41 protein-coding genes and 3 pseudogenes (1 of these 44 only partly in view) are annotated in these 45224 nt (G+C 30.9%); 16 read left to right on the top strand and 28 right to left on the bottom strand.

Annotated elements, in window-relative coordinates; genetic code table 11:
• Positions 1-704 precede the first annotated feature (704 nt).
• A complete protein-coding gene (locus WY13_RS08050; protein WP_063555178.1) occupies positions 705-1043 on the top strand; it encodes a PadR family transcriptional regulator in 339 nt (112 codons plus the stop codon).
• A complete protein-coding gene (locus WY13_RS08045) occupies positions 1036-1884 on the top strand; it encodes a hypothetical protein (RefSeq protein ID WP_063555177.1) in 849 nt (282 codons plus the stop codon). The genes WY13_RS08050 and WY13_RS08045 overlap by 8 nt, the downstream gene beginning before the upstream one ends.
• Before the next feature lie 143 nt (positions 1885-2027).
• On the opposite strand, the pseudogene WY13_RS21760 reads toward WY13_RS08045, so the two are convergent.
• The 3 genes and pseudogenes from WY13_RS21760 to WY13_RS08035 all read right to left on the bottom strand — a co-directional run.
• A pseudogene (locus tag WY13_RS21760) lies at positions 2028-2126 on the bottom strand (AraC family transcriptional regulator); the annotation flags it as partial.
• Positions 2127-2227: 101 nt separating this feature from the next.
• Entirely contained in the window at positions 2228-2683 is a 456-nt protein-coding gene (locus tag WY13_RS08040; RefSeq protein WP_063555176.1) for a DUF2889 domain-containing protein, read from the bottom strand.
• A 57-nt stretch (positions 2684-2740) separates the two neighbouring features.
• On the bottom strand, positions 2741-3271 hold the full coding sequence (locus WY13_RS08035; RefSeq protein WP_063555175.1) for a PadR family transcriptional regulator: 531 nt from the start codon (positions 3269-3271) through the stop codon (positions 2741-2743).
• A gap of 378 nt (positions 3272-3649) precedes the next feature.
• On the opposite strand from WY13_RS08035, the gene WY13_RS08030 reads away from it, so the two are divergent.
• Both WY13_RS08030 and WY13_RS08025 read left to right on the top strand, forming a co-directional pair.
• A complete protein-coding gene (locus WY13_RS08030; protein WP_063555174.1) occupies positions 3650-4591 on the top strand; it encodes a tRNA dihydrouridine synthase in 942 nt (313 codons plus the stop codon).
• A gap of 418 nt (positions 4592-5009) precedes the next feature.
• A complete protein-coding gene (locus tag WY13_RS08025) occupies positions 5010-5594 on the top strand; it encodes a cyclodeaminase/cyclohydrolase family protein (protein ID WP_063555173.1) in 585 nt (194 codons plus the stop codon).
• A gap of 93 nt (positions 5595-5687) precedes the next feature.
• On the opposite strand, the gene WY13_RS08020 is transcribed toward WY13_RS08025, so the two are convergent.
• Positions 5688-7466, bottom strand: a complete 1779-nt coding sequence (locus WY13_RS08020; protein ID WP_063555172.1) for a penicillin-binding transpeptidase domain-containing protein — start codon at positions 7464-7466, stop codon at positions 5688-5690.
• Positions 7467-7691: 225 nt separating this feature from the next.
• Between WY13_RS08020 and WY13_RS08015 the strand changes: the two genes are divergently transcribed.
• Positions 7692-8402 carry an alpha/beta hydrolase gene (locus tag WY13_RS08015; RefSeq protein WP_063555171.1) on the top strand — a complete coding sequence of 237 codons (711 nt, stop codon included), beginning with the start codon at positions 7692-7694 and terminating at the stop codon, positions 8400-8402.
• A 63-nt stretch (positions 8403-8465) separates the two neighbouring features.
• On the opposite strand, the gene WY13_RS08010 is transcribed toward WY13_RS08015, so the two are convergent.
• The 3 genes from WY13_RS08010 to WY13_RS08000 form a co-directional block, all read right to left on the bottom strand.
• Positions 8466-9755 carry a sensor domain-containing diguanylate cyclase gene (locus WY13_RS08010; RefSeq protein WP_063555170.1) on the bottom strand — a complete coding sequence of 430 codons (1290 nt, stop codon included), beginning with the start codon at positions 9753-9755 and terminating at the stop codon, positions 8466-8468.
• A 254-nt stretch (positions 9756-10009) separates the two neighbouring features.
• Positions 10010-10399, bottom strand: a complete 390-nt coding sequence (locus WY13_RS08005) for a GtrA family protein (RefSeq protein WP_063555169.1) — start codon at positions 10397-10399, stop codon at positions 10010-10012.
• Positions 10400-10425: 26 nt separating this feature from the next.
• Complete coding sequence (locus WY13_RS08000) at positions 10426-11475, bottom strand: glycosyltransferase family 2 protein (protein WP_063555168.1); 1050 nt, start codon at positions 11473-11475, stop codon at positions 10426-10428.
• Between the two features lie 197 nt (positions 11476-11672).
• Between WY13_RS08000 and WY13_RS07995 the strand changes: the two genes are divergently transcribed.
• Positions 11673-13127: an ArnT family glycosyltransferase gene (locus tag WY13_RS07995; RefSeq protein ID WP_063555167.1), complete on the top strand. Its 1455-nt coding sequence runs from the start codon at positions 11673-11675 to the stop codon at positions 13125-13127.
• Here WY13_RS07995 and WY13_RS07990 read toward each other — a convergent pair.
• Complete coding sequence (locus WY13_RS07990) at positions 13081-14589, bottom strand: hypothetical protein (protein WP_063555166.1); 1509 nt, start codon at positions 14587-14589, stop codon at positions 13081-13083. The two genes, WY13_RS07995 and WY13_RS07990, sit on opposite strands and share 47 nt — an antisense overlap.
• 287 nt (positions 14590-14876) lie before the next feature.
• On the opposite strand from WY13_RS07990, the gene WY13_RS07985 reads away from it, so the two are divergent.
• From WY13_RS07985 to WY13_RS07945, 9 genes are all read left to right on the top strand, one after another.
• Entirely contained in the window at positions 14877-16547 is a 1671-nt protein-coding gene (locus WY13_RS07985; RefSeq protein ID WP_063555165.1) for an acetolactate synthase large subunit, read from the top strand.
• Between the two features lie 14 nt (positions 16548-16561).
• Positions 16562-17677 carry a 4-hydroxybutyrate dehydrogenase gene (locus WY13_RS07980; RefSeq protein ID WP_063555164.1) on the top strand — a complete coding sequence of 372 codons (1116 nt, stop codon included), beginning with the start codon at positions 16562-16564 and terminating at the stop codon, positions 17675-17677.
• Between the two features lie 19 nt (positions 17678-17696).
• Complete coding sequence (locus WY13_RS07975) at positions 17697-18647, top strand: LysR family transcriptional regulator (protein ID WP_063555163.1); 951 nt, start codon at positions 17697-17699, stop codon at positions 18645-18647.
• Positions 18648-18855: 208 nt separating this feature from the next.
• Positions 18856-20532, top strand: a complete 1677-nt coding sequence (locus tag WY13_RS07970) for a spore germination protein (protein ID WP_242866382.1) — start codon at positions 18856-18858, stop codon at positions 20530-20532.
• 28 nt (positions 20533-20560) lie between these two features.
• Positions 20561-21721, top strand: coding sequence for a Ger(x)C family spore germination protein (locus tag WY13_RS07965; RefSeq protein ID WP_063555183.1), 1161 nt, complete (start codon positions 20561-20563; stop codon positions 21719-21721).
• Between the two features lie 24 nt (positions 21722-21745).
• Positions 21746-22855, top strand: a complete 1110-nt coding sequence (locus tag WY13_RS07960; RefSeq protein WP_242866381.1) for a GerAB/ArcD/ProY family transporter — start codon at positions 21746-21748, stop codon at positions 22853-22855.
• A gap of 84 nt (positions 22856-22939) precedes the next feature.
• The gene (locus WY13_RS07955) at positions 22940-23389 is read left to right on the top strand and encodes a MarR family winged helix-turn-helix transcriptional regulator (protein ID WP_063555161.1); all 450 of its coding nucleotides are present in this window, start codon (positions 22940-22942) and stop codon (positions 23387-23389) included.
• A gap of 12 nt (positions 23390-23401) precedes the next feature.
• Positions 23402-23902, top strand: coding sequence for a GNAT family N-acetyltransferase (locus WY13_RS07950; RefSeq protein WP_063555160.1), 501 nt, complete (start codon positions 23402-23404; stop codon positions 23900-23902).
• Between the two features lie 89 nt (positions 23903-23991).
• Positions 23992-24894 (top strand): 3'-5' exoribonuclease YhaM family protein, encoded by a 903-nt coding sequence (locus WY13_RS07945; protein ID WP_063555159.1) that lies wholly within the window; start codon positions 23992-23994, stop codon positions 24892-24894.
• Between the two features lie 37 nt (positions 24895-24931).
• Here WY13_RS07945 and smpB read toward each other — a convergent pair whose 3' ends face one another.
• The 13 genes from smpB to WY13_RS07880 all read right to left on the bottom strand — a co-directional run bounded on the left by smpB (position 24932) and on the right by WY13_RS07880 (position 39808).
• The gene (gene smpB, locus WY13_RS07940; RefSeq protein WP_063555158.1) at positions 24932-25405 is read right to left on the bottom strand and encodes an SsrA-binding protein SmpB; all 474 of its coding nucleotides are present in this window, start codon (positions 25403-25405) and stop codon (positions 24932-24934) included.
• A 33-nt stretch (positions 25406-25438) separates the two neighbouring features.
• The gene (gene rnr, locus WY13_RS07935; RefSeq protein ID WP_063555157.1) at positions 25439-27577 is read right to left on the bottom strand and encodes a ribonuclease R; all 2139 of its coding nucleotides are present in this window, start codon (positions 27575-27577) and stop codon (positions 25439-25441) included.
• Positions 27578-27874: 297 nt separating this feature from the next.
• Positions 27875-28108, bottom strand: a complete 234-nt coding sequence (secG, locus tag WY13_RS07930; RefSeq protein ID WP_063555156.1) for a preprotein translocase subunit SecG — start codon at positions 28106-28108, stop codon at positions 27875-27877.
• 121 nt (positions 28109-28229) lie between these two features.
• Entirely contained in the window at positions 28230-29528 is a 1299-nt protein-coding gene (eno, locus tag WY13_RS07925; RefSeq protein ID WP_063555155.1) for a phosphopyruvate hydratase, read from the bottom strand.
• Between the two features lie 94 nt (positions 29529-29622).
• On the bottom strand, positions 29623-31158 hold the full coding sequence (gene gpmI / locus WY13_RS07920) for a 2,3-bisphosphoglycerate-independent phosphoglycerate mutase (protein ID WP_063555154.1): 1536 nt from the start codon (positions 31156-31158) through the stop codon (positions 29623-29625).
• A gap of 25 nt (positions 31159-31183) precedes the next feature.
• Complete coding sequence (tpiA, locus tag WY13_RS07915) at positions 31184-31930, bottom strand: triose-phosphate isomerase (protein ID WP_063555153.1); 747 nt, start codon at positions 31928-31930, stop codon at positions 31184-31186.
• 21 nt (positions 31931-31951) lie between these two features.
• On the bottom strand, positions 31952-33148 hold the full coding sequence (locus tag WY13_RS07910) for a phosphoglycerate kinase (protein WP_063555152.1): 1197 nt from the start codon (positions 33146-33148) through the stop codon (positions 31952-31954).
• A 120-nt stretch (positions 33149-33268) separates the two neighbouring features.
• Positions 33269-34276: a type I glyceraldehyde-3-phosphate dehydrogenase gene (gene gap / locus WY13_RS07905; protein ID WP_063555151.1), complete on the bottom strand. Its 1008-nt coding sequence runs from the start codon at positions 34274-34276 to the stop codon at positions 33269-33271.
• A gap of 52 nt (positions 34277-34328) precedes the next feature.
• Complete coding sequence (locus tag WY13_RS07900) at positions 34329-35354, bottom strand: sugar-binding transcriptional regulator (protein WP_063555150.1); 1026 nt, start codon at positions 35352-35354, stop codon at positions 34329-34331.
• A 134-nt stretch (positions 35355-35488) separates the two neighbouring features.
• A complete protein-coding gene (rpoN, locus tag WY13_RS07895) occupies positions 35489-36850 on the bottom strand; it encodes an RNA polymerase factor sigma-54 (RefSeq protein ID WP_192845006.1) in 1362 nt (453 codons plus the stop codon).
• Between the two features lie 170 nt (positions 36851-37020).
• Positions 37021-37860 carry a DegV family protein gene (locus tag WY13_RS07890; protein ID WP_063555148.1) on the bottom strand — a complete coding sequence of 280 codons (840 nt, stop codon included), beginning with the start codon at positions 37858-37860 and terminating at the stop codon, positions 37021-37023.
• A 10-nt stretch (positions 37861-37870) separates the two neighbouring features.
• Entirely contained in the window at positions 37871-38338 is a 468-nt protein-coding gene (gene trmL / locus WY13_RS07885; RefSeq protein ID WP_063555147.1) for a tRNA (uridine(34)/cytosine(34)/5-carboxymethylaminomethyluridine(34)-2'-O)-methyltransferase TrmL, read from the bottom strand.
• Positions 38339-39148: 810 nt separating this feature from the next.
• Positions 39149-39808, bottom strand: coding sequence for an N-acetylmuramoyl-L-alanine amidase family protein (locus WY13_RS07880; RefSeq protein ID WP_242866379.1), 660 nt, complete (start codon positions 39806-39808; stop codon positions 39149-39151).
• Between the two features lie 223 nt (positions 39809-40031).
• On the opposite strand from WY13_RS07880, the gene WY13_RS07875 reads away from it, so the two are divergent.
• A complete protein-coding gene (locus WY13_RS07875; protein WP_063555145.1) occupies positions 40032-40610 on the top strand; it encodes a 5' nucleotidase, NT5C type in 579 nt (192 codons plus the stop codon).
• Between the two features lie 17 nt (positions 40611-40627).
• On the opposite strand, the gene WY13_RS07870 is transcribed toward WY13_RS07875, so the two are convergent.
• The 7 genes and pseudogenes from WY13_RS07870 to WY13_RS07845 form a co-directional block, all read right to left on the bottom strand.
• Positions 40628-41533 (bottom strand): DMT family transporter, encoded by a 906-nt coding sequence (locus WY13_RS07870; RefSeq protein ID WP_242866378.1) that lies wholly within the window; start codon positions 41531-41533, stop codon positions 40628-40630.
• Positions 41534-41680: 147 nt separating this feature from the next.
• Complete coding sequence (locus tag WY13_RS07865; RefSeq protein ID WP_063555144.1) at positions 41681-42796, bottom strand: RNA-guided endonuclease InsQ/TnpB family protein; 1116 nt, start codon at positions 42794-42796, stop codon at positions 41681-41683.
• Positions 42774-42899 (bottom strand): annotated as a pseudogene (locus WY13_RS22295) (IS607 family transposase); the annotation flags it as partial. The pseudogene WY13_RS22295 and the gene WY13_RS07865, both read right to left, overlap by 23 nt.
• 11 nt (positions 42900-42910) lie before the next feature.
• Positions 42911-43149: pseudogene (locus WY13_RS22290) on the bottom strand (MerR family transcriptional regulator); the annotation flags it as partial.
• 504 nt (positions 43150-43653) lie between these two features.
• A complete protein-coding gene (locus WY13_RS07855; protein WP_082848439.1) occupies positions 43654-44049 on the bottom strand; it encodes a hypothetical protein in 396 nt (131 codons plus the stop codon).
• Between the two features lie 371 nt (positions 44050-44420).
• Complete coding sequence (locus WY13_RS07850; RefSeq protein ID WP_063555142.1) at positions 44421-45065, bottom strand: hypothetical protein; 645 nt, start codon at positions 45063-45065, stop codon at positions 44421-44423.
• 77 nt (positions 45066-45142) lie between these two features.
• A protein-coding gene (locus WY13_RS07845; RefSeq protein ID WP_063555141.1) for a transposase crosses the window boundary here: on the bottom strand, positions 45143-45224 show its end. 698 nt of this gene lie beyond the right edge of the window; only the last 82 of its 780 coding nucleotides appear in the window; its start codon lies off the right edge, out of view; its stop codon occupies positions 45143-45145.

Here is a 45224-nt window from a genome sequence, read left to right as displayed (position 1 = left end):
GAATCAGCTTTTGATTCTGCATATATTTCAACTGCTCCATTATTTACATCTACAAATGTTACCTTAATATCTTGCAATCCTATTAGATTTTCTATAAAATTAAAGTCTAAAGGCATTCGATAATCACCCCTTATTTTGATTTTTTCTGCAAGATAATCATAAAGGAGATATCGGATGCTTTTCAATTTTTTTGCCAGTACATTGGTAATGCAATTAATGGTATTTTTAATTATTCACAAAAGTAGTGGTTGAACCATTATTTTTTATCTGATGGCTACCTACTGTAACACTCCCACTTCTATCAAAGTGGGAGTGTTACAGTAGCTATGCCCCTAGATAATTCATCTAAACTTAGTGGGAGAAACAAAACTCTAAAGAGAAAGCGACTATCACCAAATCAAAGATTTGGGATATCTGCTTTTCCCACTAAATAAGATTCATTTATATAAGAGATATCTATTTGTAAAAATTCCTATCTGATCTTTTTCTGTTGTATGTATGATTGCTTTAATATATTAAAGGCGTTATTAATTATTATGGTTTTCGTAAGAGAAGTTCTTAATTTTAATATACAGGACGACATATTAATTATAACTATAGTAATATATTTTTCAGCTATTATGCTTTACATAATAGTTAAACTATCATATAATAATAACAACACTAATATGTAATACATAATAGTCGAAGCAAGGAGTGATAATTTGAAGCAGACTCAACTTTTGAAAGGTGTACTGGAAGGATGTGTACTTCTAGTTGTTTTAGAAAACGAAGTGTATGGATATGAAATGATTCAAATGTTAAAAAAATATGGGTTTAAAGAAATTGTTGCGGGTACTGTATATCCCCTGCTTCAAAAATTAGAAAAGCAAGGCTGTCTTTCAAGTACAATAAAGCCTTCACCAGAAGGACCTGATAGAAAATACTATTGCATAACTACAGAGGGAAAAGCTCATTGTAAGGATTTTGTTGAACAGTGGAAGAATTTAGAGTCCAAGGTTGACAATTTAATATGCTTGAAAGGAGAAAAATTATATGAATAGAAAAGACAATTCTGTAAAAGAAATTATTGAAAGAAATAATGAATTGCGCAAAAAATTAACAGATGAAAATAGAGAGTATTATGAACAGCTGTTGATATACATTCGTACTGCTGGATTATTTTATGATGATCATGAGGTAGAGAACTTATTGATGCAGATTTTACAGGATATAATTTCCGCCCAGGAAGATAATCAATCTGCCGAAAAATTCTTTGGGAAAGACCAACAGCTGGCAGCGGACGAATTGATTCACAACCTTGGTAAATCCAGCAAAAAAGAGATATTTAAATTAACTGGTCTTGTCTTTGGCATCAGCTCTTTCTTTGAACTGCTGAGTGCATTAACTGCTCCAGACAAAGGAATAAATATCCTTATACTAATCATAAATGGTTTATTAAGCTTCTTAGTTGTAGAAATTGTAGTTTTTATACTGCACAAAAGTATTTATACAAAAATCATTAAAGGAAAGGTTGCCACTTTTTTGTCTATATGGTTCCTTGCTTTTTTGATAATTGCTTTGTTTGTATTGATTGGATTATTTACTCCTCCTCTGATAACTATACATTTGTCAAATTTGTTGGGAATTTTTATTATATCTATACTATTTATTGGTGCCGCTTTCTTTATATTTAACTGCGACAAACAGGAACGTCGTATATGGTGGCCCTTTCTACCACCTATATTTATTCTTTGTTCTATTGGGATTACGTTAAGAATACCATTAACAAAAAATTGGATGTCAAGTGGTAATGGAAAAATTGCAGCAGTTGCATCAGTTATATTTGGTTATATTCTTTTTTTAGTCCTAACTTACTTTGGCTCTAAAGACAAGAAAGAATAGTATTTTTTATATGAATGACGAATCTCTATCTAAAAATATTTAACTCATAAAAAATTATTTATTATACTTCACACTCTCCCATAAAATCAATAAACACGTAACCGTACTGGACAAATCCTGTACGGTTTTTTCATAATATCAACCTACTGAATGGCAATATATAAATAACAATGTGCATTTCCATCTTTCGTATATTCACTTGGAACGGTGCTCTCATAATTTTCAGTAAAAGCTCTCTTTATAAGCCATAGTTTTACTCCTCTCCTATACAAATAATTATCTAATAATTTAATACCATCATTTTTGCTCTTGTTTGTATGAATTAGATTTTCTTGCTTAGTATTTAGGCATTATTACTCATTATTGTGTGAGCTATACATGCCCTAGGAAGTTTTTCTTTGCAAAAATCCCACCATTGCTTTTCTGTCATATTTTCTATTTTAATTTGATGTGGAAAATAGTTATAGATTATCCCAGGTACAGAAGTTCCAAGAAGGATTCTAACATTACCACATCCCATTTCACTAGAAAACAATTCATCACATTTAGAGCGAAATTCTGAAATAACATTAACACCTATTAATTCTTTCATTTTATCTTTAATTAAAATACAATCTTTAATTGGATAACGCAGTAATTCTACCCTGGCATCTAATATAATCATATCTGGTACAGATACATCTACTATTACTTGAATATCATGTTGATGATCCGTTAAATGTGAGATAGCTCTCCAAATATTATCCTTCACTTCATAATAGTTAACTTCAAAATTTCTTGAATAAAGACTCTTTTCCATAAATATACCTCCGTAATTATACTCAGTACTGACTATAATGGCATTTTTTTGGAACTCTTAAGAGAGTTCCTTCAATGTTTCATTTATCCATTTTAATTCAGTTTCAAAATGATATATATGATGATTAAATATACTAATACAGTAAATTCTGCAATCAGGTAGCAATTTACTTACTGTATTATCTTTAGTTCTAGCTAATTCTTTCAGCTTATTTTCTATATATTCTTTTTGTCTATTTAAATTTTTAATAACAGCATCCTTATCAGCAAAATCAGAAAAATATAATACTCCATCAAAATCAAATTCTACACTATAATTTTCAGCTAAAATTTTATTAAGCAGAGAATTAAAATAAGCAACTCCTGAATCAGTAATAGAATATACTATTTTTTCAGGCCTATTGCCATCTTTTTTGATAACAGAATTTATATAACCTTTTTCAGCAAGTTTATCCAAATGATAATAAATTATAGGAAGTTTGATTTTAGCAAAGGCTGCTATGTCATCTGATACTATTTGTTTTATACTATACCCATGTTGAGGACCATATCTCATCAGAAGTCCTAGAATATATAATTGTATTTTCATTTGTAATCTCCTTATACTCAGCACTGACTATAAGTATATCATATTTTTTCATACTGTCAACAATATATACAAATTATGTATGATTGATATGATTGATTTGTGATAATGTCTTAGTATACCATTTACGATTATGTACCAAATAAATAAGTTTATTAATTCACAAGTTATCCACAGATTATCCACATTATCCACATAGTATTCTATCTATGTATCCCAATTTTAGTTGAGCCAGTTCCTTATTGGAGATTTAGCTTAATAGCTGTTTCAGCAGATGTAGGAAACTAGATTTGAAATAATAAGTGACAATAAAGTATAATATTTGTTATGAGCATATGAATGTGGTAATAATACTACTTGAATAAAGGAGCTTTTAAACATATGAATTTTTATTTCGCACCTATGGAAGGTTTGACTGGGTACATTTATAGAAATGCCCATAATGCCTTCTTTAATAAAATAGATAAATACTTTTCACCTTTTATTGTTGCAAATCAAAGTGATAAGTTTAAAACAAAGGAATTAAATGATATTTTACCTGAAAACAACCAAGGTATAGTTTTGATTCCACAATTACTAACAAATAATGCAAAAGACTTTATACATACTTCAAAGAAAATAAAGCAAATGGGATATACTGAGGTCAATTTGAATTTAGGATGCCCTTCTGGAACTGTAGTTTCAAAAAATAGAGGATCTGGATTCCTTTCAAAAACAAAAGAGCTTGATGCATTTTTAGAGGAAATTTTTTCAGAGGCTGCAACAAAAATCTCAGTAAAAACTAGAATAGGAAAAGACCAGCCAGAAGAATTTTATAATTTAATTGAAATATTTAACAAATATCCTATAGAAGAACTTATTATTCATCCTAGGATTCAAAAAGATTTTTATAAAAATAAGCCTAATCTAAAAATTTTTAAGGACGCCCTAGCTTTAAGTAAAAATCCTGTTTGCTATAATGGTGACATTTTTACAGTCAAAGATTACAAGAATTTTTCGACTGATTTCAACAGCGTAGAAATTTTAATGATTGGCCGTGGATTATTAGCCAATCCCGGATTGATTAATGATATTAAAAATAATACTAAACTAGATAAAAAATTACTAAAAGATTTTCATGACAAGATTTATGAAGATTATAAGAAAGTACTTTTTGGAGATAGGAATGTCTTGTTTAGAATGAAAGAATTATGGTCCTATATGATTCAGATGTTTTCTAATAACGCAAAATATGCAAAAAAAATTAAGAAATCAGAAAGATTATACGACTATGATGCAGCAGTTTTAAGCCTATTCAGAGAACAGACTATTTTAGAAAATTAGTAAAATTAAATTTATCCGATGACTACCTGCTCTAATACTCCCACGCACACAGCGAAAGCGACTATCACCAAATCAAAGATTTGGGATATCTGCTTTTCTCCAAGCGGGAGTAAAGAGCAGCTACGTCCCTGGATAACGATTTTTCCTAAAGGATAACGCCTTCTAAGTGCTGAAGCACTAAGAATCCTGTTAATAAGCATCAGGTGGAGTCAGAACTCCATCTGATGCCAAGAACTCTGTTTATCTATTACATTTTTAATTTCGTTTAGACTTTATATCCATGGGCATACTAATTTCATCAAGTGATTCTTAGACTCAGGTAGAGTTTGCTTAAGATGATGGAAGTATTACAGATGGTAGTTCTGGGATAAAATACAATATTTTACTTCTTAATATTAGTTTATAGGTAGGTGATTAAATGCTAAGTGATAAACCAATCAATTCTTTCTTAGAAAATATAGCTTCTAAACCATTAACTCCAGCTGCAGGAAGCATAGCCGCCTTAAGCGCAGCTTCTGCTGCAGCATTAACTGAAATGGCTGCTAACCTTACCTCAAAAAAACCTAAATATCGTGATATTTCAGCTAAAATGAAAGAAATAGCTGAGGAATGTTCTTCCTATAGGGAGATTTTTCTTAATGATATTGATAAAGATACAAAAGCCTTTAAAAAAGTAATAGATTTATATTTAATGCAGTTAAATACAGAAGCTGAAAAAGAAATTCAACAAAAAGAATTGCAAAATAGTTTTAAAACAGCTATAGAGATACCTCTAAGTATGGCCAATAATATTGTAGAGTTAATTTATGCTATAAGATTTGTTAATAAACATGGATGTAAAACATCAGCATCAGATGTAAAGCAAGCTTATATTCTAGCAGAATCTGCAGTCCGTTCATCGATTTTTCTTATAAAATCAAACCTTGTCTTTGTCCATGATCAGGATTTTCAAACCTATATTTCAAAAAAAATTGATGACTTAGAGGCAGACTTAGAAATGTAATAAATAACATATTTATTATGTATTAACTTGCGAAGCTTTGCTTCGCAAGTTTTTATATTAAGTCAAGATTTTATATGTGCGAAAGTTGAGGTATTAATTTAACACACTTTTCTCACCTTTAATACCAATATAATTGAATATCTCCTGAAACAAGGTTTTTGCCACAGGTGCTGAAACATCTGAAGCATAATAATTAGAACCACTAGGTTCATCCACACTTACAAGCAAGGTTATTTTAGGATTCTCCTCAGGAGCCATACCAGCAAAGGAAGACATGTATTTTCCAACTGCATAACCTCCTGTTTTAGGATCAGCTATCTGAGCCGTACCAGTTTTACCTGCAATATCTAATCCCTGTAAAAAGGCATTTTGTCCTACCCCTGAAGTAACTACTTTAGTTAAATCCACTCTTAGCTCAGATGCTAGTTCAGCATTATACACAGTTTTTTTACCATAATTATTATATTTTTTATCTACAACTTCATTATTTGTATCATCAATATGTGTAATATTTTTCATGACATGCGGTCTTATCCATGTTCCTCCATTTGCTATTGCATTAAAAGCAGCCATGTATTGAACTTGATTGACTGCAACGCCTTGTCCAAAAGCAAGCTCAGATAAATCAAATCTATTAATTTGATCAGGACTTCTCAAAGTACCTGCTGATTCTCCAGGCAAGTCTATCCCTGTTTTTTGACCAAACCCCATTTTTTTTGCAGTAGCAACAAGCTTGTCTTTACCTAGTTTATTTCCTAACTCTGCAAACCCTACATTACATGAATTTTTTATTATATCCACAAAGCTTTCGCTGCCATGCCCATTCAAATTCCAGCAGTGAATAGGACTTTTATCAATTGTTATGCTGCCATCACATATATATGTGTCATTTAATCCAATATTGTTTTCTAGAGCACTTGCTGCGGTAATAACTTTAAATATAGACCCTGGCTCAAAATTGTCTTGGATAGAAGGATTTTTCCAAAGCATTTCAGCATCTTTAGAATTTTTGGCTATACTTGATGCATTGTTAAGATCCACACTAGGTTTATTTGCCATTGCTAATATTTCTCCATTTTGAGGGTTCATAACTATAATATTAACTGCTTTTGCATTATTATCTTCTAAAGCTTTTTGAGCCGCTTGTTCAGCATATTGTTGAATAACTGAATCTATTGTTAAAATAACATTTTTACCATCTACTGGCGGGGTATATTTTTCAGATTCATAAGGTAATTGATTATTTTTTGCATCTTTTTCATAAGTCATACTGCCAGGCATACCTGAAAGTTCTTTATCATAGCTTAGTTCTGCCCCAGAAATTCCATTACCCTCAGGATTTACCAATCCTAAAATGCTTGTCATAAAATTTCCATTTACATAATACCTTTTAGTATCTGGTGAAATAATAATTCCTTTAATATTTAACGCTTTAACCTGGGTCATTACAGGTTTCTCAATCTGCCTTTTCAATAAAGCCGAATTAGCAGGTAATCCATTCGGCAGTGTTGTACCTAATACTTTTAAAATGTCTTCAGATTTCATATTAAGTATAGGAGACAATTTATTGGCTAATTGAGAAAAAGACATTTTTCTCTCATTTAAAGTTTGCCTTAATGTTTTTAAATCCAAGTCAACTCTATAAATACTTTCATTTACTGCTAACTCATTAGAATTTCTATCTAAAATTTCTCCTCTTTTAGCACTAATTGGTATTGTAGTTGTTTGTTGCTCTATAGCCATTGATTTATATTCAGAACCCTTTGCTACCATTAAATATCCTAATCTTCCAAGTAGCGCCAAAAATACAATAACCAATAGTATTCCAGCAAATATAAATTTATTTTTTTTAACAAATTTTTTTGTTTTCATCCTTCGCCTCTTTAGTCTTTCAGGCAATCTCCCATTTAACTAATTGCCATTTTATAATATTATTTCTTATATGCTATATAGCTTATTATATTAAAACCTGTAATCATATTCAACTATAAGTAATTATGATAGACAAGTTTATTACATAATTATTTATGAACTAGATAAATTGGAAAAGACAAGGGTATAATTTCATTAATAAAAGAATATAAAGGAGAATTTTCAATGATTAGACAAGATTTAAAAGTAAAAAACATACCTGCAATCTTGTGGGGCCTCAAATCAGATAAACTATTTATAGCAATTCACGGTAATATGTCAAATAAGGCAGATGATAACATTGTGCTATTTGCAGAAGAAGCTCTAGCAAAAGGTTATCAAGTTCTTAGTTTTGACTTACCTGAGCATGGTGACCGCAAGAATGAGCCCTATGCCTGCAAGGTTCAAAACTGTGTTCAAGACCTTAGTGTCATTATGGATTATGCAAAATTACTATCAAATAATATAAGTGTATTTGCCTGCAGCATGGGAGCATATTTTAGCTTACTTGCTTACAGTCGTGAGCCATTGAAACAGTGTTTGTTTCTCTCTCCTGTGGTGGATATGGAACGCATCATAAATAATATGATGACATGGTTTAACATAAGTGAAAACAAATTAAAATTAGAAAAAGAGGTCCCAACGCCTATTGGACAAACACTATATTGGGATTACTACTCCTATGTAAAGGAACATCCTATCCTCACTTGGAATTGTACTACTTCAATTCTCTACGGCTCAGAAGATAACTTGTGTGAGTTTGGTGTGGTATCTGCATTTGCAAAACACTTTAATTGTAACTTACAAGTAATGAAACATGGAGAACATTACTTTCATACAAAAGAACATCTTAAATTCTTTAGAAAATGGGTAAGAAAAAATATATTGTATAATTAAAAAGCTTTATCTCAACTTTATTTAACTCCCACTCTACAGGTGGGAGTTTTAGCCTATAATGATTTATTCTGTTATTTTTCGCTTTTGCACCTTATTCTTATACATATTATTATCTGCTGTCTCTATTAAAGTATCAATATCAACCTTTTTTACATTATTATATTCTGCAAAACCATAGCTAAAATCAACTTTGTAATTAAAAGAGCTGCCCGCATTAAGCTTGTCCATGTCACTTCTTATTCTATTAATAATTAATTCTGCCTCTTTTATAATAATATTAGGAAATATAATAAGGAATTCATCTCCCCCTATTCTACAAACATAATCAGAATTTCTTACATTAGAGACTAACAACTTGACTACATTTAAGATAAGGTTGTCCCCTTCAATATGTCCATAAGTATCATTTGTCTTTTTTAAATTATCCACATCTATAAAACATATTGTTAGATTATTTTTGTTTCTCAATACATTTTTCATTTCTTTATCCAAGAACTCCATACCTGCTCTTCTGTTGTATAACTTCGTCATTTCATCAGTGGCAGCTGTTTTTTCTAATTCATTTTCTTTGTCTGTTAATTCTTTGAATATAGTATTGTAAGGCTGAGTAATACAAGTTATTATAACTGCCTTATATATAAGATAAAAAGATATCATCTTAAAATAATGCCCTAACAAATTTGAAAATGCATAGTTATTTATATATAAAGTAAACTCAAATTCAGATATTATAGTAAAAATAATAGATCCAAACAAGTACCCATAAACTTTACTATCAAATTTATTTTTGTTCTTCCTTAACAATATGATATCAATTGTTAATATTCCACATATAATATATTCGCTAATTATCTTAAATGGAGTTTGTCCTTTTCCTTGAATAAAACATATAGGAAACACCTTGAAATAAAAAATTGAAGCTATAATACTTAAAGTAACTACGGTATAAATTGCAAAAGTTAAATATGGCCTCAATTTTCTCTTAAAATGTATGAATATAAATGGTATCAACAAAGAAATGCTTTCGAGATAACGGGCTCCTATCCATAATTGATTAGCATAAAAATTATATCCTCTAAAAATGTTCATACCGTTGTATGACAGCGTATGTAATAAATCTAAAAATGCTACAAACATATATGCAATACCTATAAATACAAGGTAATCAAAGTATTTTTTTGAAAAATTTTTTGAATTCCATGCTACTATAAATAAAGTAAATCCTATTATTACACTAAATAATTCTGCAAGACTGTGAAACAACAAATAGCTATATAGGTTGGTCATATACAAAGCTGCTATCACAATTAATAAAATAATAACTTCAAAAATACAATTTTTATATTTATACATATGAACAGCCCCCCAATAAAATAATAATTACATATAACAAATACTTCAAATAACTTTATCACCTGGATATAAACTATTAAGTACATTATATTATTAAATAATAAAAAATCCAATAGAATAATACTTAAAATATTATTTGTCGAAGAAATATATGTAAAAAGTTGAAATTTGAATTGAAAATAGCTCATTAGAATATGTATCTGTATTGGACAAATCCAGCACGGTTATATATTCTAATGAGCTATTATAAATATTTAATTTGAACTTTCATTGATACTGTGAAATACAATAATCCTACTTCCAATGTAGTTTGAAATAATAGAAAAGCCCGTAGCAAAAACTTGAGAAAGAAAAGTATCAACATATAGTTTGCTCACTAGTAAATGCATAATAGTTAAGTTTAATGATAAGGATACCCCATTTACCATAGTGAATTTTATAAGTTGAATAACTACCCTTTTATCCTTATCGCAGAAAGTCCACTCTTTGTTTAAAATATAACTATTTAACATACCTATTGAATACGAAACTACCGTACTAAAAAGGTAATTAAGCAGTAAAATCTTGTTAAAAAGATAAAAAGAAAGCAATGTTATGGTAGTATTAGCAGCCCCAACTATACAAAATTTTATTAGCTTAATCATAAAATTTTCCTATTATAAAATATTCTTTATTTAGCATGACAATCCTTACCTTCATCCCTAATGTCATTAACTACATATAAGGTTTTTTGATGACTTTTATATAATTCTATAGAGCTATTAGCGGGGTTTGCCAGTTTGTCATCTAAATTTATTTCTTTATCTATTATGTACAGCGGTCTACATTTACTTTCATCATAAATTCTAGCAATATACTCACCCACAATTCCTATAGATAAAAGCTGTATACCTCCAATAAAACATGCTATAGTCAATGTTGTTATCCATCCTATAGAATTTACAGCAGTTCCTCGTAATATCTTTACTAGAAGATATATAAAAATTATTAGTGATAGTAAAATAGTTTCAAGGCCTAAATGTTCAACTACCTTTAATGGTTTTGAAGAAAAAGAAATTATTCCATCTAGCGCAAACCTTATCATCTTTTTTATAGGATATTTTGTTTCTCCTGCAAAACGTTCTTTTCTCTCATACTCTAAAGGTACTTGTTTGAATCCAATCCAACTCCACATTCCTCTCAAGAACCTATTATGCTCAGGCATTTTCTTTATGGCTTCAACTACCTTTCTATCAATAAGCCTAAAGTCTCCTGTGTCTACAGGGATTGTTACACTGCTCATTTTATTTAAAATCTTATAGAATAATTTTGCTGTACTAAGTTTAAATAAACTTTCACCATCACGCTTTTTTCTTTTTCCATATACTACATCATTTCCTTCTTCCCATAACTTAATCATTTTAGGTATAAGTTCAGGGGGGTCCTGAAGATCTGCATCCATTATAATTACCGCATCCCCATTAGACTTATTGATTCCAGCAGTAACTGCAATCTGATGGCCAAAATTTCTAGAAAAGCTTATAACTTTCACATGAAGATCCTTGCCTGCAATTTCCTTTAAAATATTGAAGGTTTTATCCTTACTTCCATCATTAACAAAAATTAGTTCATAGTTTAAATTATTTTTTAAAGCTACATTACTTAACCGAGTATAGCACTCACTAGCAACCTCTTCTTCAGAATACATGGGAACAACTATTGAAATAAGTTTATGGTTCATAATTTACCTCCCCAAAATATGCTTAATAAATAGTAATTATTTGACTTTATCTATATTGATTATTTTTCGTATAAGCCCAGCTTTCTATTCCTATGTTGATAAACTTTATTAATATTTTTTGTTTATTTATGAATATTTTTACGTCAGGTCTAAAAAAATAAAATAAATATTAGTATGAAAACATAAGGAGAAGGTCTATGAATTTATCTGATACAAAATCAGCAGATAAAATAATTAATTTTATGGAGAAAAAATATTACTTTTTTTTAATAGTAATTTTATCCGTATCATTGTTTAATATATTTTATAACTTAGGTACTACACCTATAAGTAGCTGGGATGAGGCAAGACACGGAGTTAATGCTTATGAAATGATTAAAAGGAATAATTACATAGTAAATACTTATGCATATAGTAATGATTACTGGAACTTGAAGCCACCAGTAAGCTACTTATCAATAGTTTTAGGCTTTAAGATAGCAGGCTTTAATGCCTTAGGTCTAAGATTGTTTTCTGCTGTGGCAGGTGTGTTAACAATACTTATACTAACTATATTTGTTTTATACAGTTATGGAAAAATAGCCTCTCTAATTTCCTCAACAGTATTAACCACTACAATGTCATTCATTCTCGATCATTGTTCTAGAAGTGGAGATGCAGATTCCATATTTATTTTATTCTTCACATTATCTATGATATGTTTAACCTTAGCTAAAAAAAATATCTTATGGCTTTACTGTTCTGGTTTTACTTTTGCACTAGCATTTCTAACTAAAAGCTGGCATGCAGGCAGTATAGCAGTTATTATCGCTATATACCTAGCTATAAATAGATCAAAAATAATGAGAAAGCAAATAGCTCTATTTACTTTAATTACTTCATTACCAATCATTATTTGGGCATTACTAAGATATAGTCAGGATGGTTTTACCTTTTTTAAAAATATGATAGCATATGATTTAATGGCTAGAACCTCTAAAACCCTGGAAGGCCATATTGGCGGTATGTGTTACTATATTGAACATTTTCAGTGGTCATATTTTTATTGGTTTCTTGTTTTCACAAGCACTATGCTTGCAATCCTTATGATAACCCTTCCAGAAACTTTAACTAGTGATGATAAAAACTATGTCTTATGCACAGCCTTGTGGATAACTGTACCCTTTTTACTTTATACAATGGCAAAAACTAAAATTTGGTGGTACATATTTCCCATCTATCCTGCAATGGCCATGAGTATTGGTATAACTTCAAGTATACTTTTAAAATCAAAAAAATCAAATATTATTATGCCAATTTTGCTAAGTGGAATGATATTATTTTCTGCAGGGAAAAACCAATTCTTAATTACGGAAAAAATTTCTCATATCAAAACAGACCCAATTCAGGTTCTTTTCAAGGATCTAGAAAAACATCCTGAATACAAAGGCAGAAAAATCTACATAAATCATTTCGAACAGAGTTACTGGCTGTGTGCTGAATTATATGGTGACTTAGTTCCAACTTCTGGTGGTATAAATGGATTTTTAAAAGATAATGATAATAGCTGCCTGCTTTTTATTACAAGAGATAAAATAAATCTTTTAGGAAATACTATTTCTAATTTCAAGATAATAATTCAAAATAAAAACGCTTGTATTTATAGTAAGTAGCTATTAGTTTATCAAAAATCCAGGTACAACCCACTAAAAAAGTAATATCAAAAGTATAGTTAAATAAAAAAAGCTGCTTTGCAGTATCAGCTTCCCCATTCCCTATATAAGGCATAGGAAATTGTACAATACCAACAAACATGATCATCCATAAAATTTCTATTTGTAAAGTAATTTTCTCATTCTTTTTGTTTTTAATATACTCAATAAATGAAACTAAGAACACTAAAGTATAAAAAACTGCTATGAAAGATAGAGTCTTCGGCAGTTTTAAATTTCTAAAGTTTGACCAAAATGTAAAACGATTAAATTCAGGATTATATTTTGACACCTTAGATCTTTCATATTTACCCAAGGAGGTTTCGGTATGAAAGCTCTTAGATGCAGTATATTCCATACCCTTTAATAGCCTATCAGGGTGGAAAACATAAAATTTTACTATATTTACATTGCTAATTTTTTTATTAAATTCTCTATTAGTTATATCTGACCAAGGAACATATTTTACATATGCACTTTTAGGTAAATAAGCATGCTTCCCTGCTTCCACAGATAAATCTGGAGATAAGCCAAGCATAGTCAAATCTTTTTTTGGACTTTGTGAATTTTTCAAAATACCATAAAAAACTGAATTAAACTTTGTATCTACACCACAAGAGCTATCAATTTTACAATATGTCCCTCTTACATAAAAAATTAATGTTAAAGTAGTAATAACAAGAAATATATTAGTTTTACTAAAAATTTGTTTTCTATCAATTTTCACTATCCTTAACATAATAAAAACTACAAGCGGCAATTCAACAAAGCATTGGGCTTTAGACCCGAGAAACAAAATGGACGAGATAAATATAAATAAAAGTTTTTTATAAGATCTATCTTCTCTATGTTTTGAAAAGTAAAGAATACTTGAAATAAACAGAAGAAAGCCTACAATCATCATTGGTTCTCCATAAAGACTGTTAAACCATACAATATAGTTTCCATCTACTAGTATTATTATAGATAATATGCTAAAAAAAACTGCTGCAGCTATATTTTTAAAATCAATACAGCTAAAGCATATATATAATCCTGTCATATGCAAAATTAAGTAAATAAAGGCTAAAATTCTAGTGTCAAAATAATTATAGCCAATTATATTACATAATAATTTTCCAAATGTAATAGGATAAATCATGCTTGTGGTTGGAATAATTCCTAAAAACCTTAAAGAACTGGTTGGAAGTGTTTTATATTCAGTTACAACATACTTAAACCAGTGAGATGAATCTTGACCTTTGGCATCTGTTAAACCAGTAGCTTTCATTACCCTTTGAAAATCTCCTTGATCTGCTATACCTGGCATAGGAGGATAAAAAAGTATAAATAAAGCTGCTATGAAAGCTCCTAGGATACTAATAATTGGTATATATCTACATAAACTTGAATTTTCTCTGAGAGACCACTTATTTTTTTTCATATTTAGTAATAACTCTCCCCTTTCCTGAGACTTATCCAAAAAGAGAATATATCCATATAACCAAAGTATTTCCACAAATTCAGGAATTAAACCTAACCTACAAATAATAAATTTTTTTAAAGATTAGTCACAACCATTTTATTGTGATAAAATAATAAAAAAGTGTTTGAAAAGTGTTGCTAATTGAAGTATGATGATTGATACAATCACAAATGTGAAATTATTTAATTAAAATTATGAATTTTAATTTGTTTAATAAAATCTATAAAGATCAGAGGAAGTTTTATATGAATAGAGATATAAAAAAAGAAGTCCAACTAAATACAGCTCAAATGCTAGTAAAGTGTTTAGAAGCCGAAGGAGTAAAGTACATTTTTGGTATTCCTGGTGAAGAAAATCTAGAAATAATGAATGCAATTTCAGATTCAACTATTGAATTTATTACAACCCGTCATGAGCAAGGTGCTGCATTTATGGCAGATGTTTATGGACGTTTAACAGGAAAAGCAGGCGTTTGCCTATCAACACTAGGACCAGGTGCCACTAACTTAGTAACTGGTGTAGCAGATGCTGATAGTGATGGTGCTCCGGTTGTTGCCATTACAGGTCAAGTAGGTACTGAAAGAATGCATATAACATCACACCAGTTTTTAGACCTTTGCAAAATGTTCGAACCAATCACAAAGAGAAGTAAACAAATCGTTCGTCCTGATACTGTAAGTGAAATTATAAGACTTGTGTTTAAGTATGCCGAAAGTGAAAAACCTGGAGCATGCCATATTGATTTACCTGTAAATATTTCAAAAATGCCAGTAGGTGCTTTAGAAAGGCCTTTGGAAAAGAAAATTCCGCCAAAGGAACATGCGGATTTATCAACAATTGAAGAAGCTGCAGGTGAAATCTTCAAAGCAAAAAATCCTATTATCTTAGCTGGGAGCGGTGCTATAAGGGGAAATTCTTCAAAAGCTGTTACAGAATTTGCAACTAAATTGAAAATTCCAGTAATTAATACAATGATGGCAAAGGGTATTATACCATTGGATAACAAATATTCAATGTGGACAATAGGTATTCCACAAAAAGATTATGTAAATAAAATTATTGAAGAAGCTGATTTAGTAATTACAATTGGATATGATATTGTAGAATATGCTCCATCCAAATGGAATATAAATGGAGACATTAAAATTGTGCATATCGATGCAAGACCATCACACATCAATAAACTTTATCAGCCGATAGTAGAAGTAGTTGGTGATATTTCAGATGCTCTATACAATATATTGAGAAGAACTTCTAGCAAAGATGAACCAGTAAAGGCTTTGGAGATTAAAGCAAAAATGCTAGCTGAACATGAAAGCTATGCAAATGACAATGCTTTTCCAATGAAACCCCAAAGAATTTTAAATGATGTTAGAAAGGTCATGGGACCACATGACATTGTCATATCAGACGTAGGTGCCCATAAAATGTGGATTGCCAGACATTACAACTGCTATGAGCCTAATACATGTATTATTTCAAATGGTTTTGCTACAATGGGTATTGGTGTTCCAGGCGCAATTGCAGCCAAGTTAATTAACCCAGATAAAAAAGTATTGGCTATTGTTGGTGATGGCGGTTTCATGATGAATAATCAAGAATTAGAAACAGCCCTGCGTATTAAAACTCCAATTGTAGTTTTAATCTTCAATGACAGTAACTACGGTTTAATAAAATGGAAACAAGAAGAACACTATGGTAAAAGCTGTTATGTAGATTTTACTAATCCAGATTTTGTAAAGTTTGCAGAAAGTATGTATGCAAAAGGATATCGAGTAGAAAAAGCAGAAGATTTAATTCCAACTTTGGAAGAAGCTTTTAAACAAAATGTACCCGCAGTTATTGATTGTCAAGTTGACTATGGTGAAAATATAAAGCTTACAAAGCATTTAAAAGAAGTTTATGAAAATATGTAAAGTGGAGGAATAAAATGAAGGCATTATCTATTAAACCAGAAATCTATACCTTTGACACATGTAAAGAATTTATAGACAAATTTAAAATAGGAAAAGAAGACTTAGTTATTACAAGTGAACATACCTATGTTTCATATTTTTCTAAATATAACCTTGATACCAATGTAATCTTTATTAGAAAATACGGAACTGGAGAGCCAAGTGATGTAATGGTAGAAGCAATTTGTAAGGATATAAAAGATATTACTTATAAAAGAGTAATTGCCATTGGCGGCGGAAGTGTTCTTGATGTTTCAAAATTGTTTGCATTAAAAGCAGTTTCACCAGTACTTGATTTATTTGATCACAAATTAGAATTTGTGAAAGATAAGGAATTGATCCTTATTCCAACAACTTGTGGAACAGGCAGTGAAGTAACTAATATTTCTATTCTTGAATTGAAGTCAAGACATACAAAATTAGGCCTTGCTATAGATGAACTATATGCAGATTTTGCTGTTATGATTCCAGAACTTCTAGAAAATTTACCTTTTAAATTTTTCGCAACTAGCTCCATTGATGCCTTGATTCATTCCATTGAATCCAGTGTTTCACCAAAGGCTACAAGCTATACAGAAATGTTTTCCTATAAAGCAATGGAAATGATCTTAAAAGGATATCAGGAAATTTCAAAAAATGGCCCAGACGCCAGATTTTCCTTGTTAAATAAATTTTTACTTGCAAGCAATTATGCTGGAATTGCATTTGGTAATGCAGGGTGTGGTGCAGTACATGCTATGAGTTATCCTTTAGGTGCTAACTACCACGTTCCTCATGGAGAAGCAAATTACCAAATGTTCATTGGAGTATTTAAAACCTATTATCGTTTAAAACCACAAGGTAAAATTACAAAACTAAACAAATTCTTAGCATCCATTTTAAACTGCAAAGAAAATGATGTTTACATTAAAATAGAAGAGTTATTAAACGTATTGATTCCTAAAAAACAATTACGTGATTATGGAGTAAAACAAGAAGAATTAAAGGAATTTACACAAAGTGTTATGACTAAACAAGGTCGTTTAATGGCAAATAACTATACAGAATTAAATGAACAAACTGTATATGAAATATATAAATCATTATATTAAAGTAGAGTGGATTTAAATTATGATAAATTTTCTTAATTTAGAATACTTTTTAGTTGCATCAGAAGAATTAAATTTTACTAAGGCAGCAAAAAGGCTGTTTATCTCTCAACAATCATTAAGTTCTCATATTTCAAAGTTAGAGCTTGACTTAAATGTGACATTATTTAATCGCACCTCACCTTTAACATTGACATCAGAAGGAAAAAGTCTGGCAAAAAACACTATAAAAATATTGAACTTAAAAAAACAGTCTCTAAAAGAGCTGTCTGATATCAAAGATTTTAAACGAGGTGACTTATATATTGGTATATCCCCTACAAGAGGACTGTCATTTTTGCCAGAGATACTGCCTGACTACAGCGAAAAATTTCCTAATATTCATTTGCATTTATTCGAAGGTAATTCAAAAGAGTTAGACCTTGCATTGCTTAACGGTGATGTAGATTTAATAGTTGCAATGTTACCTTTCAATGTAGAAAATGTAGAAACAATACCTCTTTGTAATGAAGAAGTTCTTATGATTGTTCCAGATAGTATATTAGTAAAATACTTTCCTAACAACTATGATAAAGTTAAAGCACAACTTGAAAAAGATGTAGATTTAGCTTTATTGAAAGATTGCCCTTTTTTAATGTTTAACACAAGACATATGGTTAGGCTTATTGCAGATGAAATGTTTAGTGAAAAACAAATAAAACCTAATATTATTTTAGAAACAGATAGTATTGAAACAGCATTAGCACTTTCAGTAAAAGGGATGGGAATTACTTTTTATCCTAAAACTCTAATGAGTAACAAGAATTTAGTATTTGATAAAGACTCCTTTGCAAGTACTAACATATACCATATGAGATATAATAAAACTCATAGGACGCTGGCCATCGGCTATCAGAAAAATCGCTATATATCTCAAGCAGTAAAGGAGTTTATCAAGCTAGCAAGAGAAAAATATGAAAATTTGATTCAATGACAGGCGTGGATTTTAATCATTATCTTTGCCTACACCATAATAATAAAACAAATAACCGCATACCTGTTGAATTCAGGTATGCGGTAGTTTTTTATAATATCTTCTTATTTTTAAAGTCTGATTTTAGATAATATTATTAAACTCCCGCCGTAATACCACCATCTGCAATAACAGATGAACCTGTCATGCAAGAAGAATCATCTCATATGTGAATAATTTTAATCATATTAAACATACTAAATCTGTAATTAATTGTTCTAAAGGAGGTTTTATTACGTCAATTTTAAAATATTTCCATAATTCTAAAAAATCCAAAATTGAAAAACAAGATAAAAAAATTGAAAAAAACTTACCTCCACAAATAAAACTTTCCTTAGATTTAACTTCTAATATTGAAATAATAAAAAAAATGCTCGGTTTTTCCAGTGACATAACAGTAAGAAATTTTACTATTACTCCAGATGCTGAAATAAGAGCAGCAGTCATTTTTATTAAAGGCCTGGCTGAAAGAGAACTCATCAACGAACAGGTTATTGGAGCATTGATGTTAAATGACAGATTTGGCAGTGTAAAAAATACTAATGAGTTTTTTCAAATGATAAAAGAATATGGTTTACCTAGTACCTACGTAAATGAAGAATCTAATATTAATAACATAGTAACTGAATTGATTGATGGCAATACAATTCTTTTGTTAGACAAAATAGACAAAGTTCTTATAGTAGGAAGCACAGGCTGGAAGGACAGGGCAATTTCTGAGTCAACCAGTGAAACCTCGGTAAGAGGGCCAAAGGATTGTTTTACAGAAAACATTGAAAATAATACTGCTCTAATAAGGCGTCATATCAAAAGTCCTGACTTAAGGATAGAATCATTTAAAATAGGTACAAAAACTAAAACAACAGTATTGATAGCCTATCTTGAAGGAATAGCAAGGGAAGGTATAATAGATGAAGTTAGAGAACGACTAGGACGAATTAAAATTGACGGCATACTTGAGAGTGGTTATATTGAAGAATTAATAGAAGATACCCCTTCATCTATGTTTCCTCAGATAGAACACAGTGAAAGGCCTGATAAAATTTCTGCGGCAATCTTAGAAGGTAGGGTGGCTATTCTTGTAGATACAACTCCTTATGTGCTCATGGTTCCTACAATTTTTGTTCAGTTTATTCAGTCGGTAGATGACTATTACCAGCGTTTTCCTATAGGGTCTTTTGCAAGATTCATTCGAATTATTGCTTATTTTGTTTCAATTTTTCTTCCTTCACTATACATTGCTTTAACAAGCTTTCACCAAGAAATGATACCCACTACACTGGCCTTATCAATTGCAGCTTCCCGTGAGGGTGTCCCTTTTCCCAGCATAGGAGAAGCCTTTATAATGGAAATTACTTTTGAAGTTCTAATAGAGGCAGGCCTTCGCCTGCCAAAGCAGGCAGGTCAAGCCGTAAGTATAGTTGGCGGTATTGTTATAGGTCAGGCTGCAGTTCAAGCAGGAATTGTTTCACAAGCTATGGTAATCGTGGTTGCCCTAACAGGTATCAGCTCTTTTGCCATTCCAGCTTTCAATGCATCGTCTTCAAGCCGTTTACTTCGATTTCCCCTAATGATAGTGGCTTCTGTACTCGGTTTACCCGGTATCCTGGCAGTAGCAAGTATAATCCTTACTCACTTAAACAGCCTGCGTTCTTTTGGTATAAATTATATGGAACCTTTTATATCTGCAGACAAAAGTATAGTTGAAGACACTGTATTTAGAAAACATTGGTGGAAAATGAACCGACTCCCAAGTTATATTGCTCGTAAAAGCATTATAAAGCAAGCCCCGAACATGAAACCAGGGCGAAAAGCAGATTCTACGGATGAAGATAATAATAGCTAATTCTGTTTTCAAAAAAGGAGAGGTGCAGATGAGGAAGATAGCTTTGGGATTAATTCTTATACTTTCGTTTCTACAAACTGGCTGTTGGGATGCCAGAGAAATAGACGAACTTGCCTTTGTATTAAGCATTGGTTTGGATAAAACAGACTACGGATTTAAAGTAACAGCACAAATTGCAAGTCCGGAAACTTATAGTAAAACACCATCAGGTTCTGGGATTGCTCAAAAGAATAAACCCTTCTGGATAATCACAAGCACTGGCAAAACAATTTTTGAGGCAATACGTAATATGGCTTCCATATCTTCCCGTCGTATCTTTTGGTCTCATATTAAAATAATAGTTATAAGTGAGCAACTGGCGCGGAGCAATACCCTTGAAATATTTGATTTTTTTACTCGGAATCCTGAGCTTCGTTTAAGAACCCTAGTTGCAGTTACCCCGGGAAATGCAGGAAAAATTCTTGATATTGTTCCTGTAACGGAGAAAGATCCAGCTGTATACCTTGAAAAAATAATTAAAAATAGGAATTTGACAGGCAAATCTTATGACATAATGTTAAAGGATTTTATTGAAGACTATCTTGACCCATATGTAGGTCCAGTAACCTCAAGGATCATTTTTGACAAATCAAAATCAGAACCTATTATAAAAACAAGTGGTGCATACGTTTTTGACCACAATAAAGTGTCCACTGTACTTAGTGAAGAACAGACAAGAGGGCTTTTGTGGATAAAAAATAAAATGAATTCATCAATAATGGTTATAAATTGTCCTTATGATGGTATACCTATTACCCTTGAAATTAAAAAATCTAAGTCCTCTATCAAAAGTTATTTGGATGGTGAAGTACCCCATTTTTCAATTAATCTTAAAGTAGACGCCACCATTACCGAACAATCATGTCTCACCAACTTTAACGATATGGAAAAACTAAGCAAACTGAAAAACTCACTGGAAAAATCTATTTGCAAAGACATCCAATCTACAATACTAACAGCAAAAGATATACAAATAGATTTTCCCGGTTTAAGTTCTACACTACACAGACAGCATAAAAAGGAGTGGAATCAAATATCTCCGAAATGGGATCAAATTTTTAAAGATAGCAAAGTTAACATAGCTGCCAAAGTAACTATTCATCATGTATCATTGGCAAAGCCCCTAGAGCCAATAAAAATACAGAAGTAATATATAGAATAAAGGAGTACTATGATGCAAAAAAAAGAAACCATTAGCAACAACCAGTTTAGAGATATTCTAATTTGCATTATGTGGCCTGCAACAATCAACTACGCAAGTGGCATTTTAGCTAGAGAAGTAGGCCGGGATATGTGGATAAGTGGTATTATAGGTGTACTTACTATAATACCCTTTGCTCTTCTCATTGTTTATATAGGGCAAAGTTTTCCAGACAAAACAATTGTACAATATGCTCAAAACTTGTTAGGTCGTGTATTAGGAAAAGTTCTAGGAATAATACTTACACTGTACTTTTTTATCATGTCTTCTAGTTCAATATCAATGTACGTCCATCATCTCACTGACTTTCTACTGCCACAAACGCCTTTTTTAGTAGTAACTACAATGCATGTTTTGGTAATATTCTATTTAGTATGGAAAGGCCCTGAAGTCATTGGGAGAACAGCTGTTATTGCTTTTGGAGCAGGCATAATTTTTTATTTTCTCGTTCTCATGGCTTCTCTAGGTGAAATAGATATTAACAGAATTGCACCTTTTTTTGATTCAGGAGTTGCTAATGTATTTAAATCCACTTTAAGAACTGATACATTTATAGGCATATCCCAAACACTTATAGCAATGATTCTTCCAATAGTTCATGACCAAAAAAAAGCTTTTGGGTCTGCGGCTTCTGGTTTGCTCATTGGAGGTTCTTTTTTTATCTTTTATTTTATTGTAGAATTGATGGTTATGGGCCCTCATGTAGTAGCCTTAATGCGTGTTGCCAGTATGGATTTTGTAAGATCCATTCAAATAACCCAATATCTCCACCGTTTTGAATCCTTTATGGTTGCCCTGTGGTATTGGAGTATAATGACTCAGGCAGGAATTCTAGCAAGCTGTTCTTTAACTGCCTTTATGCAAACTACTGGAATAAAAAAGAGAAATCCATTTATTGTTATTGTTTTTGCCTTAACAATGATAATTGTTACATTTTATCTAGGTCATGACAGAGTGTTATTTTTAAATTTAAGAGAGCATGTATGGCAGTATTTTTCCATTCCAGTTGACTTCGGAATACCTTTATTACTTTTCTTTGTCCTAGTCATAAAAAAAAGATTACATATGATAAAAAGCAAATAAATACAGTTGAAAGTTCAACTTTTATGTGCTATTATTATATAATGTAGTTGAAAGTTCAACTAGTGTTTAAGGAGGTGAAAGGTTATGGAAAGCTTACATAGTCAGATACTAAGAGAAATAGGGGGGGTATCCCGCTGTGTCCAGTCTATAAGTGACTTGAAATTTAAAGAAATAAATCTTCAAAAAGGTCAATTTACATTTTTAACAAGAATATGTGAAAATGCTGGAATTAATCAAATTGACTTATCGAATCTCTTAAAAGTAGATAAAACTACAACAACAAAAGCCGTACAGAAACTTATCGAGGCTGGATATATAAATAAAAGAAAAGATGATATTGATAAAAGAATGTGGAGACTTTATCCAAAGGAAAAGGCATTAGATATATACCAACTTATCATTGAGGAAGAAAACAAGCATATACAAATTTGTTTCCATAACTTCAGCAAGGAAGAAAAAGAATTTGCCTATAAATTAGTTAAAAAAATGAGAGAGAATATTGAAAATCATTGGAAAGAAATAAAAAATTCTTAGGAGTGATTGATTATGATAAGAAAAGCAATTATGGAAGATATAAAAGATATTATGGAAATTATAAGACAAACTATCGCAGAAATGCGTACTTACAACAATACTCAATGGGATGAAAATTACCCTCAAAAAAAAGATTTTATTGATGATATTGAAAATAACAATTTATTTGTAATAGAAAGAAATGAAAAATTAGTTGGCTTCCTGTGCATAAATAAAATAGAACCAACTGAATATAGTGGATTAAATTGGTCATTAAATGAAGATTGTTTGGTTCTTCATAGAATGTCAGTTAATCCTAATCATAGAAGATGTGGCATTGCCACTGAATTAATGAAATTTACAGAAGACCTTGCTCTAAAAAATAATATAAGATATTTAAAAACAGATACTTATTCGGTAAATTCAAAAATGAGGACACTATTAAAAAAATTTAGCTATAACCTTGTTGGTGAAATGCACTTTAATGGAAAAGAAAAATCATTTTACTGCTATGAAAAAATATTAAATAAGTAAAATCTCATATTTCAGCTAGGAATTACTTGATATAAATAAATTTTTTACATATACTACATTTAGAAAATAGATTTGATTTGGAGGAACATATGAATAAAAAAGAACTTTTTTTAAGTAATATAGAAAATGGACATAATGTAAAACTATCATTAATGGTAATGAAAATAATATTTAAAGATGCTTCTAAGATTGTATGTATATTAGCTGATAAAAGTGGAGAAATAAAAGCTAATATGCCAAATATAAATGAAAATATTACACAGGGAACAGTACTCGAGGCTGAAGGAATTAAAGATAATATTCTAGATATAAAGAACTATAAATTAGTTTCCGATTATAATGTTTCAGATTATCTTCCAACAGTAAAAAGACCTATCGAAGATATTATGGAGGAAATTGAACTGTATACAAATAAATATATTATTTCAAAAGAAGCTAGAACTTTAAATGACTATTTCTTTAAAGATGAACTATTTCTAGATAAATTTAAGAGAGGAATAGGTGGTGTTTCCATGCATCATAATTATATAGGAGGCCTTGCGGAACACACCTTGAACGTTATGTATTTAACTGCTGTGCTTTGTGAAAGGTATCAATGCCGGAGAAAAGAAATGGCAATGCTAGCAGCAAAACTCCACGACATTGGAAAGGTTTATGAATTGTATTATGATGGCCCTTTTAAATATACTCTTAGAGGAGAAATGGAAGGTCATATTGTTATTGGGGTAGAGTTACTAGATAAAGCTATTAGAGAAAATCCTACACTGTATTCAGAGGATTTTATAATGAGAATAAAAGGATGTGTTGTTCAGCATCATGGGAAACTTGAATTTGGTTCTCCAAGAGAAATGAAAACTGAAGAATCATTTATAGTTAACTATGCTGATTCCATAGATGCTACTATGAATAAGATCTGTCAGATAAAGGATGAAACTGAACCTGATAATTGGTCAGAATTTGATAGAAGAATTCAAACAAAATTATACTTATAATAAATGGGAGCTATTTCATAATGAAATAGCTCCTTGTTTAGTATTTAGATCTCTCTTTCATTTGTCTATCTATATCTCTTTTAGCCGCTCTCTCCAGCATTGTATTTCTTTTATCATAATTTTTCTTTCCCTTTGCTACTGCTAAGTTTACTTTTACCCTACCATATTTAAGGTAAAGAGACATTGGCACAAGAGTATATCCCTGTTGGGCTGTATATTGCTGCAATTTAATTATCTCATTTTTATGAAGAAGTAATTTTCTATTTCTTAAGGGATCCTTATTAAAAATATTTCCTTGTTCATAAGGACTAATATGCATATTACATATAAATATTTCACCATTTCTTATTTCAGCATAGCTATCTTTTAAGTTACATTTACCTGCTCTTATAGATTTAACCTCTGTTCCAACCAGTTCTATTCCTGCTTCCATAGATTCTTCAATAAAATAATCATGCCTTGCCTTTCTATTTTCTGCAAGAGTCTTATTACTAGACTTTTTATTAGCCAAAGCATCCCATCCCCTTTCATAACGTCTGTTTACCTAGTCCCCATTTTCTTCATCATCTATTTCCTTTACAACTTCAAAATATATCTCATGAGCGAACATATCAACTTTTAATACTCGAATTTTTATCTCATCACCTAATTTATAAATGTTTCTGTTTCTCTCCCCTACAAGGCTTAAATGTTTTTCATCATATACATAATAGTCATCTTCCAAAGTACTCATGTGAACTAATCCTTCTATAGTATTTGGAAGTTCTACAAACATTCCGAAATTAGTAACTGAAGATATTATTCCTTCAAATTCTTCCCCAATTCTTTTACTCATATATTCCGCCTTTTTAAGATCATCTACTTCTCTTTCAGCGTCTTGAGCAACTCTTTCCATTTCAGAAGATTGTTTTGCAGCATAGTCTACTTCTTTTACCAATGTTTTTATTCTATTATCAGTTAACCTGCCGTTTATAAATTCTTTAATAATTCTATGAATAATTAAGTCAGGGTATCTTCTTATAGGCGATGTAAAATGACAGTAGTATCTAGCTGCCAGTCCAAAATGGCCCACACACTCCGATGAATATCTGGCCTGTTTCATAGAACGGAGCAACAAAGTACTCACCACAATTTCTTCTTTTTTACCCTTTACTTTTTCTATAATATCCTGTAGTGCTTTAGGATGGACTTCCTGCCCCCATTTTATCACATATCCCAAATTATGTACAAACTCATTAAAATGCATTAATTTTTCTTCATCAGGGTCTTCATGTATCCTATATACAAAAGGTAAATTGGTCCAAAACATATGCTCGGCTATAGTTTCATTACACACCAACATAAACTCTTCTATTATCCTGTTAGATATTCCCCTTTCATAAGGCTCAATCTTTACAGGCACACCTAAGTCATCTAAAATTATCTTGCATTCTTGAAAGTCAAAATCTATAGCTCCTCTTGTCATTCTCCTTTTATTTAAAATTTTACACAGCTCTTCCATCAAATTAAATGTATCCACTAAATAACTGTACTTTTCCATAGTCTCAGCATCTTTATCTCTTAGTATTTTTGTTACGTCAGTATAGGTCATCCTCTCATTGCTTCTAATTACACTTTCCACAACATTATGCTGTACTACTTTCCCAGTTTTATCTATTTCCATGAGACAACTCAATGTTAATCTATCCGTATTAGGGTTTAAACTACAAATACCATTTGAAAGTTTCTTAGGAAGCATAGGTATAACCCTATCTATAAGGTAAACAGAAGTCCCTCTCTTTAATGCCTCTTTATCTAATGGATTTTTCTCCCTTACATAGTTGGATACATCAGCTATATGGACACCTAGGGAGTAATTTCCATTAGGCAATTTACTTAAGGATACGGCATCATCTAGATCCTTAGCATCTTCTCCATCTATTGTAACCGTAAGTAAATCTCTTAAGTCAGTTCTCCTATCATACTCATCCTTTGGAATTTCTTCAGGTATATTTTCAACATATTGCTGAACCTTTATAGGAAACTCTTCAGGTAAGTTATTCTTTTTTATTATAGTCAATATATCTATGCCCTTTTCTCCTTTTTTGCCTAATATGTTTATTATCTTCCCCTCTGGATTTCTTCTTTTTTCAGGCCACTCAGTTATTTCTGCAACCACCACATCACCTGTTTGGGCATTTTTTCTACATTCCTTAGGTATAAATATATCTTGATATATACGCTTTTCTTCTGGTACCACAAATCCAAAATTTGTGCTGTCCTCAAACGTGCCTATAACTACTTTATTGGCTCTTTCCAATACCCTTATAATTTCCCCTTCACATTTCTTACCTTTATCTTCCATTTTCGTTATTTTTACTACCACTTTATCACCATTCATGGCACCATTTAAATAGGAAGATGGGACAAATACATCTGCTCCTTCATTCTCTGGTATAACAAAACCATATCCTTTTTGATGTCCTTGAAACTTACCTGTTACAAGTCCCATTCTATCCGGTATTCCATATCTTTTTCTGCGTGTTTTAACTACCAATCCTTCCTTTTCCAAGTCATCCAATACCTTTTTAAAATCTTTTGCTTCAGCCTTTGTTACAGAAAATATACCCTCTAATTCCCTTATATTCATAGGCTTATAAGCCTGCTCTTCCATAAAATTTATAATTGCTTCTTTTATATTCATTTTTTCACCACCTACTATTATCTTGACTTAAATATGGTAAAAATATTCAATATTACCCAATTTTTTTATTTAAAATAATAATATATTATACCTACACTATAAGTCAATAACCTATACAATTTATTTTATAACTTAAAAATCAACTTACACGTAGGCCTGCTTTTACAATTCAAAATATTTAACGAACTGAAGGTTGTAAAAAATATCCGGAGTATAAGTTGATTTTTCGTTTAGAAACTCTACACAAAAAAATAAATAGAGCAACATATACCCTATTTATACAAACTGCTATCTAAATTACTTTATGAAATTTTGCACTACACATATAATTGCAAATAATATAGCTAGTATAACAGTTGCTCTTACTAACATTGCTTCTGAAGTCCTTGATTTATTTCTTGAATAAAAGCTTTCACCTGCTCCACCAGATATAAGTCCACTCAACCCGTTAGTTTTACCTGGCTGTATCAGTACAACTGCTATAAGCATAGCTCCAATTATCAGTTGTAAAATTACTAAAAAAATGTGCATAGGTAATTTCCTCCTACATATTGCATTTTAAATTAACACATATACTATATTAACATATGTATCTAATAATTTCAATTTACTATTTTTTAAAAAACCCGGTGTTTTTACACCGGGCCCTTTTTTACTTTCTGTTTAGATTGTAAAATGCATCTAGTCCTCTGTACTCAGCTACTTCGCCTAATTCTTCCTCTATTCTTAAAAGTTGATTATACTTTGCAACTCTTTCACTTCTTGCTGGTGCACCAGTTTTAATCTGTCCTGCATTTACTGCTACTACTAAATCAGCTATTGTAGTATCTTCTGTCTCACCTGACCTATGTGATACAACTGGAGTATAACCTGCTCTCTCTGCCATCTCTATAGCATTTAATGTCTCTGTAAGAGTTCCTATTTGATTTAATTTTATAAGTATAGAATTGGCAACTTTTTTATCTATACCTTTTTTTAATCTTTCCGTATTAGTTACAAAGAGGTCATCACCTACTAACTGAATTTTATCTCCTAATTTTTCAGTTAATAATGCCCATCCTTCCCAATCTTCTTCTGCCATGCCATCTTCTAAGGAGATTATAGGATATTTATTTGCAATATCTACATAGAAATCTACCATTTCTGCAGGAGTTAAAACTTTGCCTTCTCCCTTTAAATTGTATTTTCCATCTTCATAAAATTCTGATGAAGCAGGATCTAATGCTATAAATATATCTTTTCCTGGAGTATATCCAGCCTTTTCTATAGCTTCAACTATTACCTGTATAGCCTCTTCATTTGATTTTAGATTTGGAGCAAATCCACCTTCATCACCTACACCAGTGTCATAACCCTTGGATTTTAAAAGTGATTTTAATGTGTGGTAAACTTCAGAGCTCATTCTAAGAGCTTCACTAAAACTTGGAGCGCCTGCAGGCATTATCATAAATTCCTGAAGATCTACATTATTATCAGCATGTTTTCCACCATTTAGTATGTTCATCATTGGAACTGGAAGAACTTTTGCGTTTACTCCACCTATATATTGATATAAGCTTAGTCCCAAATATTCAGCAGCTGCTCTTGCACAAGCAAGTGATACACCTAATGTAGCATTAGCACCTAACTTAGCCTTATTTTTTGTACCATCAAGTTCTATCATTGTCTTGTCTATAAGCACCTGGTCAAATACATTCATTCCTATAAGTTCTTCTGCTACGTAATTATTTATATTGTCAATAGCCTTCAAAACACCTTTTCCCTTATATTTTTCAGCATCTCCATCTCTAAGTTCTACAGCTTCAAATGCTCCTGTAGATGCACCAGAAGGTACTGCTGATCTGCCTACAGTTCCATCTTCTAATACAACTTCTACCTCTACAGTTGGATTTGATCTTGAATCAAGGATTTGTCTTGCCATTACATCTACTATTTCTATATAATTTTTCATAAATTCTAACCGCTATGTAAAACAACGGTTTTTTCACTCCCTTCATTTCTTATTTTAATTTTATATACATATTTAAAAAATCAGCTAGTTAAGTTTAATCTTTTAATATGAGACTTTTACCTGTCATTTCTGAAGGCTTTTCTAGTCCCATAACATCAAGTATTGTAGGAGAAATATCTGCTAATATCCCATCTTGTCTCAAAGCTTTTGAGTTATTTGATACAAATAAAAATGGGACTTCATTTGTAGTGTGTGCTGTCATAGGATCACCTGTAGAGTAATTCGTCATTTGCTCACAATTTCCATGATCTGCTGTTATAAATACTGTTCCATCTTTTTCCAAAACTTTATCTACAATTTTCCCCAAACATTCATCTACTACCTCTACTGCTTTTTTTGCAGCCTCAAATTTTCCTGTATGGCCTACCATATCAGGATTTGCAAAATTTAATATTATAGTATCATATTTATCTTGATTTAATTCATTTAACACTTCACTTGTTACCTCTCTAGCACTCATTTCAGGCTTTAAATCATAAGTGGCAACTTTAGGTGAAGGAATGAGATCTCTATCTTCATTTTCATTTGGTTTTTCAACTCCACCATTGAAGAAAAAAGTTACATGGGCATATTTCTCAGTTTCTGCTATTCTAAGTTGTCTCTTTCCTTTACTGCTGAGATATTCCCCCAACGTATTTTTATGTAATTCATTTTTAAAGGCTACATCCACATTTTCCAGAGTAGAATCATATTCTGTCATAGTTACAAATTCAATATTTAAATTATTTCTTTTAAATCCTTTAAATACCTTATCATTTATAGCTCGTGTAAGCTGCCTTGCCCTATCAGGTCTAAAGTTAAAAAATATTACGGAATCTTCATCTTTTATAGTGGCAATTGGATTTCCACGTTCTTCAATTACTGTTGGAATTATAAATTCATCTGTCTTGCCATCTTCATAAGAATTTTGAACTGCTTCCAAGGCACTCTTTGCTTTTTTACCTTGGCCATATACAAGTGCATTATATGCAAGCTCCACCCTTTCCCATCTATTGTCTCTGTCCATAGCATAGTACCTTCCCGATACTGTTGCTATCTCTCCAAGTCCTATTTGCTTTATGTAACTTTCCATATCTTTTATATAGGATCCAGCAGAAGAAGGAGGTACATCCCTTCCATCAGTAAAAGCATGAATATATACGTCCTCTAGGCCTTTTTCCTTGGCTAATTTGAGAAGTCCTTTCAAATGGTCCGTATGAGAATGTACACCCCCCGGTGATAAAAGTCCCAAAAGATGGAGGGATGAATTATTTTTAAGACAATTATCCATAGCTTTATTTAGAGCTTCATTTTTGAAAAAATCCCTTTCTTCTATGGACTTTGTAATTCTAGTCAGTGCTTGATACACAATTCTTCCTGCACCTATATTTAGATGTCCAACTTCAGAATTGCCCATCTGTCCTTCTGGAAGACCTACACTTAGTCCACTAGCTCCTAACTCAGTATGAGGATAATTTTTATAGTATTTATCAAAATTAGGTTTATGGGCTGCTTTAATTGCATTTCCCTCTGTTTTTTCAGATATTCCAAAACCATCTAATATCATAAGCATTACTGGTTTCTTTTTCATCTTTTCCTCCAAAATACAATAAAATTTAGTAATTAACTATTTTTGCAAAGTCTTCTGACTTTAAGCTAGCTCCTCCAACTAACGCTCCATCTATATCCGATTGTGCCATCTGAGCTTTAATTGTAGCTGGTTTCACAGAACCACCATATTGAATTCTTGTTTTCTCCGCTGTTTCACTGCCGTACATTTTCGCAATTACACTTCTAATATAAGCTATAGTATCATTTGCCTGTTTGTCTGTAGCAGTTTTTCCCGTACCTATAGCCCATATTGGTTCGTATGCTACAACTAATTTTTCGACCTGACTTTTTTCAAGTCCTGCAAGATCAATCTTTATCTGTTTCCCTAAAACTTCCTCTGTTACATCTGATTCTCTTTCTTCTAAAGTTTCTCCACAACAAACTATAGGATTTATATCATATTCAAAAGCTTTTTTCACTTTTTTATTAATTGACTCGTCTGTCTCATTAAAATATTGTCTTCTTTCACTGTGCCCAATTATTACAAAATCTATTCCAATATCCTTAAGCATATTAGGAGCTACTTCTCCAGTGTACACACCACTTTCTTCATAGTGCATATTTTGTGCTCCTACTTTTATGTTACTTCCCTTTACTGCTTTGACAACTGCATCTAAACAAACATAAGGAGGACATACAACTACATCGCATTTCGCATCACTTACTAGAGGTTTTAACTCTTCAACTAACTTCAGTGCTTCAGTTACAGTTTTATTCATTTTCCAATTTCCAGCTATTATTGCCTTTCTCATATAAATTACCTCCCTTTATTTCTATTTATCATTTAAAGCTGCTATTCCTGGCAGCTCTTTTCCCTCTAAAAACTCAAGAGAAGCTCCTCCACCTGTAGATATATGGGTCATCTTATCTCCAAAACCAAGTTGATTTACAGCTGCAGCACTATCTCCACCACCTATGATTGTAGTCGCTTCAGATTCAGCCATTGCTTTAGCTACAGCAAAAGTACCCTTGGCAAAGTTTTCAAACTCAAATACTCCCATAGGTCCATTCCATACTATAGTTTTTGCATCTTTTATAGCTTCTTCATATAACTTAGAGGTTTTAGGTCCAATATCAAGCCCCATATAACCATCTTTTATATCTACTCCATCCGTAACTACAGGCTTTGCATTTGCATCAAATTTATCTGCTATTACAGTATCTATAGGTAGAAGTAACTTTACTCCTTTGGCTTTTGCCTTATCTATCATCTGTCTGGCATATTCTAATTTATCCTCTTCTAGAAGAGAAGTTCCTATGGAATGACCTTCAGCTTTTGAAAAAGTATAACTCATTCCTCCTCCAATTATAAGGGTATCTACCTTTTCAAGCAAATTATTTATTACATTAATTTTATCAGAAACTTTAGCACCACCTAATATAGCAATAAATGGTCTTGTTGGATCTTCTACTGCATTTCCTAAAAATTTAAGTTCCTTTTGAATTAAGTATCCACATACGGCGGTATCCAAAAATTTAGTGACTCCTACAGTAGAGCAGTGTGCTCTATGAGCTGTACCAAAAGCATCATTTACAAATATTTCAGCAAGGGATGCAAGTTCTTTTGAAAAATTGTCTTCATTTTTAGTTTCTTCTTTTCTATATCTTGTGTTTTCAAGGAGTACTACATCTCCATCTTTCATATTCTTAACTGCAGCCCTAGCATTTTCTCCTACTACCACATCATCTGCTGCAAATACAACTTCTTTCTTTAAAAGTTCTGAAAGCCTTTTTGAAACTGGAAGCAGTGACATTTCTGGTTTTGGCTCTCCCTTTGGTTTTCCAAGATGTGAGCAAAGTATAATCTTTGCATTTTTCTCCAGTAAATATTGTATAGTTGGAAGTGCACCGATAATCCTGTTCTCATCCGTTATCTTTCCATCTTTTAGTGGAACATTAAAATCACATCTAACAAGTACTCTTTTTCCACTTACATCTACATCCTCAATTGTCTTTTTATTAAAAGCCATATCTGTTCCCAACTCCTTTATAAATTTATTTCACGGTAACATTATACAACTGATTTTAAAATTATTGTAGTAAAAAAGCCCGGCCTCATAGCCAAAACTACAAAACCAGGCCCTATAATATTATAGTCTGTCGGCAACGTATTTAGTTAAATCTGCTAATCTATTTGAATATCCAAATTCGTTATCATACCAAGCAACAACTTTAACCATGTTTCCACCTATAGCCATAGTTGAAAGTCCATCTACTATAGAAGATCTTTCATCTCCTCTATAATCTACAGATACCAAAGGTTCGTCACTATATCCTAATATTCCCTTCATATCAGTTTCAGCAGCCTTTTTGAATGCAGCATTTACTTCTTCTACTGTTACATCTCTTGAAAGTTCTGCAACTAAGTCAGTACATGATACTGTAGGTGTAGGTACTCTAAGAGAAAATCCATTTAATTTTCCCTTTAACTGAGGAAGTACAAGTGCAACTGCCTTTGCTGCCCCTGTAGTAGTTGGAATCATAGATTCACAAGCTGCTCTAGCTCTTCTCATATCTCTATGAGGAGCATCTAAAAGTCTTTGGTCTCCAGTATATGAATGTACTGTAGTCATAAGTCCCTTTACTATCTTAAACTCTCTATCTAATATTTTAGCAAATGGTGCAAGACAGTTTGTAGTACAAGATGCATTTGAAATTATATTGTGTTTAGAAGCATCATAAGTTTCTTCATTAACTCCCATAACTATTGTTGCATCTTCGTTTTTAGCTGGAGCAGATATAAGAACCTTTTTAACTGATCCTCCCAAATGTGCATTGGCTTTTGTAGCATCTGTGAAAAGTCCAGTGGATTCTATAACTATTTCAGCACCTAATGAATTCCAATCTATATTTTTAGGATCTCTTTCTGCAAATATTTTTATTTCATTTCCATTTACAACTATAGAATTTTCTTTTGCTTCTACAGTTCCATCAAATCTACCATATAAAGAATCATATTTTAATAAGTGAGCTAATGTTTTTGCATCAGTTAAATCATTGATACCTACAACCTGTAATTCATTAGCATATCTTTTTACTAATGCTTTAAATACATTCCTTCCTATTCTTCCAAAACCATTAATTCCAACCTTAACCATTTATAATTCCTCCTAAAAAATTAAATATTTATTTTAAAATAATATATTATGTTTACTTTATAAATTTAACAATTTCCCTAGCGGCACCTTCATCTGTAATAAGGATACCATTATGATTATTTCTTACTGTAGCAAGAATAGCCTCAGCCTTACTGCCTCCTCCAGCTACAGCCATCAATATCTCTATTTTACCTATTTTTTCATTTACTATTCCTATGCTTGGAGTAGAATATACTACATTTCCATTTCTATCAAAGTAACATCCAAAAGCTTCTCCTACTGCTCCATCTGCCTGGATTTTATTTATCTTTTCTTCTGGTAATCCTCTTCTTTTCGCCATTTTACAAGCCATTCCTACACCATACATAAGTATGTTTGCATTTGATATACTTTTTAATATATCCTGTATATCTTTTTCCTCAATAATTGCCTTTAACGCATTGTCACTTAAGTTGTCAGGAACATGAAGTAATTTATAAGTACCTTCTAATTTTTCTGCTAATCTGGCAGATAGGGTATTGGCTTGAGTTTCAACATTTTTACCCATGCCGCCTCTAGCTGGTACAACTAATATATCCTTTATGTTAGAAACTTTAGGCATATTATCAATTACTTCTTTTATAGTGGATCCACCAGTAATTGCAATGACATCATTACTTTTTAACACATTCTTAAGATAATTTGCAGCAGCTCTTCCTATTTCATTTAATACAGTTATATCTTCATCACAATTTCCAGGAACAATTATGATATTTTCTAAATTCAAATTATCCTTTATAAATTTCTCAATCTTAGACAATCCCCTTAGTTCGTGTATAAAATCCTTAAGTTTGTTTATAATTTCTTCTCCATCTGACGTTATAGTCATACCAGGAGTGTTTATTTCAATAAAGCCTTGAGCTTTAAGGAAATTTATTTCGGTTCTAACAATTCTCTCACCTGTGCCTAGGTTATTAGCTAATACTCTCCTTCCCACAGGTTGGTTATAGTATATAGTCCTTAAAATGTTATATCTTTTTTCTAATAGTTTTACCAATTCAGGTACTATTCTCTGCTCAAATTTAAGTACATCTTCCACTGCTGTGCCTCCCTGGTCAAAATCAGTCCCACTACATTGCTAATTGTCCCACCTACATTATAAAACATATGAATGATTTTTTAAATAGAAATATGAAAAAAATTTAACAACAATTATAAATATTAGGGAGAATATTAAAATCTTCTTCTCCCTTTTGATGATTTTATACCCATCTCCTCCCTATATTTTGCTACAGTTCTTCTAGAAATATTCATATCTTGTTGATTAATTAAATCACATATTTGCTGGTCAGATAAAGGTTTTTTCTTATCTTCTTCATTTATTATTTTTTCAATACTCTTTTTAATAATTAATACAGACACATCTTCTCCATCAAACCCTTTTGATATTCCTGTAGTAAATAAGTTCTTTATTTTTATTGTTCCCCTACTTGTATATATATATTTGTCTCTTATAGCCCTACTTATAGTAGATTCATGCATGTCCATGCTATTTGCTATATCCTTTAGAGTCATTGGTTTTAAATACCTTTCTCCATAATCAAAATAATCCCTTTGCAAATCCAATATCTTTTGTAACACCTTATATATAGTACTTTTTCTGTGTTGTATGCTTTTTATAAGAAATACTGCACTGTTTAATTTTTCTTTTACATAATCCGCAGCTTCTTTGTCCTCCTGGTTTTCAACTATATCTTTATATACTGAATTTATAATCAGTTTCGGTGTCAAATCGTCATTCATAATTATATAATATTTGTCTCCAATTTTTTCTATATAAGCATCTGGAATTATATATTTTACATCTTCTCCTGTATAAAATCCTCTAGAAGGTTTTGGATCGAAAGTTTTTATAATATCACCATATTCCTGAGCTTGTTTTACATTTATGCCCATGTTTTTTGCTATAACATTATATTTATTTTCTGCAATTAGCTCTAAATATTTGTCTATTATTATAAATATATTCTCATCCTCTACTTTCCTTTGCATTGCCTGTATCCTTAGACATTCGGATAAATTTCTAGCACCTATTCCATAAGGTTCTAGAGTTTGAATTATATCTATACAATACTCTACAAGCTTTGTTGAAATCTTAAGATCCCTTTCTATTTCTCCTTCTTCTATAACTAAATATCCTCTATGATCTATGTTTTCTATAATATACGAACATATAGATTTAACGTAATCCTTTTCATTTAAGTCCATTATTTCCTCTTTCAAATATTCCTTTAAGGACTTTTTGTGAGAAATAAAGTTAAAAGGAGACACTTCTTCTTCTTCACTTTTTTGATAGCTTTGATGACTAAAATTATTTGAATTAAGACTCTTTATAATTTCCTTATAATCCAATTTATCTTTTTCTATCTCAGTAGACTCCGGTTCCTTAACATCAAGGATAGGATTTTGTTGAAATTCTTTTTCTATATATTCCTGAAGTTCAAAACTTGACATCTGAAGCATTTTTATGGACAATTGCATTTGCTGAGTCATAACTAATTTTTGTTCTTGAGTTAAATTAAGTCCAAAATCCATGTTCATTTTTATATACCTCCCATTCTCACATTTTATTAAAAAAACAGCTTCTTTATTTTATTATATCATGAAGCTGTAAAAAATTTTATTTTGTTTATTTTTTCTGCAATTCATAATATAAATGAAATACTTTACAATGCTTAAATTACAAATTGCAGACTTTATATATATTAATAATCCTCTACAAAAAATACTCCACAAGCTCCTGATCCCGAATGCACCCCAACTGTACATCCTACCTCACATTCTATAAAATCTAATTTTTTCTCATTTAAATTTTCTCTCAGAGAATCCAATATATCCACTTCTCCTACATGAAGTAATATCAAATCTTCAGCACTTTTTATTCCTTTTTGATCAAGGTAAGCTAACATACTTCTAAGAACTTTCTTGCTTCCCCTTACCTTGTCAACTACTGACATTTCTCCATTTTTCACTTCGACTATTATCTTTATACCCAAAATGTTTCCTATAACTCCAGCTGTTTTAGAAAGACGTCCTCCCCTTACAAGGTTATCTAAGCTATTAAAAGCAAGAGTACTTTTTATATGGGGAGAAATCTTCTTAACTTCCCTTTCTATTTCTTTTATTCCAAGTCCTGCTTCCTTTAATTTTGCGGCCTTAATAACTTGAATTCCAAGTCCAGAAGTTACATTCATACTATCTATTACAACTATATCATCTACTTTAAGGGTTTCTTTGGCAATACATGCAGATTGGTAAGTACCACTCATTTTTGATGAAAGATGAATAGAAATTATTTTGTACCCTTTTTTTATATAAGAACTATAGCAATCCAAAAATACCTGTGGATTTACTTGAGCCGTTGCAGGGAAAATACTGCTATTTTCCATTTTATTAAAAAGTGTATAAATATCTATATCAATTCCGTCTCTATAAGATTCTTCACCAAAATTAATAATAAGAGGAAGTACCTCTATATCGTACTTTTTTAATATATATTCGGGTAAATCTGCTGTACTATCTGTTATTATCTTTATTTTTTCCATAAATTACTCCTTATTTCATATCGGGAAAGTCTATCTGCCTTAAAGCCTCATAAGCCACTATTGCTACAGTATTAGATAAATTTAAGGAACGAGTACTTGTTTTTATCATAGGAACTCTTATACATTTTTCAGGAGCACTATCTCTTATTTCATCTGGCAAACCACAAGTCTCTCTTCCAAATACTATAAAATCCCCATCTTTAAATTTAGCTTCATGATAAAAGTTTTTCCCATGAGTAGTAGAAAAATAAAAGGTACCATCTTTATATTTTTCTCTAAGTTCTTCATAAGAATCATATAAAGTTAAATCGAGATACTTCCAATAGTCAAGACCTGCCCTTCTCAAATGTTTTTCATCTAAACTAAAACCTAAAGGCTTTATCAAGTGGAGCTTGGATCCTGTAAGTACACATGTTCTAGCAATGTTCCCAGTATTTTGTGGTATTTCAGGCTGAAATAACACTATATTTAAACTCAATTTTATTTCCTCCTCTATTACAACATATAAAATATAAATAAATAATAATTTCTTTAAGCTTCTAAACTCATTAGTTCAAAAGTCCTATTAAATATATTACTCCATATTGATGTTTCAGTAAAGAGCATACTTTTAACTCTACAATCTCTGTGAAATCTATCCACAGTTGTGGATTATTTGAGAGTAACTTTTCAATAGTATTTTATTCCAAACCCAGTTATATTAGAAGCACTATAGAGTTTTTAAACAAAAATCAACTTATACAGAGTGTTACCTTCAAAAATGAGCTCATATAGTAGAGATATTTCATAGTATATATAGTTAACTCTACAATTAAACTTATCCATGCGCATAGCAGTACTTGTCCCCCACTTTGATAGAAAAGCAGATATCACATCTTTGATTTGGTGATGATCGCTTTCGCTGTGTGCGATGGGGGTGTTAGCAATGGTAGCTAATCGGATAAATCCACCCAAGATTTATAACTAGCAATTTTGAGTAATTATAGATTTAACTTTAAACTTTATAATCTATATGTAGGTTTATATGGGTATTCTAACTTAAAAATCAATTTATACGCAGGCATATTTTTACAATAATGAAGTTCTTTTAAATATTTTGCACATAAGTCTTAGAAAAAAATTCGTAAAAACTTAGAACTTTTGAATTGTTTGAGGTACGAGTTTTCAAAAGTTCCTAGCTTTTTAGAATTTTTTACTTAGACTTATCAAAATATTTAATGAACTGAAGGTTGTAAAAAATATCCGTAGTATAAATTGATTTTTTGCTTAGTAATACCTACATTGACGGTCATTGAGGATTTTCATTTAAATACTTTATTATGCCATCTGAAATATTTTTCGCAAGTCTTTTTAACACATCATCATTTGACAACCTTTTTCTATCATCATCATTAGTTATAAATCCACATTCCATAAGTACCCCAGGTATTTTGCTATATCTTAGTACTGCTAGATTTTGTCTTTTTATGCCCTTACTTTCCCAACCATCATTTTTTACTGCCTGGCTTTCTATTGTTTTTGCTAATCTTATCCTTTCAGATTTTTGATATCCATTCACATCATAATATAATGCAGTTATTCCTTTAAAATCTTTATCATTTAAGGAATTTACGTGAATTGAAACAAAAACATCTGCATGAGAAGAATTTGTTTTGTTTCCTATTTCTTTAAGCGGTAATAGCTTGTCCTTATCACGAGTCAAAAATACTACATCTCCTTGACTCCTTAAGTAAGACTCAGCATACTTTGCTATCTTTAAAGTTAAGTCCTTTTCACTCATATTTCCATAGCTTGTCCCTCTATCTATTCCTCCGTGACCAGGGTCAAGTACTATACGATACTTTTTAGATGAACTATGATTATTTGACATTTTAACTATAGGAGATGCAGCTATCTTCATAGAGTTAACTTGATTCAATATTTTAATATTTTTTCCAAAAATAAACATTAATAAAATTAAAAAAATGCAGGAAAACATTAACTTTTTTCTGCTGTCAATCCTCATAATATCACTGTCCCTTTTTCATTTTTTATGATATGTACATTATACCATTTATTTCCTTAATATTCCAGTTAATATTATTCTTCTACTATATTATATTTTTACACAGATTTAATTTTGTTTTAATATCCTATTAATAATTATACATTAGTATATCTATATAGGAGGTATAAAAAATATGAATATATGTATAGACATTGACGGAACAATTACAGACCCATATTACTGGATAGAAAGTGCCAATAAATACTTTAATAAGAATATAACTGCCGATAAAGTAACACAATATGAACTTCATAAAATTATTGGAATAACAAGAGATGAGTATACTGATTTTTACAATAAAATTAAATTTAAACTTCATAGTAAAGAGACAATAAGAAAAGACGCTGTAGAAGTTATACAAAAACTCGCAGAATTAAATAGCATTTATTTTGTAACTGCTCGTGAAAAATGTCTGGAAATTGTAACACACAAATACTTGAATAAATACGAAATACCTTACGATAGTATTTACGTCCTTGGTTCCGCTCATAAGGTAGGTACAGCTAAAAACTTAAACTGTGATATATTTATAGAAGATAGTTATGAAAATGCCATTGAATTATCTAAAAGTAACTTTAAAGTACTACTAGTAGACACAAACTACAACCGTATGCCCTTAAATCAAAATATCACCAGAGTATTAAATTGGAATGAAATATATAATATTATAGAAAAAATGCTGTTACAAGAAAAAGCCATGTAATAGCATTTTTTACTTCATCAATTATCCGCACTTGTAGTAGCTATAACCACTGCAATTACTATAAGTATCCCACCTATAAAAAAACCAAATGTAAGCTGCTCGTGGAGGTAGAGCCATCCAAAAATTGAACCCGTAACAGGCTGAAAAAATAAAAATAGTGATCCAATTCCTGCATCCATAAGTTCAATACCTTTATTCCACAAAAAAAATGCTCCTGCTGTAGATACAACTCCAAGATAAATCATCCCAAGTATTAGACTTCTATCATTTAGTATTAATGTAAAATCATTATGCTGCATGAGCATAAGTGGAGTGGTAAATATTAAAGCAAATAGCATTGCATATGTAGTTATAATTAGTGAATCAAATCGCTTAGATGCTATTTTTACATAAACAGACAATAACGCCCAGGTCACAGCAGCTCCAACAAGAATTATATTCCCTAAAAGATGTTTCATAAACATGGAATCCAATCCAATAACTATGACGACACCAAAGGTAGCAAGTATTAAAGAAATTATTTTTTTCTTTGTAAATAATTCCTTAAGTATGAATCTGGCAAATATAATCACAAATACAGGTGTAGACGCTGTAATTAATGATCCCATATGGGCATCTGATAATTTTGTACCTATAAACTGGAGGCATATAGAAATAAAATATCCTATAAAACCTATCCATGCAATGAGAAGCCAGTCCTTCTTTTTTATAACTACCTTATATCCTTTTTTATAATTAAAAAACATAAGTATTAAAAATAAAACCACAAATGCAATTACATATCTAATCCACACAAGTGTAATTGGAGAAATAAACTCCAGTATATATTTACTAACTACATACATTCCACCCCATATACAAGCTGCTAAGAATAAACATATTGATCCAATCAATCTTTTTTTCATCGTTAATACCGTTGCCAAAACCTTATAAAACTCTATAAAGCTTGTTTAATTCCCTCTTCAATATGTCCGATTTTGCTATAAAGCTACTTTCGTTTGATATAACACTCCAAGGGCTTAACTTCGGATACAACGAATCCTACACCTCAGACACAACTGTTTAGGTAGTTATGCTGAATATCTGCTTAAATTGATTGAAGCATTAAAATCTCTATCAATTATAGCTCCACATTCTTCACAGATATAAGTTCTTTTTGATAGTAATAATTTAGATTTTACATGACCACACTTACTACATGTCTTTGATGAAGGATACCATTTATCAGCTTCGACAAATTCAATTCTATAAAATTGACATTTATATTGAAGCTGTCTTTTAAATTCATATAATCCTTGCTTAGCTATTGATTTTGATAAATGACGATTTTTCATCATACCTTTAATATTAAGTGTTTCCATAACAACTCTTGACGGCTTGGCTTTCACTATCTTGATAGTTGCTTGATGTAAATAGTTGTTCCTAATATTAGCTAACCTTCTATAAAGCAATTTTATCTGTTTTTCAAGTTTTATAATGTTGCTTGTTTTGACGAACTTCTTCCCTTCCTTATTTAACTCATATTTTCTTGAAACTCTACGTTGCAACCTACGTAATCTTTTTTCTAATTTTTTAACTAATCTTGTTTTATTAATATTTTTAAAAGTCATTCCATTTGAGCATATGGCAAGGTCTTTAATTCCAACATCTATACCTATGCTTTCATCAGTTAATTCTAATATTGGATTTTCTTTCTCAATACCTGCAGATAAGTACCAATACTTCCCATCAAAACTCACTCTTGGGTTGGTATGCTTAACTTTCATTGATATTTGTTCTGCTGTTTTAACCCAACCTACCTTTTCAATTAAAACCATATTAGCCTTAACTTTTAATTTTATATTGTCATTATAAAATGATGGTTTGCTTTTTCTTCTACTTTTAAATCTTGGTTTATCTGCTAATCCTTTAAAGAATCTTTTATAAGCATTACAAGCATCTTTTACAGCCTGTTTTGCTACATTATTAGATACTTCATTTAGCCAGCAATATTCTTCCGTTTGCTTCATTAAAGTAATTTCTTTTCTTAAATCACCATCATTAATGAATTTACAACCATTTTTATAATTTTCTTGTTGCCTTGCAAGTGTCCAGTTATAAATAAATCTTGCTGTTCCAACAGACTTCCAAAGTTGTTGTTCCTGCTCTATATTAGGTATAATTCTAACTTTCTTCGCCAGTATCATTCTTAAGCAACTCCTTAATCATTTTTTTAGCTCTATGAGCCCTTTTACCTTGTAATCCACAACTAAAAGCAGTTACAATTTGGATTAAATTTTCAGCTAATTCCGCATCGATTGTCTTTCAAGGTCATCCTTTTGTTTGTGAGAACTAACTCTACAATATCCAACTACTTTTTTAGTTTTAGTTTCAATGCCTTTAATTCCTAAAAAATAATTAAGTTGTTCTTGTGAATAGTATCAGTATCCTGTTGGAGCAACATGGTGTGTTTTAATATATCTTTTTTATCCCACTCCCTTAATGTTTGAGAATTTTTACATATTAGTTTTGAAAATTCTCTAATAAAATAGTATTTCATATAATTACCTCTTGAATTTACTATATTACAAACATTATATAAAGTTTTATTAGCTGTTATCTTACCTCCATCTTCTTATATTTATCTGATGACAAGAACTCTGTTTATATAAGTTGACATCTAAGAGGAGGTATTTTAATCAAACAATTAACCTTCATCTTAGATTATTGAGATACAACTGGTTGATCGTTTTCAAATAAATCTGAAAAATACATATATATTTTAGTATATCACAGCAAAATGTACTATACTATTCTATTTAATCCTGCTCTATATTTCTATAAGCTCCTTAAAATTTTTAGCTAAAGTTATATATTTATTTTTTAAAAATTTGAACATAGCAAAAGACCTCTAAAATCAATCAGAGGCCTTATATACGTTTGGATTACTGGATGGGCGGTGTATCCATCATCTCAGGTACTCTTTCGAGTGTGTCGGGAACCATTTCCGACCTCAATAATCCTATAATTATCATATTCACTTGCTATAACTATAATACATTCTTTACTCATTTTTGTCAATAATAAATTTCTTAACTCTTCCACTATGTAACCTTCGCCGAAGCTTCGATTCTTGAACATCATACATTGTAGAGACATATAAATAATTTTCATCAACATCTAACTTTATTCCAACTAGGATATTTTTATCAAGTACTTTAATTAATTCTACAGTATCCCCTTTTTCATTTGGATTTATCCCGACATAATCAGGATTTTTTATGATATTTGATATATCATCTATATGTTTTAAACAATTAAAATGTTTTTCCTTTATTAAATGGGCTGGGAGTCCTTTAGAACGATATATTTTTTGTAATGGTAAATTTGAACCAATTATATCATTTAATTTTTGATAAAATCTTCCAACTTGAATTAATTTATCATTGGTACCTTCCACTTTCCCATCTCCTCTACAAAACATCCTCTCCTATAATCTTATAACTTTTCGGACAAGTAGTAAATATTTTGTAGAAAATTAGTTATTTTTGTACTCTGTAGCTTTCACATATCAATATTTTCAGCTACTTCAACCTTCTATTATAAAATAAAAATACACCAGTCACTCAAATAATTCTTTAAGCCCTAGTGTACAAAATTTTATATTAAAACTTGATGAATGCCATTAAGTATTCATTTGGTGCGAGTGTTCATAACGACAAACTTGGGAACCCACATAAAATAAAGGTTTTCGGTATCAGGCAAACGAATATTACACCACATTGTCTATCCAATCACGCAGAAAATTTGAATTTTGGGGGAATGTACTTATTAATCTTCATTTTCCTTAACTACATTACCTCGGCTCAGGAAATAAGTTGTTGATGAGCGAGCAATACTAAAAAAACCAATAAGTGAAACGGCAAGACCAATAGCCTTGGAATAATATTGTAATATTTCTGGGGCGGCAAGTTCCAGTATATACGCTATTAAGAAAAGCAAACCTGATAATGCCAACGCAATGCACAGTATTTTCAGTTTTATAGGATATTTTTCATACCTTTGCATAATCGATTTGTGTGTGTCGTCAACAGTTTTAATACCATCTTGGTCATCACTAAAAGCAAATATTAGTTTGTATAAGAGCATTAACAGGAACACTAGGATTCTATATAACCAATCACCAAGGAAAAACAATATAACCGTGGCTTTACGCCTCAAAGAACTTTTCTTCATCGACACAGTTATTTGATTGTATTCGTCAGTATAAAAAACAGACATAATATAAAAATTAACTGATGAAAATATTTGTAATGCAAGAGGAAAACCAAATAAAGTTTCTTTTGCTTTTGGGCCTAATAGCAACCTAATAAATTGTATGCACGGTTCTTGAGACAGAAACCATGATACAAATAAAATTATATTTATTATCCATATAAAGATTTTTTTATCTCTCTTAAGTTTTTCGTTATCCATTTATATTGCTCCTTGAATGCTTAGCACTATACACTACAAGTCAAATTTATAGGTCTTCAAGCGCCACCCAAGTGAGACTATTCCATATTAAATCCACTGGACTTTAGATCTCTAAACATTTCTTCTATATCAAATCTCTTTTTATATTCATTAACAGCC

It is taken from the genome of Clostridium ljungdahlii (assembly GCF_001636845.1).
GTDB classification, from domain to species: Bacteria; Bacillota; Clostridia; order Clostridiales; family Clostridiaceae; genus Clostridium_B; species Clostridium_B ljungdahlii_A.
Note: the sequence above shows the minus strand (reverse complement) of the source record. Positions and strands in the feature narration are given on the sequence as shown.

Coding starts and splice junctions, on each gene's coding strand:
- WY13_RS08045 (WP_063555177.1), top strand. CDS start 1,036: ATGAATAGAAAAGACAATTCTGTAAAAGAAATTATTGAAAGAAATAAT.
- WY13_RS08040 (WP_063555176.1), bottom strand. CDS start 2,683: ATGGAAAAGAGTCTTTATTCAAGAAATTTTGAAGTTAACTATTATGAA.
- WY13_RS08035 (WP_063555175.1), bottom strand. CDS start 3,271: ATGAAAATACAATTATATATTCTAGGACTTCTGATGAGATATGGTCCT.
- WY13_RS08030 (WP_063555174.1), top strand. CDS start 3,650: ATGAATTTTTATTTCGCACCTATGGAAGGTTTGACTGGGTACATTTAT.
- WY13_RS08025 (WP_063555173.1), top strand. CDS start 5,010: ATGCTAAGTGATAAACCAATCAATTCTTTCTTAGAAAATATAGCTTCT.
- WY13_RS08020 (WP_063555172.1), bottom strand. CDS start 7,466: ATGAAAACAAAAAAATTTGTTAAAAAAAATAAATTTATATTTGCTGGA.
- WY13_RS08015 (WP_063555171.1), top strand. CDS start 7,692: ATGATTAGACAAGATTTAAAAGTAAAAAACATACCTGCAATCTTGTGG.
- WY13_RS08010 (WP_063555170.1), bottom strand. CDS start 9,755: ATGTATAAATATAAAAATTGTATTTTTGAAGTTATTATTTTATTAATT.
- WY13_RS08005 (WP_063555169.1), bottom strand. CDS start 10,399: ATGATTAAGCTAATAAAATTTTGTATAGTTGGGGCTGCTAATACTACC.
- WY13_RS08000 (WP_063555168.1), bottom strand. CDS start 11,475: ATGAACCATAAACTTATTTCAATAGTTGTTCCCATGTATTCTGAAGAA.
- WY13_RS07995 (WP_063555167.1), top strand. CDS start 11,673: ATGAATTTATCTGATACAAAATCAGCAGATAAAATAATTAATTTTATG.
- WY13_RS07990 (WP_063555166.1), bottom strand. CDS start 14,589: ATGAAAAAAAATAAGTGGTCTCTCAGAGAAAATTCAAGTTTATGTAGA.
- WY13_RS07985 (WP_063555165.1), top strand. CDS start 14,877: ATGAATAGAGATATAAAAAAAGAAGTCCAACTAAATACAGCTCAAATG.
- WY13_RS07980 (WP_063555164.1), top strand. CDS start 16,562: ATGAAGGCATTATCTATTAAACCAGAAATCTATACCTTTGACACATGT.
- WY13_RS07975 (WP_063555163.1), top strand. CDS start 17,697: ATGATAAATTTTCTTAATTTAGAATACTTTTTAGTTGCATCAGAAGAA.
- WY13_RS07965 (WP_063555183.1), top strand. CDS start 20,561: ATGAGGAAGATAGCTTTGGGATTAATTCTTATACTTTCGTTTCTACAA.
- WY13_RS07960 (WP_242866381.1), top strand. CDS start 21,746: ATGCAAAAAAAAGAAACCATTAGCAACAACCAGTTTAGAGATATTCTA.
- WY13_RS07955 (WP_063555161.1), top strand. CDS start 22,940: ATGGAAAGCTTACATAGTCAGATACTAAGAGAAATAGGGGGGGTATCC.
- WY13_RS07950 (WP_063555160.1), top strand. CDS start 23,402: ATGATAAGAAAAGCAATTATGGAAGATATAAAAGATATTATGGAAATT.
- WY13_RS07945 (WP_063555159.1), top strand. CDS start 23,992: ATGAATAAAAAAGAACTTTTTTTAAGTAATATAGAAAATGGACATAAT.
- rnr (WP_063555157.1), bottom strand. CDS start 27,577: ATGAATATAAAAGAAGCAATTATAAATTTTATGGAAGAGCAGGCTTAT.
- secG (WP_063555156.1), bottom strand. CDS start 28,108: ATGCACATTTTTTTAGTAATTTTACAACTGATAATTGGAGCTATGCTT.
- eno (WP_063555155.1), bottom strand. CDS start 29,528: ATGAAAAATTATATAGAAATAGTAGATGTAATGGCAAGACAAATCCTT.
- gpmI (WP_063555154.1), bottom strand. CDS start 31,158: ATGAAAAAGAAACCAGTAATGCTTATGATATTAGATGGTTTTGGAATA.
- tpiA (WP_063555153.1), bottom strand. CDS start 31,930: ATGAGAAAGGCAATAATAGCTGGAAATTGGAAAATGAATAAAACTGTA.
- WY13_RS07910 (WP_063555152.1), bottom strand. CDS start 33,148: ATGGCTTTTAATAAAAAGACAATTGAGGATGTAGATGTAAGTGGAAAA.
- gap (WP_063555151.1), bottom strand. CDS start 34,276: ATGGTTAAGGTTGGAATTAATGGTTTTGGAAGAATAGGAAGGAATGTA.
- rpoN (WP_192845006.1), bottom strand. CDS start 36,850: ATGGATTTTGGACTTAATTTAACTCAAGAACAAAAATTAGTTATGACT.
- WY13_RS07890 (WP_063555148.1), bottom strand. CDS start 37,860: ATGGAAAAAATAAAGATAATAACAGATAGTACAGCAGATTTACCCGAA.
- WY13_RS07880 (WP_242866379.1), bottom strand. CDS start 39,808: ATGTTTATTTTTGGAAAAAATATTAAAATATTGAATCAAGTTAACTCT.
- WY13_RS07865 (WP_063555144.1), bottom strand. CDS start 42,796: ATGATACTGGCGAAGAAAGTTAGAATTATACCTAATATAGAGCAGGAA.
- WY13_RS07850 (WP_063555142.1), bottom strand. CDS start 45,065: ATGGATAACGAAAAACTTAAGAGAGATAAAAAAATCTTTATATGGATA.